This is a genomic window from Enterobacter sp. MGH120, assembly GCF_001037725.1.
GTDB classification, from domain to species: domain Bacteria; phylum Pseudomonadota; class Gammaproteobacteria; order Enterobacterales; family Enterobacteriaceae; genus Enterobacter; species Enterobacter hormaechei_C.
This window is the reverse complement of sequence record NZ_KQ089940.1, coordinates 1,339,415-1,397,085: the sequence shown is the minus strand read 5'-3', so window position 1 is coordinate 1,397,085 and position 57,671 is coordinate 1,339,415. Positions and strand designations below refer to the sequence as shown.

The window sequence follows — 57,671 nt, the reverse complement described above, 5'->3', positions numbered from 1 at the left end:
CACCAGCGGAATGGCGTCCTCCAGCGTTTTACGGATCTTCTCCCCGCCCGGGATTTCACCGACACCGGTATGCCCTGAGTTGTCCTTGATCACCACAATATTACGGGTGAAGAACGGCGAATGGGCGCCGCTCAGGTTCATCAGCATGCTGTCATGTCCCGCGACAGGAATGATCTGCATGGAGGTGACTACAGGGGTAGAAAATGTGCTCATCGTTCGATCCTTTTATCAGTGACGTCCAAATACAGGGCGCTTACGGTCAAATGTCCAGCCGGGGATAAGGTACTGCATCGGGCCTGCGTCGTTGCGCGCGCCGCCCGGCAGTTTTTTATACGCTTCATGCGCCTTGTGGATCTGATCCCAGTCAAGCTCCACGCCCAGCCCCGGCGCATCCGGTACGGCAATTGTGCCGTTTTTGATTTCAAGTGGATTTTTGGTCAGGCGCGCTTCGCCTTCCTGCCAGATCCAGTGCGTATCGATGGCGGTCGGGTTGCCCGGCGCCGCCGCGCCAACGTGGGTAAACATCGCCAGCGAAATGTCGAAATGGTTATTGGAGTGGCAGCCCCAGGTGAGCCCCCAGTCATCGCACAGCTGCGCCACGCGCACCGCGCCGGAAAGAGTCCAGAAGTGCGGGTCCGCCAGCGGTATGTCCACCGCATTCAGCATCACCGCATGGCCCATTTCGCGCCAGTTGGTGGCGATCATGTTGGTTGCAACCGGCAGCCCGGTAGCGCGGCGGAATTCGGCCATCACCTCGCGGCCAGAAAAGCCCTGCTCGGCGCCGCACGGATCTTCCGCGTAGGTCAGCACGTCGCCCAGCCCTTTGCACAGCGCGATAGCTTCATCCAGCAGCCAGGCGCCGTTCGGATCGACGGTGATGCGTGCCTCCGGGAAGCGTTTTTTCAACGCGCGCACGCTGTCAATCTCCTGCTCGCCCGGCAGAACGCCGCCTTTCAGCTTGAAGTCTTTAAAGCCGTAGCGATCCTGCGCCGCCTCTGCCAGGCGTACCACCGCTTCGCCAGAGAGCGCCTCCTGATGACGCAGGTGATACCACGCGTGGCTGCCCGGCGAGCGTTCCAGATACGGCAGATCGGTTTTCGTCCGGTCGCCAACGTAGAACAGATAGCCCAGCACCGTTACCGCATCACGCTGTTTGCCTGGCCCCAGCAGTTCGCAGACCGGCACGTTCAGCGCCTTGCCCAGTAAATCGAGGAGAGCCGCCTCCAGCGCCGCCACCGCGTTAACGCGCAGTTCAAACGTCCAGGCGCCTTTGCCGAAGGTATCAAAATCCGCCGACTGGTTGCCCTTATGCACCCGCTGAACCACCTTGTTCAGGCGGGCGACCTCCTGCCCAACCACCTGCGGGATGGCGTCGACCAGCGTCTGGTAAATCACCTCTCCGCCAGGCGCTTCCCCGACGCCGGTATTCCCTGCGCTGTCGGTCAGCACCACAATGTTGCGGGTGAACCAGGCGTTATGCGCGCCACCAATGTTGAGCAGCATGCTGTCCTGCCCCGCCACCGGAATGACCTTCATCTCCGTCACGATCGGGCTTGATTGCGTTGTCATCATCCGCGCTCCCCAACAGGTTTCAGTTCGATTCGTTTGATGTCACCCACCAGCACCAGGTAACTGAGTACCGCCACCAGCGCATGGACGCCTACATAAATCAGCGCGCCGTTGAAGGAGCCGGTGCTGCCGACGATGTAACCGATAGCGATTGGGGTGACAATGCCGGAAATGTTGCCAAACATGTTGAACAGACCGCCGCTCAGGCCGCTGATCTCTTTCGGCGCGGTATCTGCCATCACCGCCCAGCCCAGTGCGCCAATGCCTTTACCGAAGAAGGCCATCGCCATAAAGCCGATAATCATCCACTCCGCGCTGACGTAGTTACAGAACACCATGGTCATGGAGAGCAGCATGCCGAGTACGATTGGCGTTTTACGCGCAATATTCAGCGAACCGGTACGACGCATCAGCCAGTCGGAGATGACCCCGCCAAGCACCCCACCCACGAAGCCGCAGATGGCCGGCACGGAGGCGACAAACCCCGCCTTCAGAATCGACATCCCACGCGCCTGCACCAGGTAAACCGGGAACCAGGTGATAAAGAAGTAGGTTAAGGCGTTAATGCAGTACTGGCCGAGATAGATACCGATCATCATTCGTGAGCCGACGAGCTGTTTGATCTGCCCCCATTTCTGGCTGAACGGAACTTTAGCTTTCTGGGTTTTCTGATCCATGTTGATCAGCGCCCCACCTTCAGCAATGTAGTCCAGCTCTTTCTTGTTCACGCCCGGATGCTGGTTTGGTTCGTGGATCACTTTCAGCCAGATGAAGCTGATGACGATCCCCAGCCCGCCCATGAAGAAGAAGACGTGCGACCAGCCCACTTCGTGCGTCAGCCAGCCCATGATTGGCGCGAAAATAACCGTCGCAAAGTATTGCGCCGAGTTAAAGATGGCTACCGCCGTTCCCCTCTCCTGCGCCGGGAACCAGGCGGCCACAATACGGCTGTTGCCAGGGAACGATGGCGCTTCCGCTAAGCCCACCAGGAAGCGGAGGGTAAAGAGCGCAATGATAATGCCGAAGCCGCTGAAGATATCCACGAAGCCCTGTAACAGGGTAAACATCGACCAGATGAAAATGGACCAGAAATAGACCCGTTTTGAACCAAAGCGGTCCAGCAGCCAGCCGCCAGGGATTTGGCCGATTACGTAGGCCCATGAAAATGCGGAGAAAACATAACCCATACCTACCGGATCAAGTCCGATGTCCTTTGCCATCTCAGAGCCGGCAATGGATAACGTGGCACGGTCGCCGTAGTTGAAAGAGGTGACGATAAACAGCATCACCACTATCCAGTAGCGGGCGTTGGTGCGCTTCTCAGCGCTGCTCGCCGCGTGGCTTAATGTACTCATTGTTGCACTCCTGAAACATAGCTTTCGCCTGGTTCATTCTGTACAGCACCTGTAGGGTAATCAGAATGAGAGATTTGTGTTTGGTTTTGGTACGGCCAGAAGCCGTTTTATAGTGACGGGAAAAGTATATGAAGGAGTGCCTCTTCACCTCACCGTGCAAAAACACAGTATTGAAGGGCGTGAGGGAGGTTGTTTAGGGCATAAGCCCAGAGGAGTGGAAGGTGGTTCACGGAAATGGCGTTTGGGGCGGGGTGTAATGCCGGGTGGCGGCTACGCCTGACCCGGCCTACCATTAGTATAGCGCAGGGTTATTTAAGCAGCGTTGCCCAGTGCTCGACCCACGGGTTTGACTCGCTTTCTGGCTCAGGGTGTTCACCCGCATCAATCAGCAACATCTCTCCGACGCGCTGAGCGCTCTGTTCCTGCAACAGCGCGTCGAACTGTTTACCGCCACCGCAGAAATTAGCGTAAGAGCTATCGCCGAGGGCGATGATGCCATAGTGAACATCTGGCTGATAGCCGAGCTGGTCTTTAATGCCCTGGAAAAGCGGGACGATGCTGTCCGGCAGATCGCCCTGCCCGGTGGTGGAGGTCACCACTAGGATGTATTTATCTTTATACTTTTCCCAGTCCGCCAGCTCCGGATCTTCATAGACCGTTGCTTTATGGCCCTGGTTTACAAGGATTGCTTCCGCTTCCTCCGCCACCAGCAGCGAGTTGCCGTACATCGTGCCGACAAAAATGCCTACTTCAGCCATGCTTTGCTCCCGTAATTATTGCGCTTGCTGTTCATCCTGAACGTTGCCTGCGGCAAACTCAACCCTTTCATTTTCGGGGAGTTGTCCCAGCCAGCCAAACTGTGACAGCGCCTGCATCCAGACCTCGTCCAGCCCCGCGCGAATAGTCAGCGGTTCGCCGGTAAACGGGTGCGTCAGGCGTAGCTCGCTGGCGTGCAGCATCAGCCGGTTACAGCCAAAGTGCTCGGCCGCGCTGCGGTTCTGGCGCAGATCGCCGTGCTTGCTGTCGCCGATAATTGGGTGGCGCAGATGTGCAAGATGGCGGCGAAGCTGGTGCTTGCGCCCGGTTTTGGGCAAAAGCTCAACCAGACTGTATCGCGTGGTCGGAAATTTGCTGGTCGCCACCGGCAGTTCTGTGGTCGCCATACCGCGATAGTCGGTCACCGCAGGCTGCGGGCCTTTATCTTCGCGGGCAAATTTATCGGCGATTTTATCCAGTTCCTCCACCAGCGGATAATCAAGCGTGGCGGAATCCGTCAGCCAGCCACGCACGATGGCGTGGTAGCGCTTTTGCATCTGGTGCTGCTCAAACTGCTGCGAAAGCAGTCGACCCGCCTCACTGGAAAGCCCCATCAGCAGAACGCCAGAGGTTGGCCGATCCAGACGATGGGCAGTAAAGACGTGCTGACCGATCTGATCGCGCACGGTTTGCATGACCACCACTTTCTCATCGCGATCGAGCCAGCTACGGTGCACCAGCCAGCCGGACGGTTTATTCACCGCCACTAACCACTCATCCTGATAAAGGATCTCAAGCGTCATGCATCGTCACCGGCGAAAAGCGCATCGAGCTTTTCCAGCTCCACCAGCATCATGGCACGCGCCGGGTGGGTCGCTTCCAGCGCCATTTCGTAATAGGGAGAGACGGCAAAAGACGCGGGCAACGCGTGGCCACCTTCCAGCAGCGCGTGCATACGCGGAATTAAGACCCACTGGAGCCACTCGAACGGGGCCAGCGTATCCAGACAAAACGGTTGGGTGCTGGCGAACGCGTCTGGCTGCGGCGCGTTATCCTGCCACAGCTGATGCTGGCGCATAAGGGCTTCGATGGCGTGCAACTGCGCACGAACGTTGTCATGATGCGACATATATACCTCAACTGAAAAACGGAATGGCGCGAAGCATAGCATTGCGGAAGACAGAAATAAAAAAAGGGAGCACTGTAAAAACAGTGCTCCCGGTTCGTTTCGCAGCATTCCAGCTACAATACGTGCTCCCTGCTCATCCGTGACAACTTTTCCTGATGCCCGAAGGCCTGGTCATCCCTTTACCTTTTGCTTCCTGCTCACATCGTCCTGATGTGTAGGTTTCATCCTGAAACGTCCTGGCCATCCTGACCCACCGACCATCCTGACCGGCTCTCGTTCTCCTTCCTGGAGGTGTCCCTTACGCATCCTGCGTGATCCACTTTGCTTCATCCTGAAGCCTTCCTGCGGCGTCATCCTGACGTGTCCCTGGTAAGAAACGCCATCATCCTGATGTTCGTTTCTCGTGTCGGCATCCTGTCGACACAGATAGAATCCGCTATTCTGCTTCGTCTTACAACCCACCTTGTAAGCAATGTAAGCCAGGCGAAACGGGGGATTTCCTTTCAGAAAAACACTAACCTGTTGAAAGAAAAGTTAATATTAATCTGAAATTCCTAAGGCAACGCTAACTGTTTCGGCGATGTCTCACAGAGCGTGTAAGAGATCTCTCACACGTCCAGTAGCATCATGGATTACAGAAGCGGCTCAATTTGGGTAAGAAAATCCGCAAGTGAAGGCGCGAGAACGTCGCGATTGCGGGTGCCGAGCGTCTCTTTGATGACCTCGCCAGACAGGTTGCAGACAGAAATGACGTCCAGTTCACTGTCGAGCGTCGCAATAAAAAGAGTCGGAGAGAGCTTAAGGCGTTTTTGCGTGACCAGGTGACCAATGAGGTTTTCCTGAACGCGTTGCAGATCGTCTTCGCTCCAGGTTTGCAGCAGCGTCAGCGGCTGTCCTGCAATACATGCAGTCATATCCCCGGCAAACTGCGTGGTATAAAATGCATGAAGCGCAGGTTGTATCACAATGTCCATCGCGCGTTCAACCGCATTTACATTCTGCTCGCCCGTGAACGGTTTCGGTTGCCAGATAACGTAATCATCCTGCGAAGCGATAATGCACGGTGACGGCACGCCATATAAGTCAGTACTTTGCGGCCACGTCCCCCGCTTTTCATGCCAGGCATCGCAATAGCGGGTCGTGAAGGACGTCAGGGCATTTGCAGTTTCGATATCCACCGATTTCTCTCTTCTTGTAAGACAGGATAAACTCAGCCCATAAGTGTACCTGTAAAGTGGCTATGAAACATGTCTTACGAAAATCATCAGGCGTTAACGGGCTTAACGCTGGGTAAATCGACCGATTACCGCGACACCTACGATGCAAGCCTGTTGCAGGGCGTGCCGCGCAGTCTGAACCGCGATCCGCTCGGGCTGCACGCTGACGCGCTGCCGTTTGTCGGCGGCGACATCTGGACGCTGTACGAACTCTCCTGGCTGAATGCGCGCGGTCTGCCGCAGGTGGCCGTGGGCCACGTCGAGCTGGATTACGCCAGCGTAAACCTGGTCGAATCCAAGAGCTTTAAGCTCTATCTCAACAGCTTTAACCAGACCAAATTCAACAGCTGGGACGAGGTACAACAGACGCTTGAACGTGATTTAAGCGCGTGCGCGCAGGGGAACGTAACCGTCTCGTTATACCGTCTGCATGAGCTGGAAGGACAGCCTGTCGCCCATTTCCACGGCACCTGCATCGACGATCAGGACATTGAGGTGGAAAGCTATGAATTTAGCACCGACTACCTGGAAAACGCGGCGGGCGGAAAAGTGGTCAACGAGACGCTGGTCAGCCATCTGCTGAAATCCAACTGCCTTATCACCCATCAGCCGGACTGGGGCTCGGTACAGATCCAGTACCGCGGCCCGCAGATTGATCGTGAAAAGCTGCTGCGTTACCTGGTGTCATTCCGTCATCACAACGAATTCCACGAGCAGTGCGTGGAGCGCATCTTCAACGACATCCAGCGTTTCTGCCAGCCCGAAAAGCTGAGCGTTTACGCCCGCTACACCCGTCGCGGCGGCCTGGATATCAATCCGTGGCGCACCAATACCGATTTTGTGCCTGCCACCGGACGGCTGGTGCGCCAGTAAGATAAATATTTTCACAATATGCGGGCGGTATTCCGCCCGAAGTGTTGTGAAACGTCATAAGCCAGGGCTATTGTAATCAACAGGGAAAGACGATAATCGTCCCATAAGGAGCTCACTTGATTACACATATTAGCCCGCTTGGCTCTATGGATATGTTGTCGCAGCTGGAAGTGGACATGCTTAAACGCACCGCCAGTAGCGACCTTTATCAACTGTTTCGTAACTGTTCACTTGCCGTACTGAACTCCGGAAGCCTGACCGACAACAGTAAAGAGCTGCTGTCCCGCTTCGAAAGTTTTGATATCAACGTGCTGCGCCGCGAGCGCGGGGTGAAGCTGGAAGTGATCAACCCGCCGGAAGACGCTTTTGTCGACGGGCGTATTATTCGCTCACTTCAGGCCAACCTGTTTGCCGTGCTGCGCGACATTCTGTTTGTTAACGGACAGATCAGCAACGCCGGACGATTCCAGCATCTTGACCTGGAAAGTTCCGTTCATATCACCAACCTGGTCTTCTCCATTCTGCGTAACGCCCGCGCCCTGCACGTGGGCGAAGCGCCGAACATGGTCGTCTGCTGGGGTGGTCACTCCATTAACGAAACCGAATACCTGTATGCCCGCCGCGTGGGGACGCAGCTCGGCCTGCGCGAACTGAATATCTGTACCGGTTGCGGTCCTGGCGCGATGGAAGCGCCAATGAAAGGCGCGGCAGTAGGTCACGCGCAGCAACGCTATAAAGAAGGCCGTTTTATCGGCATGACCGAGCCGTCGATCATCGCCGCTGAGCCGCCTAACCCGCTGGTTAACGAACTGATTATTATGCCGGATATCGAAAAGCGTCTTGAGGCGTTTGTCCGTATCGCGCACGGCATCATCATCTTCCCGGGCGGCGTAGGTACGGCGGAAGAGCTGCTTTATCTGCTCGGGATCCTGATGAATCCGGCCAACAAAGATCAGGTTCTGCCGCTGATCCTGACCGGCCCGAAAGAGAGCGCCGACTACTTCCGCGTGCTGGACGAGTTTATCGTGCATACGCTGGGCGAAGACGCGCGCCGTCACTACCGCATTATTATTGACGATGCCGCAGAAGTGGCCCGTCAGATGAAAAAAGCGATGCCGCTGGTGAAAGAGAATCGTCGTGATACCGGGGATGCCTACAGCTTTAACTGGTCCATCCGTATCGCACCGGATCTTCAGATCCCCTTCGAGCCGTCGCATGAGAACATGGCGAACCTCAAACTCTATCCGGATCAGCCGGTGGAAGTGCTGGCTGCCGACCTGCGTCGCGCCTTCTCTGGCATCGTGGCGGGGAACGTGAAAGAGGTGGGGATACGCGCAATTGAAGAGTTTGGCCCGTATAAGATCCACGGTGATCCGGAGATGATGCGCCGCATGGATGATATGTTGCAGGGCTTTGTCGCTCAGCACCGCATGAAGCTTCCAGGCTCTGCCTATATTCCGTGTTACGAAATCATCAAGTAAAGCGACATTCCTCTCCTCTCAAGCCGGATCGTCATCCGGCTTTTTTATTCGTGTTGCAATTCATAGCGATCTTCAATGTTATTAACAAATCTGACGCCTGCGCAAACGATTACCTCGTTTTTGAAACCGTAAATAATCAGTCTTAATCGAAATTACCCGCCAGAAAATCCTAAAATCCCATTTCTTTACAGCGAAAGACACCTATCTCGCGGGTCGACCTTTTCGAAAACATGTCGTTAATGGTAGCCTTCGCGCCCGTAAATCCTCTTTGATGTTTTTTTAACAGATAAATGGTCTAAAGATACCCACATCACAAGTGGATTATTGCATTTGGGATCGCGATCACTGATAGATTCATAACTAGAATGTATCTTTCCGCCCGCCAATAGTTACGGGCAAAAATTATTAAAAAACCGTCACTGAACGAATTTCATATTACCGTCAGGCGCTTTTTCATCGGATTTGACTAAAAACCTGACAATTTGCTTCCTCCAGGAGATACAGATGGAAACCACTCAAACCAGCACCGTTGCTTCGATTGAATCCCGAAGCGGTTGGCGCAAAACGGATACCATGTGGATGCTTGGCCTGTACGGCACAGCAATCGGCGCTGGTGTACTGTTCCTTCCTATCAACGCAGGTGTCGGCGGTATGATCCCGCTGATCATCATGGCCCTCATCGCCTTCCCGATGACCTTCTTTGCGCACCGAGGCCTGACCCGCTTCGTGCTGTCCGGTAAAAACCCGGGCGAAGACATCACTGAAGTCGTCGAAGAACACTTCGGCGTCGGCGCAGGTAAGCTGATTACCCTGCTCTACTTCTTCGCGATTTACCCGATTCTGCTGGTGTACAGCGTTGCTATCACCAACACCGTAGAAAGCTTTATGATGCACCAGCTTCAGATGACCCCGCCGCCGCGTGCGATTCTGTCCCTGATCCTGATCGTCGGTATGATGACCATCGTGCGCTTCGGCGAGCAGATGATTGTGAAAGCGATGAGCGTGCTGGTGTTCCCGTTTGTTGCGGCTCTGATGGTGCTGGCTCTGTACCTGATCCCACAGTGGAACGGCGCTGCGCTGGAAACCCTGTCTCTGAGCAGCGCATCCACGACCGGCAACGGTCTGCTGCTGACCCTGTGGCTGGCGATCCCGGTTATGGTGTTCTCCTTCAACCACTCGCCAATCATCTCTTCCTTCGCAGTAGCGAAGCGTGAAGAGTACGGCAATGGCGCAGAGAAGAAGTGCTCCAGCATCCTGGCTCGCGCGCACATCATGATGGTACTGACCGTAATGTTCTTCGTGTTCAGCTGCGTGCTGAGCCTCTCCCCGGCGGATCTGGCGGCGGCGAAAGAGCAGAACATCTCTATTCTGTCTTACCTGGCAAACCACTTTAACGCACCGCTGATTGCGTGGATGGCGCCGATCATCGCAATTATAGCCATCACCAAATCCTTCCTGGGCCACTACCTGGGCGCACGTGAAGGCTTCAACGGCATGGTGATTAAATCTCTGCGTGGTAAAGGCAAGACCATTGAAATCAACCGTCTGAACAAAATCACTGCGCTGTTCATGCTGGTGACCACCTGGGCGGTAGCCACCCTGAACCCAAGCATTCTGGGCATGATTGAAACCCTGGGCGGCCCAATTATCGCGATGATCCTGTTCCTGATGCCGATGTACGCGATTCAGAAAGTGCCTGCGATGCGTAAATACAGCGGCCATATCAGCAACGTGTTCGTTGTTGTGATGGGCCTGATTGCCATCTCCGCTATTTTCTACTCGCTGTTCAGCTAATACCTCCTGCGCCGTCTGCGGACGGCGCACTTCTCCCCTCTGACTGAAGCAATGGACGCATCATGATTAGCGTATTCGATATCTTCAAAATCGGTATTGGTCCTTCTAGCTCTCACACCGTCGGACCAATGAAAGCCGGTAAACAATTCACGGATGACTTGATTGCACGCGGCATTTTGCACGACATCACCCGCGTGGTTGTCGATGTATATGGTTCCCTTTCCCTGACCGGTAAAGGCCACCATACCGATATTGCCATTATCATGGGGCTGGCGGGTAATCTGCCGGATACCGTTGATATTGATGCAATACCTGGCTTTATCCAGGACGTGAACACCCACGGTCGTTTGCTGCTGGCGAACGGCGAGCATGAGGTTGAATTCCCGGTTGATCACTGCATGAATTTCCATGCGGATAACCTGTCGCTGCACGAGAATGGCATGCGCATTACCGCGCTGGCCGGCGACAAAGCGGTTTACAGCCAGACGTATTACTCCATCGGCGGCGGGTTTATCGTCGACGAGGAGCATTTTGGTCAAAGCACCAATTCTGCCGTTGATGTGCCGTACCCTTACAAAAACGCGGCCGACTTACAGCGTCACTGCCAGGAGACAGGGCTTTCTCTCTCCGGCCTGATGATGAAAAACGAGCTGGCCCTGCACAGCAAAGAGGAGCTGGAACAGCACTTCGCTAACGTCTGGGAAGTGATGCGCAGCGGCATTGAGCGCGGGATCACCACCGAAGGCGTGCTGCCGGGTAAACTGCGTGTTCCGCGTCGTGCGGCTGCGCTGCGCCGCATGCTGGTCAGCACCGACAAAACCACCACCGACCCGATGGCCGTCGTCGACTGGATCAACATGTTCGCGCTGGCGGTGAACGAAGAGAACGCCGCGGGTGGCCGCGTCGTCACCGCGCCAACCAACGGGGCGTGCGGAATTGTTCCGGCGGTTCTGGCGTATTACGACAAGTTTATCCGTGAAGTGAATGCAAACTCACTCGCGCGGTATATGCTGGTCGCCAGTGCGATTGGCTCACTGTACAAGATGAACGCCTCGATTTCCGGCGCGGAAGTGGGCTGTCAGGGTGAAGTGGGCGTCGCCTGCTCTATGGCGGCGGCGGGTCTGGCCGAATTACTGGGCGCAAGTCCTGCGCAGGTTTGTATTGCGGCGGAAATCGGCATGGAACATAACCTGGGGCTGACCTGCGATCCGGTCGGCGGACAGGTCCAGGTGCCATGCATCGAGCGTAACGCCATCGCCTCTGTGAAAGCGGTGAACGCGGCCCGTATGGCGCTGCGTCGTACCAGCGAACCGCGCGTCTGCCTCGACAAGGTTATCGAAACCATGTACGAAACCGGTAAAGATATGAACGCCAAATACCGCGAAACTTCCCGCGGTGGCCTGGCGATGAAGATCGTCACCTGCGATTAAGCCTCTCAGGAAGCCTCGTTTTGCGAGGCTTCTTCCTGTTTTCGCCACCATTCATAGTTTCATGCTGCGCTCAGTGTTACCCTTCACCTATCAGACAGAAGGGAGATTATCTGTGGCCGTTCATTTGCTTATCGTCGATGCACTTAACCTGATTCGCCGTATTCATGCGGTACAGGGCACCCCCTGCAAGGACACCTGTTTACACGCGCTGGAGCAGCTCATTCGCCATAGCGAACCCACCCACGCTGTTGCCGTATTCGACGATGAAGCACGCAATACCGGCTGGCGGCACCAGCGCCTGCCGGACTACAAAGCCGGACGTGCGCCGATGCCGGACGATCTGCACGCAGAAATGCCCGCTATCCGCGCGGCCTTTGAGCAGCGCGGCGTTCCGTGCTGGGGCGCCCACGGTAATGAGGCTGACGATTTAGCCGCAACGCTGGCGGTTAAAGTCGCGAGCGCCGGGCATCAGGCGACTATCGTTTCAACCGACAAAGGCTACTGCCAGCTGCTCTCTCCAACGATCCGCATCCGGGACTACTTTCAAAAACGCTGGCTGGACGCGCCATTCATTGCCAGCGAGTTTGGCGTATCGCCTGAGCAACTGCCGGATTACTGGGGGCTGGCGGGGATCAGCAGCTCTAAAGTGCCGGGTGTCGCCGGTATTGGACCCAAAAGCGCCGCACAGCTGCTGACGGAGTTTCAGAGTCTGGAAGGAATTTACGCCAGGCTTGATGAAGTGCCGGAAAAATGGCGCAAAAAGCTGGAGGCGCATAAAGAGATGGCGTTTATCTGCCGGGAGGTGGCGACGCTACAGACGGATTTACAGCTGGACGGGAATTTACAGCAGTTAAGGTTAGAACGTTAAAACAACTACACGATTTTGTAGGCCCGGTAAGCGCAGCGCCACCGGGCGTTACAAACGTTATCGCTCGTCGCGACGCCCACCCACTGCCGCCCACCAGCGACGGATATGGACCGTCACTTCTTCGCGGTCGTGATAAAGCTGACGCGCCTGGATTTCCGCGTTAATCCCGTGTTCGTCCAGCTGCTGCTGAATATAGGCCAGGTTCTGCGACACCTCTTCGTAGCGCTTTTTCATCGGCAGCTTGAGGTTGAAAATCGTCTCACGACACCAGCCGTTCACCAGCCAGGAGGCCATCAGCGCCGCGACTTTCGCCGGTTTTTCTACCATGTCGCACACCATCCAGGAGATGTTGTTGCGGTTCGGGCGATAGCGGAAGCCGTCCTCACGCAGCCAGGTGACCTGCCCGGTATCCATCAGGCTTTGCGCCATCGGGCCGTTATCCACAGACGAAACCCACATATTGCGTTTCACCAGCTGATAGGTCCAGCCGCCCGGGCACGCGCCAAGGTCGACGGCATACATGCCGTTTGCCAGACGTTCGTCCCACTCGTCCGCCGGGATAAAGACGTGAAACGCCTCTTCCAGCTTCAGGGTTGAACGGCTCGGCGCATCTGCCGGGAAGCGCAGACGCGGGATCCCCATAAAGAACGGCGAATTATTGGTGGTATACGAGTAGCCGGCGTAGCAACATCCTGGCGCAATAAAGAAGATATGAACGACCGGGCGCTTTGGCGTTTCGTAGTTTGTCAGCACACCCGCATCACGCAGCGCCGCGCGCAGCGGCACGGTGAACTTACGGCAGAACTTCATCAGCTCTTTGCTTTCGTTGGTGTCGGCCACTTCCACGCGCAAATCGCCGCCCTTCTCCACCACACCCTGCAACAGGCCAACAATCGGCGTGATGCGATCTTCCGGCGGAAGATCTTTCAGCAGTTCGCCCGCGACAAACATCTGACGGGCGAAAATCAATGAGCTGAACGGCAGTTCGCGCGCCAGCTTGTCGGCATCATCAGGCTGATAGCATTCAAATACCACATAGCCCGCGTTCTCTTTGACGCGAGCGAATCCAAAGACTTCACGCTTCGCCGCTTTATCGGTGATTTCCGCGGCGCACTCTTTCTCAAACCCCGGGCGACAATATAAAACAACCTTATTCATGAACAACGCCCTTGCGTTTCAGACGGATAGCTCCGATAAACATTAACACCCAACCCGCCAGGAAGCTGACGCCGCCGACAGGTGTAACAAACGCCCACAGGCGTAAATGCGACAGCGCCAGACAGTAAAGACTGCCGCTGAACAGTACGGTACCCAGCGCCAGAAAGACGCTGCTCCAGTAAAACCAGATGCTGATGCGGCGCTGCATCGCCACCGCCAGCCCAAAAATTGCCAGCGTGTGGAACGCCTGATATTCAAGGCCGGTCTGGATCCAACCCATCTCCACAACGCCCAGAGATTTGCTTAAGACATGCGCGCCAAACGCGCCCAGAGCTACAAAAATAAAGCCACTCACCGCGGCGAAAATCAGCATGAATCGGCTGGTCATGTTTAAGTCCTGAATTGATGCGTGCCCGGCACACAAACGTTATTGTTCATACCTGAAGCGGAATTTTTCTTGCTCGCTTGCCGCTTTCGCCAGTATCCACTGCCGGAAAGCGGCTATTTTACCCAGTTCTGCCTGACTGTCATGACAAACCAGATAAAATGCATTCTTGCTGACCAGTACATCGTTAAATGGGCAAACCAGACGGCCTGCCTCAATTTCGGACTGCGCCATAACGTTGTTTGCCAACGCCACGCCCTGCCCGTGAATGGCAGCCTGTAGCACCATCGCGCTGTGGCTAAAAATGGGCCCCTGCTGCACGTTTATATGATTAAGACCTAACTGGCGGGTATAAGTTTGCCAGTCGCGACGCGAAGCATCGTGCAAAAGCGTATGTTGCGCCAGATCGGCGGGCGTTTTGAGCGCTTTATCCCCCGTCAGCAGCAGCGGTGAACAGACCGGCAACAGATATTCTGCGTATAATTTTTCCACACGCAAGCCCGGCCAGTTACCGCGACCGTAAAAAATCGCCACGTCCACATCATCTGCCAGCTTGTCTTCCTGACGGTCCACCGCCTGGATTCGGACATCGATTCCCGGATAAGTTGAGTTAAAGCTTGAGAGTCGCGGCACCAGCCACTGAATGGCAAAACTGGGCAATAAACTCACAGTCAGAGCGCCTTTTGCGCTCCGGGCCTGAAGCTTGCGAGTGGCTTCCGTCAGCTGGGAAAAAATCTCTTTAATATCCTGAAAATAGCTCTGCCCCTCTTCGGTCAACAGCAACGAACGGTTGCGTCGACGGAACAGCTTAAGCCCCAGAAAATCCTCCAGAGACTTGATTTGATGACTTACTGCGGCCTGTGTCACAAAAAGCTCATCGGCTGCGCGGGTGAAGCTGAGGTGGCGTGCTGCTGCATCAAAAACACGTAATGCATTTAGGGGTGGCAATCGCTTGGACATGGTTATCTGGCTTAGATGTTAACGAGATTTAACATATAGGAAACAACGTTTAACCTATTAGTTTTTTTTATCTGAGCCATTATAATTTGTCCGTTGAGGAACTACCAGCAAATACCTATAGTGGCGGCACTTCCTGAGCCGGAACGAAAAGCTTTTTTTGGAATGCGTGTTCTGAAGGGCTTTTGGCTTACGGTTGTGATGTTGTGTTGTTGTGTTTGCAATTGGTCTGCGATTCAGACCACGGTAGCAACGCTACCAATTTTTCACTTCCTGTACATTTACCCTGTCTGTCCATAGTGATTAATGTAGCACCGCCAACTTGCGGTGCTTTTTTTTCGCTTATCTAACTGTTAATGCTCGATTTCCTTCATCTCTTTCACATCACTGCGGTTGATCTGCTGTTTGTTCCCGTTAGCATCTTTGTAAGAAATCATCCCGGTATCATTATCGGTTGTCGGTTTCCCTTCAGAGACGATAGATCGACCATCGTTGGTATGCATTACGTAGTTATTACCAGAACAGGCGCTCAGGGCAAAGGTCAACGCACAGGCAGAAATGATTGCAGCTGTCTTTTTCATGATTATCTCCTTTAGCAATTAATGCTATTCAAACCTCGATTTATAACAGGCTAAAACATCCGCCTAACACTATTTAGCATAACCTGCTTTTTCAGACTCGCCAGGATAAGCAGACAAATCTGATAGATATCAACTTCCTTGCCCTGCCGATGAATTTGCGCGACGATCGTAGAATCGATATGAGGAATTCCATGAACGCTTTCAGTCCTGCGCAGTTTCGCGCACAGTTTCCTGCGCTGGCCGATGCCGGCATTTATCTTGATAGCGCCGCCACGGCCCTTAAACCGCAGGCGGTGATTGAGGCAACCCGCCAGTTTTACAGCCTGAGCGCCGGGAACGTGCACCGCAGCCAGTATGCCGACGCGCAGCGCTTAACGGCGCAATACGAAGCCGCACGGGATCAGGTCGCGCGCCTGATCAATGCTGACAGCGGTAAGAACATCGTCTGGACGCGGGGCACCACAGAGGCCATTAACATGGTGGCGCAATGTTACGCGCGTCCGCTGTTGCAGCCCGGGGATGAGATCATCGTTAGCGAGGCGGAACACCACGCCAACCTGGTACCCTGGCTGATGGTGGCCGAACAAACCGGGGCACAGGTTGTAAAGCTCCCGTTGGGTGCGGGCTTCCTGCCTGACGTGGCGCGTCTGCCTGAGCTGATTACGCCGCGCAGCCGTATTCTGGCGCTGGGGCAGATGTCCAACGTCACCGGCGGCTGCCCGGATCTGGCGCGTGCCATTGAGATTGCCCATGCCAGCGGCGTGGTGGTGATGGTCGACGGTGCGCAGGGTGTGGTGCATTTTCCGGCTGACGTTCAGGCGCTGGATATCGACTTCTATGCCTTCTCAGGACACAAATTGTACGGGCCAACCGGTATCGGCGCGCTGTACGGAAAACCTGAACTGCTGGCCCGGATGACGCCGTGGCTCGGCGGCGGCAAGATGATTACCGAAGTCACCTTCGACGGTTTTAAAACGCAGGATGTACCCTACCGCCTGGAAGCCGGTACCCCAAACGTGGCCGGGGTTATCGGTCTGAGCGCAGCGCTCGAATGGCTGGCAGAAACGGACGTGGTTCAGGCTGAAAGCTGGAGCCGGGGTCTGGCGACGCTGGCGGAAGAAGAACTGAAAAAACGTCCGGGTTTTCGCTCGTTCCGCGTCCAGGACTCCAGCCTGCTCGCCTTTGATTTCGCGGGCGTGCACCATAGCGACATGGTGACGTTGCTTGCCGGATATGGCATTGCCCTGCGTGCCGGACAGCACTGCGCCCAGCCGCTGCTGGCGGCTATTGGCGTGAGCGGTACCCTGCGCGCCTCGTTTGCACCGTACAATACAAAAAGCGACGTCGATGCGCTGGTTTCCGCCGTCGACCGCGCCCTGGAATTACTGGTGGATTAATGACAAGTTCAGCTTTAGCCGGACACCCGTTCGGCACCGTTATTACTGAAGAGACGTTAAAACAGACCTTCGTCCCGCTCACGCAGTGGGAAGATAAATATCGTCAGCTGATCCTGCTGGGTAAACAGTTGCCCACGCTGTCAGACGAGCTGAAATCACAGGCGAAGGAGATCGCAGGCTGCGAGAACCGCGTCTGGCTTGGGTTTAGCGTATCCGGTGAGAAACTGCATTTCTTCGGCGACAGCGAGGGACGCATTGTTCGCGGTCTGCTGGCGGTGCTGTTGACCGCAATCGAAGGGAAAAGCGCCGCAGAACTGCTGGCGCATTCTCCGCTGGCGCTGTTTGATGAGCTGGGACTTCGCGCGCAGCTTAGCGCCTCGCGCGGTCAGGGACTGATTGCGCTAAACGACGCGGTACTGGATGCCGCCCGTCAGGCTCAGGCCTGACGTTCCGCCTTCGCCATCATCTTCTTCAGGGCGTGAGAGACCGCCACAAAGCCGAAGGAGGCGGTCACCATGGTGGCCGCTCCAAACCCTGAGGCACAATCCATCCGCTTTGGCCCTTCCGCCGTGCTTTTCATTGCACAGACCGAACCATCCGCCTGCGGATAAACCAGCGCTTCTGTCGAGAACACACAGTCCACGCCCAGCTTGCCTTTGCTATTTTTCACCACGTTGAAGTCGCTTTTTAAGCGCTCGCGCAGCTTAGCGGCCAGCGGATCCTGAATGGTCTTCGCCAAATCCGCCACCTGGATCTGCGTCGGATCAATTTGTCCACCCGCGCCGCCCGTTGTCACCAGCGGCACCTTGTAACGACGACAGTAAGCGATCAGCGCCGCTTTTGGCCGCACGCTGTCGATGGCATCAATCACATAGCTGTAGCCTTTGCTCATGTACTCCGCGACGTTATCTGCCGTCACAAAGTCGTCGATCACCGTCACCCTACACTCCGGGTTGATGAGACGAATACGCTCCGCCATCACCTCGGACTTCGCCAGACCGACGTTATCACGCAGGGCGTGGATCTGACGGTTAGTGTTAGTGACGCAGACGTCATCCATATCAATCAACGTAATTGCGCCAATGCCGGTTCTCGCCAGCGCTTCTGCCGCCCATGAACCCACACCACCAATGCCCACCACGCAGACATGCGCATCCGCGAACAGTTGCAGGGCTTTTTCACCATATAACCGTGCCGTGCCGCCGAAACGCTGGCGCCAGGCATCGCTGATTACCACAGACATAAAACCTCAGATGTAAAAAGGGTGAGGTATTCCTCACCCTGAACCGTAATCCGTCTTGCCCTCAGAATACCACAATCAGCCGCTGAATACGTTTCCGGTACCCGGCGCTGCCTTCAGCACCCACACGCGTCCGTAGTGGTTATACCAGCCTGCACGATGGCCGGCATCCGGGCCGATGCCCTGATAAATGTCGAAGTGCTGGCCTTTGATCGCCCCACCCACGTCCAGCGCCACCATCAGGCGTAATTCATACTTGCCGTTGAATTTGCCGTTGTTGTCGAGGAGTGGAACTTCCGCCAGCAGTGTAGTACCTGCCGGGATAATCGAACGATCCGATGCTACAGAAGCGCGGCCAATCAGCGGGACGGCGCTCGCCCCTTTCACCGGCGCAAAGTTCTGCGGTTTGAAGAAGACAAACGATGGGTTCTGCTCAAGCAGCTCACGCACTTCCGCTTCGCTGTGTTTTTCGCCCCACTCGCGGATCGCCTGCATCGACATATCTTCTCGTTTCACTTCGCCACGGTCGATGAGCACCTTACCGATGCTGCGATAGGCATGGCCATTTTTCCCGGCGTAGCTAAAGAAGTTCAGCGGCGAGCCGTCGCCAAAATCAATATAGCCGCTGCCCTGCACGTCCATAATGAAGTTGTCCATCAGGGAGTTGCTGTAGGCCAGCACGTAATTTTCGCTCAGCGCGCCAGCGTAGATCTCGGCGCGGGACGGCAGACGACCGCGTTTCGGCGGCATACGGTAAATGGGATACTGGAACTCGCCCTGGCGTGTGTGTCGCGCCTGGACAACCGGGGTGTAGTAACCGGTGAACTGGACGTTACCGTAGTTATCCGCCCCCTCCATCTGCCAGGCATCGATACCAAACTGGCGCATATTGCGGGTATCACCGCCTGCACGCAGCCAGTCCTGGACGGCGCTATAGACATTGTTCTGCGAACCGTATAAACGCGGAGAAGCAGTGCGGATCTGGTAGACCTGCTCGGAGAAGTCTCCGGCATTGATCGGAGCGCCCACGGCGTCTGGCTGGTTAACTAAAGAGAAAGGCTGGGATAACTTCCCGTCTTTATACTGTTGACCGCGATCGGTCGGTTTGGAAGAGCAGGCCGCAAGAATCGCCACCATTGCGCCTGTCATCAGATACTTCGCCCAACGTCCTTTCATTATATCTCGTCTTTTAGTTGCCCAATTCCGCGAGATGAAGATAACAAACCCACCGTGTTAATGAAATGCAATCACCTTCCCTTTGGCAAATTCTGCACAAAAAATAGTCCAAAGTGGCTTTTGCCGTTCATTTTGCATACAAAATAATGAATTATGTGAAAAAGGGGTTGCATCACAAACCTATCCGAGTATAGTGCGCTTCCACGGACGCGGGGTGGAGCAGCCTGGTAGCTCGTCGGGCTCATAACCCGAAGGTCGTCGGTTCAAATCCGGCCCCCGCAACCAACACTTCTTAAAACAATAAACACCCTGAAGGGTGTTTTTTTGTATCTGGCGTTTGTGAAAATGCCGGGCATGATACCCGGCTTAATGCCCTACCCCCGCCGCGCCAGCGTTTCCCCGTCTGAGAAGTAGGCCCGGATCCCCGCCAGAATCGACTCCGCCACTTCCTGCTGGAATTTAGCCGTCTTGAGCTTACGTTCCTCTTCCACGTTACTGATAAACGCGGTTTCGACCAGAATGGATGGAATATCTGGCGCTTTCAGGACCGCAAATCCGGCCTGCTCGACGCTGTTTTTGTGCAGCTTGTTGACCCGGCCCAGCTTGCCCAGCACCGCTTTACCAAACTTCAGGCTGTCGGTAATGGTCAGCGACTGCACCATATCAAACATCGTATGGTCGACGTAACGGTCGCCACTTTTGCTCACGCCACCGATTAAATCCGAGGCGTTCTGCGTGTCCGCCAGGTATCTCGCGGCGGTACTGGTCGCCCCTTTCGTTGACAGGGCAAACACTGAAGATCCGCTCGGCTGGCGGCTGGTGAAGGCATCCGCGTGAATAGAGACAAACAGATCCGCGCGCTGCTTTTGCGCTTTTGCCACGCGGACCTTCAGCGGGATAAAGACATCTTCGTTGCGCGTCATGTAGGCGCGCATATTGCCCTCTTTGTCGATCAACGCCTTCAGACGACGGGCAATTTGCAGCACCACATCTTTTTCGCGGGTGCGATATTTCCCGACGGCGCCGGAATCTTCTCCGCCGTGGCCAGGATCGAGCATGATCACAATCGGGCGATCGCGCCCCGCCTTGCCCGGCTGTGGGCCACTTTGCGCTGGCGGAACCTGGCTGTCGAGATCGCCTTTGTTGTAATCCTCAAGTAATGCCAGAAGCGGATCCTGAATATCCGTCGCATTCGCCGGATAGAGATCCATCACCAGACGCTCCTTAAAGGCGGCTACAGGCGCAAGGGCAAAGAGCTGAGGTTTCACGTTCTGCTTCAGCTCAAACACCATGCGCACGGTTTGCGGATCGAACTGCCCGACGCGCGCCGATTTGATAAAGGGATCGTCGCCACGGATCTGAGCTGCCATGCCTTTAAGCACGGAGTTGAGGTTTACACCTTCGAGATCAACCACCACACGTTCAGGATTGCTGAGGGCAAATTGCTTGTATTTCAGCACGCGATTGGACTCGACCGTCACGCGCGTATAGGTCGACGACGGCCAGACGCGCACCGCGACTACCTGGCTTGTGGCGGCAAGACCCACCTGGCTGACGCTAAGCAACCACATCGCCCCGGCCCCTTTTAACAGGCGGCGGCGGCTTATTGCTGAATTGGATCCCGACATGCTTCTCCCGAGCAAGAAATCTGATTGATGAACAAAACGCCCAAATTGACCGAAAACTTTAACGAATGACGCATAAACTGTCATCTATAAAAGGGTAAACAATCATACGTTAACGCACGGATTACTTATTATTTTCTGTGGGTCGCAGAAAATTTAGGCTTGCACACGCGGCCACAATCGAATAAAAATACAGAAATTACGAATAAACATTCACTAAGGGTTGTGTCATGGTTAAGGAACGCAGAACCGAACTGGTCCAGGGATTCCGCCATTCTGTTCCCTATATCAACACCCATCGGGGAAAAACGTTTGTCATCATGCTTGGCGGCGAAGCCATTGAGCATGAAAACTTTTCCAGCATCGTCAATGATATCGGCCTGCTGCACAGCCTCGGCATCCGTCTGGTGGTGGTGTATGGCGCACGTCCGCAAATCGAAGCCAACCTGGCCGCCCATCACCATGAGCCGATCTACCACAAACACACGCGCGTGACGGATGCGAAAACCCTCGAGCTGGTCAAACAGGCGGCGGGTCTGTTGCAGCTCGATATCACCGCCCGCCTGTCGATGAGCCTGAATAATACGCCGTTGCAGGGCGCGCACATCAACGTGGTGAGCGGCAACTTTATCATCGCTCAGCCGCTCGGCGTGGACGATGGCGTGGATTACTGCCACAGCGGCCGCATCCGCCGTATTGATGAAGAAGCCATTCACCGCCAGTTAGATAATGGCGCGATCGTCCTGATGGGACCCGTTGCCGTCTCCGTAACGGGTGAAAGTTTTAATCTGACCTCAGAAGAGATTGCCACCCAGTTGGCCATCAAGCTGAAAGCGGAAAAAATGATCGGCTTTTGCTCCTCACAGGGTGTCGTGAACGATGAGGGCGTGATTGTGCCAGAACTTTTTCCGAATGAAGCCCAGGCGCGCGTCGAAGCGCTGGAAGCAGAAGGCGATTACTATTCCGGTACCGTGCGTTTTCTGCGCGGCGCCGTTAAAGCGTGCCGTAGCGGGGTGCGCCGGAGCCACCTGATCAGCTATCAGGAAGACGGCGCGCTGTTGCAGGAGCTGTTCTCCCGGGACGGGATCGGTACGCAGATCGTCATGGAGAGCGCCGAGCAGATCCGCCGTGCCACCATCAACGATATCGGCGGCATTCTGGAGCTGATCCGTCCGCTGGAACAACAGGGCATTCTGGTTCGCCGCTCCCGCGAACAGCTGGAGATGGAGATCGACAAGTTCACCATCATTCAGCGCGATAACCTGACCATAGCCTGTGCGGCGCTTTATCCGTTCCCGGAAGAGCAGATTGGCGAAATGGCATGCGTCGCCGTGCATCCTGATTACCGTAGCTCCTCACGGGGGGAACTGCTGCTTGAACGCGTGGCGGCACAGGCGCGCCAGATGGGTCTGAGCAAGCTGTTCGTGCTTACCACGCGCAGCATTCACTGGTTCCAGGAGCGCGGCTTCACGCCGGTGGATATTGATTCCCTGCCGGAAAGTAAGAAAGAGATGTACAACTACCAGCGCCGCTCGAAGGTGTTAATGGCGGACCTGGGATAACAGTCACCCTCTCCTGCTGGAGAGGGCGTTCACTCAGACAGATTCAAATATCACGCTTAATCCGCTTCTGCGCTCGGTACGGGTGGCAATCGCCTGACTCAACACGCGCTCATCCGCATACAGTGAAAGACGCTGGCGCGCACGGGTAATGGCAGTGTAGACCAGCTCGCGGGTCACAACCGGCGACAGCTGGGTCGGCAGGATCAGCGCCGCATGGTTGAACTCGGAGCCCTGAGATTTGTGTACCGTCATCGCCCATGCCGTTTCATGCTCTGGCAGGCGGCTGGGCTGGACGGACTTCACGCTACCGTCCGGTAGCTGGAACCAGACGCGCAGACCGTTACCGCGATCGAGCGCAATGCCGATATCCCCGTTGAACAGCCCCAGCGCACTGTCGTTGCGGGAGATCATCACTGGCCGGCCTTCATACCATCGCGAATGCAGCTGACGGTTAATTTTGCGTTTCTGCACCAGCAGCTGCTCCAGCCTGTCGTTCAGGCCCGCGACGCCAAACGGCCCTTCCCGCAATGCGCACAGAAGCTGGTATTCGCCAAATGCGGCGATGACCTGCCCGGGCTGACTGCGCTGCTGCACGCAGCTCAGAAAATGCTGGTATCCCTGGAGAGCCTCCTCAAGCATAGCCTGATACTCTTCCCCGCTTTGCAGCGATTTCTTTTCAATGTCAGTGAAGGTACCGTCAAACACCGTGCGCGTGGCGTGCCTGTCGCCACGGTTGACCGCCGCAGCCAGCTGGCCAATGCCGGAGTCGCTACCGAAACGGTAGCTTTTTTGCAGCAGGCACAGGCTGTCACGCAGTGCGCCCGCGATCGGCGTGTGATCGGGTTCAAGCGAGCAACCGGTCAGACGGGCGAGCTCCTGCGCCCGCGCGGGGGTATAACCGTAACTGGCGTAGGTACAGATATCCCCCAGTACCGCCCCGGCTTCTACAGAGGCGAGCTGGTCGCGATCGCCCAGGAAAACCACGCGCGCATGGGGTGGCAGCGCATCGATCAGGCGCGACATCATGGTCAGGTCGATCATGGAGGCTTCATCTACCACCAGCACGTCCAGATGCAGCGGATTGCCCGCATGGTAGCGCAGCCGCTGGCTACCCGGCTGCGCGCCGAGCAGACGGTGCAGAGTACTTGCTTCACCCGGGAAAAGCGCAAGCTGCTCCTGGGTGAGCGGCAGCCGTTGCATCGCACCGCCCAGTGATTCGGTCAGACGCGCCGCGGCCTTCCCGGTGGGCGCCGCCAGACGAATACGGCATCGCTGCTCGCCTGAAAGCTGTATCAGGGCTGCCAGCAGCTTTGCGACGGTCGTTGTTTTCCCCGTTCCCGGGCCGCCGGATATCACCGAGATCCGCCGCGTCAGGGCGACGGCTGCCGCCACTTTCTGCCAGTCTGTGGCCTCACCGGAGTCAAACAGCCTGTCCAGCGTCTGGCGAAGCTGTGCTTCGTCGCAGGGAAGCGGCGCATTGGTCTCACTAAAGAAACGCGCTACCGTCAGTTCGTTTCGCCACAGGCGGTTCAGGTATAAGCGCTCCCCCGTCAGGATCAGCGGTGCCTGGTTGTCTCCCGGCCCGACGGCTGACGATTCACGCAAGATTTTCTGCCAGTCCACCCTTTCCCCCAGCAGCGCAAAGCAGGACTGGAGGACAGGCGGCATTTTCTCGTCAACCACCAGACGCGAGAGCGGCAGACACACATGCCCCTCTCCGGCGTCTTTACTCAACAGGGCAGCGGCAAGCATCACGGCGGGCTGGTCAGCGGCAATCATCATGGCAAACTGCACGTCCAGCTGACGCAGCACGCGTTGCTCTACCGCATCCAGCAATAAGTCCTGCATCGTCATGCCATCTCCTCCGTGTTTGCTGCAAACAGGTTATCCATTTTATTAATCAATTCCGCATCCGGACGAGTACTGAAGATCCCGGAGCGCGGATCGGCAGCGTCGACCCCGCGCAGGAACAGGTAGATGACGCCGCCAAAATGATCGTCGTAGCGGTAATCCGCAATACGGTGGCGCAAATAGCGGTGCAGCGCCAGGGTATAGAGCTGATATTGCAGATCGTAGCGATGCATTTGCATGGCTGCCGCCATCGCCTGCTGGGTATAGGCTTCGCTGTTCTCGCCCAGCCAGTTCGATTTGTAATCCAGCAGGTAGTACCGTCCTTCGTGACGGAAGACCAGGTCGATAAACCCTTTCAGCATGCCCTGTACCTGACGGAAGTTCAGCGGCGGGCAACCAGCTGACAGCGGATCGTACTGACGGATAAGCGCATCGAGCGCGTCGGCCTTAAGCGGGCCTGCGACAGGCAGATAAAACTCCATCTCAACCTGCTTATTTCTTGCCGTTAACTGGCGAAGAGAGAAGCCCTGCGACGTCAGCGGCGCCTGCAAAATGGCGCTGATCCAGTCAGTGAGAACGGGCTGCCAGTGCGCGTCATAGCCTCCACTCTGCAACATCTTCAGCACCCACTCCTCACTGACAGGCTGGGTGAAATCAAGCTCTTCAAAGAGGCTGTGCAAAAAGGTGCCCGGCGACGCGCCGCGTGGGAACTGATGTGGAGTTAACGTCGGTTCAACCGGAACATCGCCCACCCCTGCGGCATCCACGTCCAGCTTCGGCATGAGATCCTGCGCAATACTTTGCCCGTGCTGTTGCAGGCCAGAATAGCTGGTGACGCGCCAGTCGTCGGCAAGCACCCGTGTGATCTGGCGCGCGTTAAGATCGGTCGCGGGCTCTTGCGCCATTTCCCAGCGGCTGTTGTCTGGCAGAGAAGGGATATGGAGGGCGATATCGTCTCCGCAAAGCGACTCAATACAGAGGCGCAACCCCGCCGCATCTTTCGGCTCACCACGCTGAATAAGCCGCCCTAAGGCGCTTAAATGGAAATCGCTCTCCCCTGTTTTCTCCCCGCGACGGCGGAAAACCGGCGCGACGCCCAGGCTGCAATGCCAGACAGAACGGGTCAGCGCCACGTAAAGCAGGCGCAAATCCTCCGCCAGACGCTCCGCTTCCGCCAGCTCAACGCTGGTTTCCGCCTTGCTGAGATCGAGCACCGCATCGAAAGTCTCGCGATCATGATAATAGGCCTGATCCTGAACGCGGTAGTTAGCGATAAAGGGCAGCCAGACCAGCGGATACTCGAGACCTTTCGATTTGTGAATGGTGACGATTTGCACCAGATGCTTATCGCTCTCAAGACGCATCTGCTGGCTTGAGGCGTTACTGTTTGGATCCGCGATTTGCTGCGCCAGCCAGCGCACGAGGGCATGTTCACTTTCAAGCTGGGTGCCGGCTTCCTGCAACAGTTCGCTGATGTGTAAAATATCGGTAAGACGCCTTTCACCGCCGGATGACGCCAGCATATTTTCGGCAATCTGACGCCGCGTCATCAATTCGCGCAGCATCGCCATGACGCCGCGTTTTTGCCAGCGTTCACGGTAATGGACAAACTCTTCCACCACCGCATCCCATGCGTTTTCGTCATGGTTGAGCTCATCTATATCGCGCGCGTTCAACCCCAGCATAGAGCTGGCCAGCGCGCTTCGAAGCGTATTTTCGCGCTCCGGGGCCAGCACCGCCTGAAGCAGCCAGAGCATTTCCTGGGCTTCCAGCGTGTCGAACACGCTGTCGCGGTTAGAAAGATACACTGACGGAATATCCAGCAGCGTTAGCGCATCGCGGATTAGCGCCGCTTCCTGACGACTGCGCACCAGCACGGTAATATCAGAGGCTTTAACAGGATTCGCCTGTTCCCACTTCCACAACAGCGCCTCGCCGCGCGCGCCTGCGCTCAGCCAGTCACGGATTTGCGCGGCGCAGTGCTGGGCCATCGCCGCCTGATAGTCGGCAACCCCATAGCCTTCCCCTTCCAGCAGCCAGAAGGTCATGGCGGGTTGCACCGCGCTACTGACTTCGAAGCGCAGGGATGCGTTTTTTGGGGCGGATTTCACCGGCAGGAAAGGGATTTCATTGAACATGAACGCCGTCTCCATACGGCTGAACAGCGCATTGACGCTCTTAACCATCCCCGGCGCGGAACGCCAGTTAGTGTCTAACGTGTAATGCGCGACAACCTCACTACGGGCTTTCATATAAGTGAAGATATCTGCCCCACGGAAGGCGTAAATCGCCTGTTTAGGGTCGCCTATCAACAACAGGGCAGTGTCGGGCTGCTGTCGCCAGATGCGGCGAAAAATGCGGTACTGCTGAGGGTCGGTGTCCTGAAATTCGTCAATCATCGCCACCGGAAAACGGGTACGGATCGCGCTGGCGAGCGCTTCACCATTCTCGCTGGACAGCGCCTCGTCCAGGCGGCTCAGCATGTCATCAAACCCCAGCTCGCCCCGGCGACGTTTTTCGCGCGCGACGGCCTGGCGGATCTCCGTCATGGCGCGTGTGATCATCAGGTCATTGAGCGTTAATGGCTCCGCAAGCAGCGCATCAATCGCCACAAACAGGGAATGCTCAGGCACAATGCCGTCGGCTTTGGTTCGCTCAGTCAAAAAGCGCTGCGAAAATTTTTCCAGCGCGTCCGGAAGCTGGTAGCCCCGCGTCTCCTCCTGGGCCCAGGCGCTGATCTTTTCGATCCACTTCCCCTGGTTCCCACGGTTGAACTTGCGTCTGTCGATGCCTGAGTTTTCGATGATTGTATCGATTTCACCAACCGACTCATTCCACTTCTGCTTAAGCGCGGCAATTTTAGCGACGATCTTTTCATGGCGCGAGGCCAGCGTTTCATCGGCAGGCGGCGGAGATTTAATGACCGGCGCTTCGCCTTGCAGGTAACGGTCGATAGCGCGAAGAAGCTCTTCCGGACCTTTCCACAGGGCGTGAACAGCTTCGGCAATGTCGCGCTGCAACGGATAACAGTGACGACGCCAGAAATCCGCACAGGCCTGATAGCGAAGCTCGGATTCATCTTCAATAAGCTGCTGCTCAAAGAGCATGCCGGATTCAAACGCATTCAGGCTCAGCATGCGCTGACAAAAACCGTGAATGGTGAAAACGGACGCTTCATCCATTTGCCGCTCGGCCAGCAGCAGCCATTGCGCAGCCTGTTGCTTATCCGCAATCTCGTCCAGCAGGCTGGCATAGAGGGGGTTATCCGTCGTCTGACGCAGACAGGCGATGCGCAGCTCATGAATGTTGCTGCGAATACGGCCACGCAGCTCGGCAGTGGCCGCTTCGGTGAAGGTTACCACCAGCAGCTCTTCCACGCTTAACGGGCGCGAAAAAGCGGCGTTGCCGCCGAGCCCCAACAGCAGACGCAGATAGAGCGCGGCGATGGTATAGGTTTTTCCCGTTCCCGCTGAGGCTTCAATCAGTCGCTCACCCTGTAGAGGTAAACTTAGGGGATCAAGCGGCTCAGCGGTATGGGTCATTCTTTCTTACTCCAGGGCATAGTTTGTTGCAGCGCGCTGACGCTCTTCCAGACGGTCCACTCTTTTGATTTTACGTAGTCCGTTTTCCCGTTCTGGCTGCCAGAAACCTGAGACAGGATGGCCATACCCTGCGGTTTTACTACCGCCTGATGGAAGAAATCGGCAACCTTTTGTGGCGTCAGCTGTTTTATTTCGGCCACTATTTTATCACGCGAATCAAATTTCATATTACCGCGATCAAAATCTTTGCTCAGCTGCGAGGCCTCTTCACCCAGCGTCTGCGGCGGCTGCATCACCTGGGCGATAACCGCCTGCTGGATCTGGGCAAACTCTTCCGGCTTCATGGCGCGCAGTTTTGCTTCCGCCTGCGGGAAGAACGCCTGATAACGTTGCCACAGGTAAGCGGGTTGCTTGTCGCTGCTTTGCAGAAGGAAGCCCAGCCCCCACTGACGGCCCACATTCATGGAGAAAGCGAACACCGCATAGCCCAGCTGCTCTTCGGTGCGCAGCTGGTTGTAAAACCACGGCTGAATAATTTGACCAAGCACCGCACTCTGGGCTGAGCTTGTAAATTCGTCATAACCGACAGGGACAAACACCGCGGCCAGCGCGGAATCCGTGCTGCTTCCCGCTTTTTCGAAGATCACGTTCTGTTTTTTCTCTACCAGCACATCCTGGTTACGGCACCACTCATCGCCTTTTGAACCCAGTTGCGCACGGACGTTTTGCGCCAGCGTTTTAGCCTGATCTTCGCTCATATTCCCTACAATCAGGAACTCAGGACGGGTATTGGTTTTCAGCGCATCACGGTAAGCCAGCACCTCTTTTAAGGTGACTGAGGGCAATAACGCGCGGCGATCTTCGCGCTGGAAGTACGGAATTTGCGACAGCATCTGTGCTGGCATAATCGCCTGATCGTAGGCTTTACCCTTCTCGGCAGAATCCATCATCTGGGCATACCAGGACTTAGCCTGCTCGAGCTGTTCTTCCGTAGGCGTATAGCTGAAATAACCGTCCAGCAGCGCCTGGAACAGCTGCGGCAAACGCTGGGTATAGCCGTTGGCATTCACCATCAGGCCGTTATTGGCGTTAGTGGAGAAACTGATACCGCCAACGGCAGCCTGATTGCTGAGCTGATCGAGGGCAATACCGGCCAGATAATCATTAAGCGCAAACAGCACCTGGTTTCTGGCGCTGTCCATTGCTTTGGGGTTACGCAGCACCACGCTAACATCCGCTTTTGGCTCGTCGGCGAAATAGCGGCTTGGGGTGTAGACCACGCGCAGCGTCGGCTCATCAACAATCAGCTCCGGGTGCGGATACGCCTTTGCGGGTTTGATCAGCGAGAAATCGTCCGGGATGTAGGGGTTAAGTTCCGGTAACGTCAGCGCAATTTCCCCCACCTTTTTCTGCCAGCCCGCGAAGGTCTGTTCGCTGATTTTTTCAACCTGATACGGGGCATCAACGAAGTAGGCCATTTTGTTATGCGGTTCGTTCGGGCTGATATACCAGACGCGGGCATTCTGCGGAGTCATCATCGCCAGACGCGCTTTGAGCGCTCCGGCGTCATACTGGTCGGCAATATTTACCGCATCCAGCGTATGTTCCACCGGCACGCGGATCATGGTATCTGCCAGCCACTCAACGTAGTCCATATCACGCGTGATAGAGGGATAGCGGAAATCGAGATCCAGCACGTGCGCCAGCTCGTCAAAGTAGCGTTTATCGACGCCTTTATCGCGCAGCAGAGAGAGGTAACTGAAAATGGCCGCAACGACGTCGTCCCGGTGAGCCAGCCCTTTATCGGTCAGCGTCGCGGAGATGGCCAGCACGCCGCTATTCCCATTTACAACGGGATCGGAGTCAGCGCGAATACCTTCCACCAGCCCCTGCTTTTGCAGCCAGTCGGAGAGCGTACCCGGGCTGCGGTTGCCGATAAGATACGTCACCAGCTCGTCGGTTTTGCTGCGGAACTGCGCCGTGTTGTTATCAATACGGAATTCAACGCGTAACACCTTGCGCGGCAAGGCCGGCACATAGTGAATAACAATGCCTTTTTGCGCGTCCGTGACAACCGGCACGTTAATCTGCGGCAGATCGATATTTTTATTTGGCACCCTGCCGTAGGTCTGCGCGGCCATGTTTGCCAGCGTCGGCAACGGTTTATTGCTGTAGATAACCGCTTTCATCAGATTGGCGGAATAGTATTTTTCACGAAACGCATGCAGCGCATCGAGCACCGGGCTACCTGGCTTGTCGCTCAGCGTTTCAAGGTTGCCGCCTGAGAAGCGCGAACCCGGGTGCGCCGGATTGATGGTTTCAGCGCTAACCTGCGCCATGCGCATACCGTCTCGCGTGCGCGCCATCGTCAGTTCGGCGTTCACGGCATTACGTTCACGGTCAGCGTATTTTTTATCCAGCAGCGGTGCGGCGATGGCATCCGCCAGACGGTCCACCGCCCCATCAAGCGCATCATTTTCCACTTCCAGGTAAAACGCGGTGCGATACGGCGCGGTACTGGCGTTGTGGCTGCCGCCATGCATTTTCAGAAATTCGGACAGGCTGTCAGGCTGTGGGTATTTTTTAGAGCCCATCAGCGTCATGTGCTCAAGGTAGTGAGCCAGTCCAGGATGGGCGTCAGGATCTTCCAGCGAACCCACCGGCACAACCAGCGCGGAGAGCGATTTCACCGCCTGAGGATCGGAAACCAGCAGCACGGTCATCCCGTTATCAAGACGAATCGCCTGATACTCACGGGTGTCCTTATCGCTCTTACGGATTGTTTCCTTGACAGGTTGCCAACCGGAATCGGCCTGAGTGACGGGAGCCCAAAGGGCGACAAACAAAACAAACGCTTTGAACAAAGTGCTGCCTGGCATTACGACCTCTTTATCACGGCTACATCATTAACAACGTGCGTGCTGGACACGCCAGCATCTCTTTCTTTGGGTACATCAGTCCGTGATAAGAGGTGCATCATAAATGAACACCTCATACTGCGCAATTTTTATACAGCACTCAGGACTGATTAAATTTGAACAACGGTAACAGGTAGCGTTGCGCCTCCTGGGTGATAATGTCGAAATATTCTGGCTCCAGCGTTCGCCATAAACGTTGATACCAGACATCGTCACCTTCGCCACGTACCATCATGTTCCCTTCGTAGGCCTGCAAAAACTTGCTGCGCGCTTTCTGGAGCGAAGCCTCATCCGTTAACATGGCATCATTCTGCGCGTCGTAACAGGCTTTTATCCACGCCCCCCCACTTTCAGGCAGCAAAAGCAGAGGTTTGTTCATGCCCTGACGGTAACCTTCAATATAAAGCGACAGATACGTCAACGCCTGCTCAGGCTCCATCGGCGGGAAACGCCATTCGCCGTCCTTACGTACAAACAACCGGCTTTCACCTTCGTGACCACTCGCACTGTAGACAAGATGTTCGAGCCAGAGTTGCAGGCCATGTGAAACGCTGAGCATGGATGGCCGCCAGCGCAGCAGCCCGTCAGACTGCACGTGCGTGAGCCAGCCGCTGAGGTGCATACCGTTACAATCGAGATCGATTTCAATGCTGCTCGCCGGCTGCCGACACGCGATAACGCGGTCAGCAAGCGCTCGCATCTCCTCGCACTGGGCATCCCAGACGATTTCGCCGAATGCACCATACGGAAGTAATCCCGACGCCCTGTAACGTCGGAACAGTTTACTGGCGTCTTCTTCGTCAACCAGCGCATTCAGAAGCTGGGAATTAAGCTTAAAACGCTCCAGCCCATCAAGAATAAACGGTTCCGCATCGGGGATTTCGCTCTCTTCAGAGCGGAAATTCACCTGCAAGCGTTGCTGGAAAAAAGCCCGGACCGGGTGCGCCCAAAAACGCTGTAGCTGATCAAACGAGAGGGTATCTATGACGCGCGGTTCGAGCGTCTGAATAAAATCGGTTTGCGGCGTCCCCGCTTTCTTCGCTGCGGGAAGCCACTCGCGGGCGTAGCTTTGCAGTTCATCAGGAACGTAATTGACAGGATCAAACGGCATACGGCTATGGTGACAGGTGATATGCGCTATCACCCGACGTTCGCTTTCGTCGCAGTTGCAGGCTTCATCGCCCGGCAGATAGTGACTCTGTCCGATGTAATCCACCAGCTCCTGCACCAGCACAGACGGGAAACGCTCGCTGTTGTCCTGAATTGAACGACCGATATAGCTGATATACAGCCTGCTTTGCGCAGACATCAGCGCCTCAAGAAAGAGATAACGGTCATCATCGCGGCGGCTGCGGTCGCCCCGCTTCGGTTGTGCGCTCATGAGATCAAAACCCAGAGGTGGAAGCGCACGCGGATAAATACCGTCGTTCATGCCAAGCAGACAGACCACTTTGAACGGGATTGAACGCATTGGCATCAGGGTACAAATATTCACCGGCCCCGCAAGGAAGCGCTGGCTGATGCGCTCCTGATCGAGACGTTGCGTCAGCTCATCACGCAGAAGCGAAAGAGGAACCGCCTCGTGATAGTGCGAATTAACCCCCTCATCAACGATGGCCTGCCACTGCTTCTCGATAAGCGCCATGGCCGCTTCAGTTTCGCTGTCCGGCAGGAAGAAATCACTCAGCATTTCGCGGCTAATCGGCAGCCACTCTTCGAGCGGGCGGGGCTGCATCAACGCACGGCGCCAGCGGTTGAGCTGCATAAGCAGCGAGGCTAAGTGACCAACCAGTTCCGCGATTAACCCACTGGACTCATCGTACGGCAGCACGTCATTCCATTCGCCGTGGATGCTCTCCATCGCATACCCCAGCAGCATGCGCGTCAGGCCAAACTGCCAGGTATGCTGGCCGGTCGCAGGCAGTTCAAACTCCTGGACGTTATCATCGTCGATACCCCAGCGGACACCGGATTCGTTGACCCACTGGCGCAGATAGCGCAACCCCTCTTCGTTAATGTTGAAACGTGCGGCCAGAACAGGCACATCCAGCAGTGCCAGCACATCCTCAGAGATAAACCGGCTATCAGGCAGCGAAAGCAGGCTGAGAAAGGCCTGTAGCGCCGGGTGTGACTGACGAGCGCGACGGTCAGAGATTGCGTAGGGCAGATAGCGGTCGCCCGTTGCGCTGCCAAATACCGCCTGAATAAACGGGCTGTAGCTGTCGATATCCGCCACCATCACCACGATATCGCGCGGTGTCAGGGTTGGATCGTCCTGTAACATGGCCAGCAGGCGGTCATGAAGAATTTCAACTTCACGCTGTGGGCTGTGGCAAACGTGGATCGCGATACTGCGATCGTCAGGATCCAGTTTTCGCTTATTGTCGCTTCGCGCAAACTCCTCGGCGGTGATCCCGGCAACGGCACGGTTTTCCAAATCCAGAATATCAAGCTGAATATTGTGCAGCAGGCTGTCCGGCGTAATATCCGCAAACGCATCCACATCCCCTTCTCCCGAGGAGGTGATTTCAGAAAGCAGATAAATATAGTCGCGTCCGAGCTTGCCCCACGAGGCAAGCAGCGGGTTCGGCAGGTTCTGAAACCCCTCTTCATCAAAAAGCTGCGCCGCATTTTCACTGTCTTTAAACAGCGGCACGGCGCGTTCCTCAAAGAGGCGCTTTCTCTGGCGGGTGACCAGCCGTGAAAGCCAGCGCGGATCCTGAATATCCCCCCAATAGTGTCGACACGGGTTGGTAAAGAGGATATGGATATCAGTATGCTTACCGAGCGCTTTTAGCGCGTTCAGGTAGACAGGCGGCAGCGCGGAGATACCGCAAATGAACACGCGTGACGGCAAACGGGCTGGCCGTTCTGCGCTGTTCTCAAGTATTGAGATAAAGCGATCGTACAGGTTAGCACGGTGCCACTTAGGCTGACCGAGTTTCCCGGTATGCTCGACCAGCGCTTTCCAGAGCGGCGCCTGCCAGATTTGCGCTTCCGGTAACCCATCGACTAATTCTCCCGCTTCCCAGCGAATCAGCCATTCTGCACGGTAAACCAGATACTGGTCATAAAGGTCGGCAGTACGTGAGGCAAGCTGGAAAAGTTTACGCTTGTCGGTGTCGTCATTCAGATAGTGCCGCAGCATGGCAAACTCATCATGCGCCAGCATGTCCGGCAGCAGCGTCATCAGTTTCCAGGCCATGCTTTGTTTGTTGAAGGCGCTCTGCTCAGGAATATCCGGCAGGACGCGAACAAACATCTCCCAGATAAAGCTCGCGGGCAGCGGAAAATCGATGTTCGCCGCAATGCCAAATTTCTGCGAAAGGGACATTTGCAGCCACTGCGCCATACCGGTGCTCTGCACCAGCACCATTTCTGGCTCAAACGGATCGTCAAGACGCTCTTGCTCAACGATATACTCCATCAGTGCTTCCAGCACATCCAGACGATTTGAGTGGTAAACCCTTAGCATAAACGCTCCCGACTAGCGGCTAACCGGGCAATGCAGACGCGTCAACGCGCCCTGCCGCCCCATAGGAGAAATAAGTGTGACCGTGATGCTGACACATCCGGACTGTGTTGTCTGCCCCCGACTGACCTGCCAGCCCGGCGGGAGCGTTAATGTTGAGATCTGCGACTGATTCCACGCATGATGCCATAGCTGACGATACTGGCTAAGCGCCGCATACCGGGCTGCCAGCGCGCGATGATAGCCGGATAACGCCATCACAACCACAACCAGCAACATCATTGCCAGCAAAACCTCAACCATGCTAAATCCTTTTTGTCTGCTCAGGGTAACTGACATAGCGTACTTTCCTTAAGGGGGCAGAAATCACTCCAGCCGTGGGCGGAAAAGCGTATCTGCCCCTCCGAGATGTCCCCGCCTCGCCATAGCAATAGATTGTCATTGCCGGCAATAAGCAACACACGCGCCCCAAACAGCCTTATACAGACCCGCAAACGTTGTGTCTGTTTGCACTGAACCTCTGGCTGTAAAACCCATTCCTGAACGCGCCCCCACTCCAGTGCAGATTGCACGGCAGCCTGCTGGCGAACAGACAAACTCTCGCCACTTACCAGCGTGCTAAAGGTTTGCAGCTGCTGATTTAATCCGGTGAGGATCAGCGTGCCGAGCACCAGCAACAGCAGGACCAGCGCCAGCGATGACATGCCCCGCTGACGATTCACAGATTAAACCCCGTTACGGTATGGCGAGCCGAAAAGGGTGCGGTCAGTTCACCTTTACGGCGGGCACGCAGCTCGATACTGATGACCGGCGCAAAGCCATCATGATCGGTTTTAGTGACCATAAATTGCTCTATCAGGACCCGATCCGGGTCGGTGAGCTTATCCCATCCCTTACCGTCACAGGATGTGGCGCCCCGCAGAGTTTCAAGCGATCCGGACTCAAGCCGGAATCCCGTACTGTCGTTTTCTGACGCGGTGCTATCCCACTGGCCGTTGCTGTTCGCATCCCATAGCACAATCGCACATCGTCCTTGCCTGCCGATGATCATCCCCTGCCCCTGGCAATGCCCTGCACAATATCCTGCCCTCTGAAACTGTTTACCGATCGCGAACAGACGTTGCCAGACCTCATCCTCCAGCTCCTGCTGTCCGGATTGCAGTAAAACACCCCGCTGTAGCCCCGGTAAAAAACGTGACGTGCTGAGTAACAGAATGCTGCTTATCGTCATCGCAATAAGCACTTCCAGCAGGGAAAACCCTTTTCGATTTACTGGCATGCACCTTCTCCTGCGGCATTACACAGCCTGATACGTCCGCCATTTGAGACAATAACCCACCACCCACCAGCGCGGCTCTGCACGCGGATATGTCCGGCCCATGCGGTATCCCTTAAACCGTAAAATCCCAGCGCAGGGGTTATGTCGCTTATCGTGACCTCGGGCCACATCGGCTTCATCACGAACGGTCCGCCGCTGTCACAACCGGTCACCGCTGAACTGGCCAGACACTCCTTTTCACCGTCGTTATGCAGCGCGATCCTGTGCTCGCTGTTGTGACGGTTGGCGTCATTGCGCAAAAACACCAGGTAATCCCGCACCTGGCAGGCGGTTTGCCAAAGCCGCTGCCGCTGCTGCCAGCTGTCCCAGCCATAGAGCCCTGTGGCGCTGAGGATCACTGTCAGCGAAACGGCGATAAGGGTTTCGATAAGCGTAAAGCCTTGTTCGTTTTTCATGGCGGGAGTGTGGCGGAATAGCAAAAACGGTGCGAGCGTCAAACCAGAACTTTACGAGCCGCTTTCAGGAGATTTTCACCCGTTGCAACGCGTTGCATCGTCTCTGGAAACAGGCTCGAAAAACAAAACGGGCGTGAAAAAAAACCGGCGCTAAAGAGCACCGGTTGTGTCAGGATTTGCCGTATCAGATGGCGACAGGAGCTTTAATGCCGGGATGCGGGTCGTAACCCTCAATCTCGAAATCATCAAAACGGTAATCGAAGATCGATTCCGGTTTACGTTTGATCACCAGCTTCGGCAATGCACGCGGTTCGCGCGTCAGCTGGAGATGCGTCTGTTCCATATGATTGCTGTAGAGGTGGGTATCACCGCCCGTCCAGACAAAATCGCCCACTTCAAGATCGCACTGCTGCGCCATCATGTGCACCAACAGCGCGTAGCTGGCGATGTTAAACGGCAAGCCGAGGAACACGTCGCAGGAGCGTTGATAGAGCTGGCAGGAGAGCTTGCCGTCCGCCACGTAGAACTGAAAAAACGCGTGGCAAGGCGCCAGCGCCATTTTATCCAGTTCCCCCACGTTCCAGGCAGAAACAATAATACGGCGCGAGTCCGGGTAATTTTTCAGCTGGTTCATGACGGTCGTGATCTGGTCAATATGGCGGCCGTCCGGGGTAGGCCACGCGCGCCATTGCTTGCCGTAGACCGGCCCCAGGTCGCCGTTCTCATCTGCCCACTCGTCCCAGATGGAGACATTGTTTTCATGCAGATAAGCAACGTTGGTATCGCCTTGCAGGAACCAGAGCAGTTCATGAATGATCGAGCGCAGATGGCAGCGCTTCGTTGTCACCAGAGGAAAGCCTTCTTGCAGATTGAAGCGCATCTGGTGGCCAAAAATGGAGAGCGTACCGGTGCCGGTACGGTCGTTTTTCGGCGTGCCCTCGTCGAGCACTTTTTTCATCAATTCAAGATACTGTTTCATGATTCCTCAGGAAAGTTGTTGCTGTGGACGACGACGATACGCCCAAATCATCATAATGGCACCCGCGACAATCATCGGGATGGAGAGGATCTGCCCCATGCTGATGTACTGTACCCATTCCCCGGTAAACTGCGCATCCGGCTGGCGGAAGAACTCGACGATGATACGAAACGCGCCGTAGCCAATCAGGAACAGACCAGAGACAGCCCCCATTGGGCGCGGTTTGCGGATATACAGATTCAGGATGATGAACAGCACCACGCCTTCCAGCGCCAGCTCATAGAGCTGTGACATATGGCGCGGCAGAACGCCGTAGGTATCGAAAATAGACTGCCACTCAGGATGCGAAGGCAGCAGCGCGATGTCCTCCGCGCGGGAACCCGGGAACAGCATGGTAAACGGCACGCTCGGATCGACACGCCCCCACAGTTCACCGTTGATGAAGTTGCCCAAACGCCCTGCGCCCAGCCCAAACGGGATTAACGGCGCAATAAAATCAGCCACCTGGAAGAAGTTGCGTTTGGTGCGTCTGGCGAAGATCACCATGACCAGGATCACACCAATCAGCCCGCCGTGGAAAGACATGCCACCGTCCCAGACGCGGAACAGATAGAGCGGGTCGTTCAGGAATACCGGGAAATTATAGAACAGGACATAACCGATGCGACCGCCCAGGAACACGCCGAGGAAGCCGGCATAAAGCAGGTTTTCCACTTCGTTCTTCGTCCAGCCGCTGCCTGGACGACTGGCGCGACGGCCAGCAAGCCACATGGCAAAGACGAAGCCCACCAGGTACATCAGACCGTACCAGTGCAGCGCTACAGGTCCTATTGAGAAAATAACCGGATCGAATTCCGGAAAATGCAGATAACCACTGTTCATCTGTCACCACAAGATGTTGTTATTCCGCTGAAAGTGGACAGCGGGTGAATTGCATTCCCGCCGTTGGCAGGTGCTCCAAAGTTGCGAATCATAGCATAAGGCAGGCGCGGAGGATGCGCCTGAGATGTAAAAGATGTGTATAGGGTTTCATGCGCGCTGTTCCCCCTCACCCCATCCCTCTCCCTCAAGGGAGAGGGGGTCGTCGGAGCCGTCATTATTTTGTGGGGATCAGCGGCCGCCCCGGATCAAACCGCCCATGCCGCGTCGCTCCATAAACGCAGCCACCTGATGGCGCACTTCGGCTGCCAGCTGTGCTTCCAGGCTACGCGCGGCCAGTTCGCGCGCCTCATCTTGTTCGATGTGACGTAACAGGTATTTCACACGCGCAACGGAACGTCCGTTCATTGACAGGTGACGGAAACCGAGACCAATCAGGATCGCCACGCACATCGGATCGCCGGCCATTTCACCGCACAGGCGCAGGTCGATATTATGCTGCTCGGCTTCGCGGGCGATCATCGCCAGGGCACGAAGCATCGCCGGATGCAGGCTGTCGTAGATGCTGGCAACGCGCGTATTGTTGCGATCGACTGCCAGAATGTATTGCGTTAAGTCGTTGGTGCCAACGGAGATAAAATCAACGCGGGTCGCCAGCTGCGGCAACATAAAGACCATCGAAGGCACTTCAAGCATCACGCCAATACGGGGTTTAGGGATCGCATAGCCGATCATCTCTTCCACTTCGCGCCCTGCACGTTCTATCAACCGCCGCGCTTCGTCGATCTCGTCAATACTGGTGACCATCGGCAGCAAAATGCTGAGATTCCCCGTGGCCGCGTTGGCACGCAGCATCGCACGAACCTGGATAAGGAAGATTTCCGGCTGATCGAGGGTTATGCGGATCCCACGCCAGCCGAGGCAGGGATTCTCTTCACTGATGGGCATATAGGGCAGTTGCTTATCCGCGCCGACGTCCAGGGTGCGCAACGTGACGGGTTTATCGTTAAACATCTGCAACATGCCCTGATACTGCGCCACCTGCTCCTCTTCTGACGGGAAGCCGCTTTGCAGCATAAACGGTATTTCGGTGCGGTAGAGGCCGATGCCATCGATGCGGCTGCCGAGCTTCTCTTCATGCTCAGGGCTTAAGCCAGCATTGAGCATCACCTTCACACGCTCACCGCTCTTGAGCTGCGCGGGCAGGTTGACGTCATCTTCCGCCAGCTTGCTTAATTCATTCTCTTCGCTGATAAGACGCTGGTACTCCTGAAGGAGAACCGGCTCAGGATCCACCAGCAACTCACCGCGGTATCCGTCCACCACCAGCGTACGGCGGTGCAGTACGGAGGGCTGAATATCCGCCCCCATCACGGTCGGAATACCGAGCGCGCGCACCATAATGGCGGCATGGGAGTTAGCTGCGCCATCGCGCACCACTACGCCCGCCAGCCTGTCCTGCGGTAATTCCGCCAGCGTCGTCGCCGAGAGTTCATCGGCCACCAGTACAAACCGGCTCGGCCAGGCATTCGCCCCCTGAATAGTATCATCAAGGTGGAACAGCAGACGTTGCCCAAGCGCGCGTAAATCGCCGGCGCGCTCTTTCAGATAACCGTCAGTCAGCACCGCAAACTGCTCGGCAAATTTTTCAATGACCTTTTTAACCGCCCACTCTGCCACCGAACCTTTATCGACCTCGGCAAATAACTCACGACGCAAACGCGCATCGGAAAGCAGGTGTGAGTAGAGGTCGAAAATGGCCGCCGTCTCTTTTTGAGCGCCAGCGGCAAAGCGTTTGCTGTAGCGACGAAACTCATTCGCCGCCTCTTCCAGCGCAGCGGTAAGCCGTTCGCGCTCAAGCGCTTCATCCAGCGTCGAGGCTTCATAGACCTGCTCCATCAGGGGGAGCGTGGCATCCATCCAGCCTTCGGCAATCGCGACGCCCGGCGAGGCCGGAAGCGCGCGGATGCGGGTATGACGATACTGCCCAAAAAGGGCTGCCAGCTGAGACTGGGAGAGGATCGCAGCCATCTGCGTTGCCAGCGTGACGAGGAAAGACTCCTCGCTTTCGTCGTACTGCCGCAACTCTCGTTGCTGGACAACAAGCACGCCAAGCAGTTGACGGCGCTGAATAATCGGCACGCCAAGGAAAGCGCGGAACCGCTCCTCTTTGACGGAAGGGATATATTTGAAGCTGGGATGTTTTTGCGCATCGGCAAGGTTGATTGGCTCCGCCAGTCGCCCGACCAGGCCAACAATACCTTCATCAAACGCGAGCGTGACGGTGCGTCCCCGTGGTTTTTTTAAACCGCGGGTTGCCATCAGGTAGTAGCAACGTCGGTCATGGTCGGCCAGGTAGACCGAACAGACCTCGGTTTCCATCGCAAGACAGATGTCCGTCACCAGAATATTCAGCGCCTCGTTGAGGCGAGGCGCACTGGCAACCTTTTCAACTATTTCTCGCAAGCGGGTGAGCATGATTTGCGTAGCTTAACCTCTTTTACGTCGCCAGGCAGGTGCGCTCTGTGGCTTCGGAGGCGTCTCCTGAAGCTGCATCACGACACTTGCGAACTCTTTCATCACCCTACGATATACATCGCGCTTAAATGACACGACCTGACGAACCGGATACCAGTAGCTTACCCAGCGCCAGCCATCAAACTCTGGCGTGCTGCTGGTTTGCATATTGATATCTGAATCGTTGCCCACCAACAGCAAAAGAAACCACTTCTGTTTCTGGCCGATACAAACCGGCTTTGTGTCCCAACGCACCAAACGTTTCGGTAACTTGTAACGCAACCAGTTGCGGGTCGAAGCCAGGATGCGAACATCTTTTCGGCTTAAACCAACCTCTTCAAACAGCTCCCGGTACATCGCTTGTTCTGGGGACTCTCCGGGATTGATCCCGCCTTGCGGGAACTGCCAGGAGTGCTGACCATATCGCCGGGCCCACATCACCTGGCCCTGACGATTACAAATTACTATTCCTACGTTTGGGCGGTAGCCATCGTCATCAATCACCGGACTACCCCAAACTAAATCTGATATATGAATGATTGTTTCACACTACAGGGAGGCGGTAAACCACTCTCTTACAGGCCTGCAACCTAATAACATTTGAATAACTCACAATTTAGTGCGGAGTTATAAACAGATGCGGCCGACAGAGACCATTTTTATTCACCTTTTCTGTGGATATAGTTGTGAAGAAGTGCGGAATTACCGATGAACAACCTTGTAGCCCGACGAGCCGCCAATCTACCCCGCTTATAATAAATCATTTAAATTCATATGATTATATTGAAATTAAGGGTATCCAGGGCGATAAACGTGACGATCATCACATCAAAGATCCTCCTGCTGATGAAAGATCGAACAGCGTCGGTTTTATCCACAGTTTGTGCCAATAAGTTAGGCACAATTTGTGTGAAAATTCGATTTTCATCGCACGTCAAGGCTGTAAATTGAAACAGTAGTGGCAGTTATTCCCAGTTATCCCATTTTTCTGTGGATAACATGGTGTAAGATCCTGTTTATTGTCAGTGACCAGAATTGCACAACCTGTTTTTTAGCCGCCGCGGGACGGATTGTATTCTAAAAAAGATGATATAAATCACCCACATGGAATAGGTGCACAGAAAAAGGTAAACTCTGTCCACAAGGGATAAAATATCAGCTCATTTTTTAATCAAAAGGTCGTTAGCATGCATTCTCTCGCCCCACTGCTCTCTCCTCCCGTCAGTGAAGCCCAGTTGCTCCAGCAGGCACAACGCCTGGCAGGCTATTCACTGGGCGAGCTGGCCGTGATGGCGGGGTTGACGATACCTAACGATCTAAAGCGTGATAAGGGCTGGATCGGCGTGTTGCTGGAACGCTGGCTGGGCGCAAGCGCGGGCAGTAAACCCGAGCAAGATTTTGCGGCGCTGGGGGTGGAACTGAAGACGATCCCCATCGATAGCCAGGGGCGGCCGCTGGAAACCACCTTTGTCTGCGTTGCGCCGCTCACGGGTAACAGCGGAGTGACATGGGAAACCAGCCACGTCAGGCATAAGCTGAAGCGGGTGTTGTGGGTACCCGTTGAGGGCGACAGGCAGATCCCGCTGGCTGAGCGTCGCGTTGGCGCCCCGCTGCTCTGGAGCCCGAATGAAGAAGAGGAGAGACAGCTTTCCCAGGACTGGGAAGAGCTGATGGACATGATTGTGCTGGGACAGGTTGAGCGTATCACCGCCCGGCATGGCGAAGTGCTGCAACTTCGTCCCAAAGCCGCCAACAGCAAAGCGCTCACTGAAGCGGTAGGCGCACAGGGCGAACCGATCCTGACGCTGCCGCGCGGTTTCTATCTTAAAAAGAATTTCACCGGGGCGCTGCTGGCACGCCACTTCCTGTTGAAAACATAGTTTTTTACCAATTTTGCGCTCCGGCTAACATAATCTCCTCCTTTTTAAGATTTCCCCCCTTTCACCTGTCGTAATATCAGGTTATTACTACACTATGATTTGATACGAGCCAGGTGAGGATGAGAACGATGAAAAAATGGGCAGTAATTATCTCAGCAGTCGGTTTAGCGTTTGCGGTATCGGGTTGCAGCAGCGACTATGTCATGTCAACGAAAGATGGTCGTATGATCCTGACCGATGGCAAACCCGAAGTCGACGACGATACCGGTCTGGTGAGTTACCGCGATCGCGAAGGCAATCAAATGCAGATTAATCGCGACGAAGTCTCCCAGATCATCGAGCGTTAAACAGATAAAGGTCAGTAGCTTGCTGGCCTTTTTGATTTTTTCCTTCCCCTTTTGCCTTCCCTCTGCCATGTTTATATTCCTTTGTCGGGAGGTTCCTGACGCAGTCTGTATGTCTAAAAAAGGAAACCGGCTATGCATTATCACCGTATCCCCCACAGCGCTCTGGAGATCAGCCAACTGGGGTTGGGCACCATGACATTTGGTGAACAAAACAGCGAAGCCGATGCCCATGCACAACTCGATTACGCCGTCAGCCAGGGCATTAACCTGATTGACGTGGCGGAGATGTACCCCGTTCCTCCCCGCCCGGAAACACAAGGTCTTACTGAAACGTATGTCGGCAACTGGCTGGCGAAACGCGGCAATCGCGAAAAGCTGGTCATCGCCTCCAAAGTCAGCGGCCCTTCCCGTAATAACGATGCCGGGATCCGCCCTAACCAGATCCTCGATCGCAAGAATATCCGTGCCGCGCTGGATGCCAGCCTCAAGCGCCTGCAAACCGACTATCTCGATCTTTATCAGGTGCACTGGCCGCAGCGTCCGACGAACTGCTTCGGTAAGCTTGGCTACACCTGGAACGAAAGTGCTCCGGCCGTTACCCTGCTGGAAACGCTGGAAGCGCTCACGGAGTGCCAGCGGGCGGGTAAGATCCGCTACATTGGCGTTTCCAACGAGACGGCGTTTGGCGTGATGCGCTATCTGCATCTGGCCGATAAACACGATCTGCCGCGCATCGTGACCATTCAGAACCCGTACAGCCTGCTGAACCGCAGTTATGAAGTGGGTCTGGCGGAGGTGACGCAGTACGAAGAGGTGGAACTGCTCGCCTACTCCTGTCTGGGCTTCGGTACCCTGACGGGCAAATACCTGAACGGCGCGAAACCGGCTGGTGCGCGTAACACGCTTTTCAGCCGCTTCACCCGCTATAGCGGCGAGCAGACGCAAAAAGCCGTTGCGGCCTACGTGGATATCGCGAAACGCTACGGACTCGATCCGGCGCAGATGGCGCTGGCCTTCGTGCGTCGTCAGCCGTTTGTGGCGAGTACCCTGCTCGGCGCAACGACGATGGATCAGTTGAAAACAAATATTGAGAGTTTCCATCTGAACCTGAGTGAAGAGGTATTAGCGGAGATTGAAGCGGTGCATCAGGTTTATACCTACCCGGCACCGTAATAAAAGCAAAACGGCAACGTGCGTTGCCGTTTTTAGGGTTTTCACCCTCTCCCCGTGGGAGAGGGCCGGGGTGAGGGCATCAGGCCGCACAATTCAACGACGACGCTGCCAGACCCACAGACCGCTAATCGCCAGCGCGAACAGCGCGCCGAATCCTACCCCGATTGCCACGACCGGCGCACCTGCTTTTACCGCCAGCGAGTAAATTCCCAGCATCAGTAACATCGCCATGTTTTCACCAAGGTTTTGCACCGCAATGGCGTTACCCGCCCCAACGGTCTGCTTGCCGCGCTCCTGCAACAGCGCGTTTAGCGGCACCACAAAGAAACCGCCTAACATGCCGATCAGCAACAGCAGGGCATAGGCAGGCAATAGGGCATGTTGCAGGGAGAAGAACAGAACGCCGACGCCAATCAGGATCCCCGCAGGCATGCAGCGCGCGACGGTTTCCAGCGTCACCAGTTTTGCCGCAGCCCCGGCCCCGACAACAATCCCGACGGCGACCATGGCATTCAGATAAGTCGGCGTGGCGTTGTCAGTAATGCCCAGCGCCACCGGCACCCACAGCACCAGCAGGAAACGCAGCGTAACGCCGGCCCCCCAGAACATGCTGGTGCCCATCAGCGAGAAGCGTGTTTCACCGTTACGCCACAGTACGCGGCAGGCGTTGAAGAAGCTGCCGGTCATTGGCCCGAAGCGCCAGGATTGCCCCGGACGCGCCACGGCCAGTTTGGGGATAAACAGGTTGGCGATCACCGCGCCACCGTACATCAGGGCGCAGATGCCAAGCGCGGCGAGCACATGCCAGTCTGCCAGTACGCCACCCGCCACCGAACCCAGCAGAATAGCCGCAATGGTGGAGGACTCCATCAGGCCGTTGGCCTTCACCAGCTTATCACCGGTGGTGAGCTCACCCAGAATACCGTACTTCGCCGGGGAGTAGGCTGCCGCACCAATGCCCACCAGCGTGTAGCCGACAAACGGGTTGATACCAAAGCAGATACTTGCCGCGCCCAGAAGCTTAAGGCTGTTGGCAAACATCATGACCCGACCTTTCGGGAAGCTGTCCGCCACCTGGCCGACAAACGGCGCAAATACGATGTAAGCACCCACAAACACCATCTGTAGGATCGGCTGGCTCCAGTCGGGATAAAACTCAGCTTTCAGCAATGCCAGCGTGGCAAACAGCAACGCGTTATCGCCGAACGCGGAAAGAAACTGGGCGGCGATAACCGCCATCATGCCTTTCGACCAGATTGAAGTGTTAGTGTGCACTGACTCACGCATTTTGCTGTTCTGCCTCTTCAACCATGCCCTTCAGGGTCACGAAATCGGGTTTACCGCTGCCCAGCACCGGTAACTGTTTGAGGTAACGAATATCGCGGGGGACCGCCAGCTCTGGGATACCGTGTTCGCGTGCATACCTGAGCAGCGCATCACGCTTCAGTTCACCGTCTGTCGTGAAGAGCACCAGCGCCTCGCCTTTACTGGCATCACTTTTCACCACGGTCGCATGCATTTTCTCCGCCGAGACTGCGGTCGCCAGCGTTTCGACCATTTCAAGAGAGACCATCTCCCCGGCGATTTTGGCGAAGCGTTTTGCACGTCCCTGGATCTGCACGAAGCCCTGATCGTCGAAGCGCACGATATCGCCCGTGTCGTACCAGCCCGTTTCAACCTCGCCATTGACGTTCTCGGCCGTCGGCGCCTCAAGCACGCCCGGGTTTTCCACACGCAGATAGCCGTTCATGACGTTCGGCCCTTTCAGTTGAAGACGTCCTCCGTCTTCAATACCCGGCACCGCCAGCAGACGCGCGTCCAGCCCCGGCAGAATGCGGCCAACCGTTCCCGGTTTTGCCGCCATCGGAACGTTGATGGAGACCACCGGCGCGCACTCCGTCACGCCATAGCCTTCCAGAATGCGCAGGCCAAACTTGTCCTGCCAGATCTGGCGCGTGCTGTCCTGGAGTTTTTCCGCGCCCGCCACCACGTAGCGTACGCGGAAGAAATCATACGGGTTGGCGAAGCGCGCGTAGTTACCGAGGAAGGTGGACGTCCCGAACAGCACCGTGCAGTTACGGTCATAAACCAGTTCCGGCACAATGCGGTAGTGCAGCGGGCTTGGGTAGAGGAACACCTCGGCACCGGTCAGCAGCGGCGTAAAGAGACCCACGGTCAGACCAAAGGAGTGGAACAGCGGCAGCGCCGACATAAAGCGATCGTTGGCGGTAAAGTCAGCAATGGTTTTAATCTGTTCGACGTTCGCCAGAATGCTTTTGTGACTGTGAACCACACCTTTCGGGTTGCCTTCAGAGCCAGAGGTAAAGAGGATAATGGCATCATCCTCCGGCTGCTGCTTAACCTGCGCCAGACGCGGCATCAGCAGGTGCGCGAAAATCCACAGCTTGTCGGCGGTCGTGACGTCTGCTTTCAGATCTTCCAGGAACACCCAGCGCACCTGCGTCAGCTGTTCCGGCAGGTGCCACAGCTTGCCTTTATCCAGGAACTGGCGGGAGGTAAAGATGGTGTTGATTTGTGCTGCGGTAATCGCGCTGGAGAGCCCTTTCACGCCCGCCGTGTAGTTCATCATCGCCGGAATGCGGCCCCGGGAGACGGCACCAAAGATTACCGCCGCGCTGATACCCGCGTTTGGCAGCATCAGGCCGATCTTTTCGCCCTGTTTACTGTACTTTTCCAGGATACGCCCGACAAACAGCGTTTTGGTCAACAGCTTACGGTAGGTATCCGGCGTAAAACTGATGTCTTCGATGCAGTTTTTCTTCGCACCGTAGCGATACTGCGCCGACAGAAACGATTCATACAGCGTTTCGCGCGGGCGAACGGCCATGCGCGCTTCCATCATAATCTGGTGCAGCATTTCCCCGGCGATTTTACGGCGGTCGCGCGCGCGCGGCGCCTCGGGCATCGGCAGTGACGTCGGCGGTAATATATGCAGGGTAATTTTCGGGAACAGACGCTGCTTCACCAGCCCTTTCAGACGGCTGAAAAAGGTCAGCTCAGCCCCGTCGATGCGTAGCGGCACGACGGTGGCCTGAGACTTCGCCGCGACAAAACCGGCCCCGTCGTAAATTTTCATCAGGGAGCCCGTCACTGAAATACGCCCTTCCGGGAAGATAACCACCGGGCGCCCCTGCCCAACCAGACGCACCAGATGTTTAATCATCATCGGTTTGGTTGGATCGAGCGGGACAAAATCAATCAGCGGTTTGAGCCAGCGCATGTACCATTTTTCACTGATGGAGCTGTAAACCGCGAAGACGGGGCGCACGGGCAAAAACAGCGCCAGCAATACGCCATCAAGAAAAGAGACGTGATTCGGTGTGATAAGCACACGCTCGCCATAGAGTGCCTGCGTATTGCCAGTCACGCGGATGCGAAACAGGACACGAAACAGTGTGCGGAAGACCCCAAAAAGCATTTCAACTCCCTTTGCCAGCCAGTGTGAAAGGTATAAATGGTGGCAGATTACACGAGAAGTAGTGAGGGAGCGATAGCAAAAACAGAGGCGAAAAAAAACCTGCGCATCCGCGCAGGTTGGTGCAAGAGAAGAGTACGAAAACGTACCAGGAATTCTCACCAATCAATACCTCTGGGATCTTGATTGTGGCCTCCGGCGACAGGCTTCGCCAGCGGGAAAACGCAAGGGAATGAGCCGAAGTGCAACCAGGTGTGAATATTCTCTTTTGCTGTTACAGGTTGAACTTACAGGCAAAAAAAAACCTGCGTAAAACGCAGGTTGGTGTAAATCGTGTTAATCAACCGAAGTTGATTCCACCTATCAATACCTCTGGGATCTCGACTCTAGCAATTCACTACGCATCGTTGCTAACGGACAATCGCAACAGCCTGAGGCAAAGTGTAACTAAAGGTTCAGATTGACATTATTCAGACATGACTGGCCGTGTAACGATTACACCGTGAGGGATGTTCTGCTTCACGTTTGCAGAGGACGCCCACCCGCTCCCCTTGAATGCGCGCTGCTTTTCCGCAACACTAGTTAGTGTGTAAACGCTTACCCCTATAAGAAGGTATTGAATGGCGACAATTAAGGATGTGGCTCGTCTGGCCGGTGTTTCCGTCGCGACCGTCTCCCGCGTGATCAACAACTCCCCTAAAGCGAGTGATGCATCGCGCCAGGCCGTGCAGGACGCCATGGAAAACCTGAATTATCACCCTAACGCCAACGCGCGCGCCCTTGCCCAGCAGTCGACAGAAACCATCGGGCTGGTGGTCGGGGATGTATCCGATCCGTTTTTCGGTGCAATGGTCAAAGCCGTAGAACAAGTCTCTTATCACACCGGAAATTTCCTGCTGATTGGTAATGGCTACCACAATGAACAGAAAGAGCGCCAGGCCATTGAGCAGTTGATCCGTCATCGCTGTGCGGCGCTGGTGGTCCATGCAAAAATGATCCCCGACGCCGAGCTGATCCATCTGATGAAACAGATGCCGGGGATGGTGATTATCAACCGTATTATTCCCGGTTTTGAAACCCGCTGCGTGGCGCTCGACGACCGTTACGGCGCATGGCTCGCAACCCGTCATCTGATCCAGCAGGGCCATACCCGAATTGGTTATCTGTGCTCCAACCACCCAATTTCCGATGCGGAAGATCGCCTTCAGGGCTATTACGACGCGCTGCGCGAAGCCGGTCTGCCGTGCAACGATCGTCTTGTGGCGTACGGAGAACCGGATGAGAGTGGCGGCGAGCAGGCGATGACGGAGCTGCTGGGCCGCGGGCGGAATTTCACCGCCGTGGCCAGCTATAACGACTCCATGGCCGCCGGCGCAATGGGCGTGCTGAATGATAACGGGATTGACGTCCCGGCAGAAATTTCGCTGATTGGCTTTGATGATGTGCTGGTGTCGCGCTACGTGCGCCCTCGCCTGACCACCGTGCGCTACCCGATTGTGACCATGGCAACGCAGGCGGCAGAACTGGCGTTAGCGCTGGCCGAGCATCGCCCGCCACCGGAAATTACCCACCTGTTCAGCCCAACCTTAGTGCGCCGTCACTCGGTGGTATCGCCCGCGGAAGCCGTGAGCGAACAGCGATAGAGATGGACGGTTTTATCCGGGTATTCCAGCGCATCGCCAATGTAGTGCCAGCCGTAACGTTCGTAGAAGTCGCGGCAGGCAGACCAGAGATGAAGCTCGTGATATCCGGCGCGTCGCGCGTAGCCGATAACATGCCGCTGAAGTTTTCCCGCCAGCCCGTTTCCCCGGGCGGCTTCATCGACATACAGCGCAGCCAGCCAGGGGTGGAGATCCTGTCGGGAAATTAAATCGCAACGCCACAACCCAACGGTGCCCAGCAGGTGGTCATCCTCAACGGCAATAAAGGTGAACGGTAACTCGCCCGGCGTCAGGCTGTGCTCAACAATGCTCTGGAAAAAGGCACGCGGCATACCTTCACCAAACGCGTTCCAGATCCAGTCGATCACCCGCTGTGTAAACTGCGGCGCAGCGTGAAGCGGCAGTATATTCACACCAGTTTCCCCTGGAAAAGGGGGACCGATTCAAAGAGATAGCCGTCAAAATCGGGCGCGTCTTCGTCTGACAGCTCAAGCAGGCTCTTTTTGACGTTTTCAAGATGCTGGAACATCGCCTGCCACGCCCCCATCACGTCGCGGCGGCGGAGCGCACCGAGAATGGTTTGCCTGTCGCCGAGCCATTTCAGCCGCCATGCGCGGCTGGCGATGTGGCCATTAAACTGCTGCCACAGCGGGCTGCTGTCCATGTGATGCCAGACGCTTTCAACGGTCGCCAGCAGCATCTGGTTTTGTGTGGCTCCCGCCAGCACCAGGTGGAACATTTTGTTGTTGTCCTGGCTGCGATCGTCGGCGGCAATAGCCCGTTGCTCCTGCTCGATGATGCGGCGCAGGTTGTCGATATCCGCCCGCGTCGCCATTTTTGCGGCAAAGGCGGCAATGTTGCTTTCAAGCAGCTGACGCGCCTGGAGAATTTCAAACGGACCCACGTCACTGTTCAGAAAACGCTCTTCCTCATTTTCATGCTCCTCCGGAATGCGCATCACGTACACGCCAGACCCCTGGCGAATATCCACCGTCCCCTGTAGCTCAAGCATCAGCAGCGCCTCGCGCACGATAGTGCGGCTCACGCCATACGTCTCGGCAATGTTGCGCTCCGGCGGCAGACGCGATCCCACGGGATAATGCCCCTGGATAATCTGCGCCCGTAAATCCTCGCCAATCTCCTGGTACTGTTTTTTTTCCGGCAGGATGACAGCCTTATCCACGTTTTCACCTGTGTTTATCAGTTAATGCGCGGGCCGGACGTCCTCCCGGCCAGTTTTTGCGCTATTTTACCAGAAGGCTTACTTCCATTCATCGTCAACCCTGAGCGTCAGCACACGCTCATCTCGCAGCTGGCGGAACCAGGACGCTGATTTCTTTGCCCGCCGTGCGCGATGGTTTTCAAGGTCGATCTCAATAAGCCCGTAGCGGTTTTTAAACGCGTTCATCGGGGAGACGTTGTCGGTGAACGCCCACAGCATATAGCCGTGGCAGTTAGCCCCCGCCTCCCGCGCCAGCAGCGTGTAATAAAGATGTTCGCTGATAAACGCGATGCGGTACGCGTCATCGATAATCCCGTCGCGATTGCGAAACTGCGCTTCGTTCTCCACCCCCATCCCGCTTTCCGCTACAAACCAGTCAATGTTGTGATAGTCGTTTTTAATCCGCATCGCTATGTCATAAATAATGCGCGGGAAGATCTCCCAGCCGCGGGAGGTGTTCATCCTCCGCCCCGGCAGCTCGAACGGCTCGTAGTAGTACGCCGGATGGAACGGCGTCTCCGGGTGCCAGGCGCGGGATGGCGCTTTGACGCGGTGCGGGTAATAGAGGTTGATCCCTAGCTCGTCAACGGTGTTGTCGGCAATCAGCGCCAGCTCGTCAGCCGTGTAGTCCCACTGCACCTGATGCTGCGCCAGCAGGGTAAAAAGCGCCTGCGGATAGCGCCCGTGCACCAGCGGGTCGAGAAAGACGCGGTTATAGAACAGATCGTACATCTCTGCCGCCCGCACGTCATGCGGCGCGCGCGAGCGCGGATAGGTCACTTCCGGGTTAAGAATACAGCCCACCGAGCCGTCATACCCTTTCTCGCGAAACAGCTTCACCACTTTCGCCGTCGCCAGCAGCTTATGGTGGTTCCACTGCATCCAGGTGCTGGTGTTCTGCTCATAGGGCCAGCGCAGCGCGTCGAGGTAGACGCGCGTCTGGACCACAATCGGCTCGTTGAAGGTAAACCAGCGGGTGACTTTGCCGTGAAAGCGCTCAAACACCTTTTCCGCATAGCGAACGAACAGCTCGACGACGTGCTTCGACGCCCAGCCGCCGTAGGTCTCCAGCAGCACGCCCGGCAATTCGTAGTGTTCCAGGCAGATCATCGGCTCAATGCCCTGACGGTGCATTTCATCGAACAGCGCGTCGTAATAGGCGGCGTACTCTTCATCTACGGTGGCGTTTTCATAGTCGGTCAAAAAGCGCGACCAGTTGATCGAGGTGCGATAGTGCGTCAGTCCCGCCTGCTTCATCAGCGCCACGTCTTCGCGAAAGCGATTGATAAAGTCGGTTGCCACCGCCGGGCCGTAGCCGTTGTGCCAGACGTGACGATCGTTCTTGTACCAGAGATCGATCCACGAATCCTGCCCCGGCTTTTTGCCGCTCCAGCCCTCGGTCTGCCAGGCCGATGCCGCCGCGCCCAGCATAAAATCTGGCGGTATGGTTATCTGTTTTATGCTCATCCTGTCCTCATGCGTTATCGGTGGCTTGTTGCAGTGCGGCCTGATCTGCGCGGCGTGAGGCAATTTTCACAAACGGCAGATAGATAATCACCGCGGTCACGATGCAGATAAACTGGGTGATCACCGCCCCCATGGAGCCCGCGGTTGACAGCCAGGCGTTGATCAGCGGCGGCGTGGTCCAGGGCACCATCACCACGGCTTTCCCGGCAAATCCGGTCACGGTGGCAAAGTAGCCAATCGAGCCCGTCACCAGCGGCGTGATGATGAACGGGATAGCCAGGATCGGGTTGAGCATGACTGGCATCCCGAAGATCACCGGCTCGTTGATGTTAAAAATACCCGGGCCGATGGAGAGCTTGGCGATCTCCTTCATCTCTTTACGTTTGGTGGCAATCATGACGGCTATCAGCAGGCCGATGGTCAGGCCGGAGCCGCCGATGCTCATATAGACGTCCCAGAACGGCATGGTGATGATGTTTGGCACCTCTTTGCCCTGCTCGAACGCGCTCATGTTAACGGTGATTGCCCCCAGCAGCAGCGGCTCGCGGATCGGCTTGATCATCTGGTTGCCGTGAATACCAATCACCCAGAACAGCTGGGCGACAAACATCAGCAGCAGGATCCCCGGCAGGCTTTGCACCACGCGCTCCAGCGGCTGTTGCACCACCTGATAAACCGCGTCGTAGAGATACATACCGGTAATCTGATGAAACACGAAGCCAAAGGTGGCGATGGCGGTGGTGGTGATAATGGCCGGGAGCAACGCAGAGAACGACGCGGCGACGTTCGGCGGCACCGTGTCCGGCATCCTGATTTTCAGCCCCTTGCGGTTTTCCAGCCAGCAGTAAATCTCCACTGACAGGATGGCGATAAACATGCCGAGGAACAGGCTGCGGGTATCCGAGAACTGGCGCAGCAGCACGTCTTTCACCACGTGCATCTCGCCGTCCACCAGCATTTCCACCGTGGTCGGCGTTACGCAGATAAAGCAGATCACCGCCAGCAGGCCGGGGAACAGAGACTTAATGCCGTTAATACGCCCCAGTTCAATGCCGATTAAAAACACCGCGCCGATGTTAAGAAAGTTGAGCGTGGCATAGTTCAGCGCGCTGGTGATCGGCTTTAACGCCGCCAGAAACGACAGCGACTGAAAGCTCGCCAGGCCGTTTTTCGGATCCAGCACCATATTGGAGATCAGTACCGAGAACGCCCCCACAATGATGACCGGCATTAAGGTAATAAACGCAGACTTGATCGCCTGGATATAGCGATAGCTGTTGAAGGTGGTGGCAAAACTGCCCAGAGCGTCGATCAGTTTTTCCTGAAATGCCATAGGGTAATACCTCAGTAAAAGGGCTTTTATTGAATAAGATGGACAGCCGGATACTATTGGTATGCCAAAAATAGCGTCCACAGGCGCTTTGTTCTGTGATTAAGCTCTCAATGAGGTAAGAGGTATTCCAGATTGCGATTTATCACCATTTTGGCATGCCAATGACAGGCATTTATCCCGCGGGCGAGGATCGTTACCGAAAAGCGTGATCGTTATGGGGTTTTGCCCTTCCCACGTCGCTTATGCGCCGGATGGTCTGTGTTAAACTGCAAACCATTACGTGGAAACAGGAATTTCGAATGGCAACAATGCTGGATGTCTCACTGCGTGCGGGCGTGTCGAAGGCCACCGTTTCGCGCGTGCTGAACGGCACAGGTCAGGTTAAAGAGAGCACGCGTCAGCAGGTATTTCGCGCGATGGAGGAGCTGGGCTATCGTCCGAACTTTCTCGCGCGTTCGCTGGCTAACCAGACCAGCAACAGCATTGGTCTGGTCGTCTCGACGTTCGACGGTTTTTACTTTGGTCGTTTGCTACAGCAGGCGTCACGGCAGACCGAAAAGCACGGAAAACAGCTGATTGTTACCGACGGTCACGACGCCCCTGAGCAGGAAGAACAGGCGGTCCAGATGCTCGCCGATCGCAAGTGCGACGCCATCGTGCTGTATACGCGTTACATGAGCGAAAAGACGATCCTGAAGCTGATCAACAGCGTGCAGACGCCGCTGGTGATCATTAACCGTGAAGTGAGCCAGGCGGCGGATCGCTGCGTCTTCTTTGAACAGCAGGACGCAGCCTTCAAAGCGGTGGATTACCTGATAAGCCAGGGCCACCGGGAGATCGCCTGTATCACCGTCCCGATCCACACGCCAACGGGTAAAGCGCGACTGATGGGCTACCGTAAGGCGCTGGAGAAGCACGGTATTCGTCTCGACGAGCGGCGGATTAAATACGGCGATGCAGGCATGACGCGGGGTTACGAGCTGTGCAAGGAGCTGATTGCGGAAAAGACATCGTTCAGCGCCCTGTTTGCCTGTAACGATGATATGGCCCTGGGCGCCTCCAAAGCATTACACCAGGCAGGGCTGAAGATCCCGCAGGATATTTCGCTGTTTGGTTTTGACGATGCCCCCAGCGCAAAGTGGCTGGAGCCTGCCCTGTCGTCGGTGTATCTGCCGATCGACAACATGATCGTCACGGCGATCGACCAGGCGATCCGGCTGGCAAAAAACCAGCCGGTTGAAGCGATCCCGCCGTTCACCGGCACGCTGGTGTTACGCGATTCGGTGACGACGGGGCCCTGGTTTAATCAGACCAGCTCTAACGCCAGCAGCTCCTGAATGGTCTGGCGACGGCGAATCAGCCGCGCCACGCCGTTATCAAACAATACTTCCGGCAGCAGCGGGCGGCTATTGTAGTTGGAAGACATAGACGCCCCGTACGCACCGGTATCATGCAGCACCAGATAATCTCCCGGTTTTACCTCTGGCAGCGAACGGGTTTCGACTTTCCCGCCTTCCTGCTGAGTAAAGACGTCACCGGATTCACACAGCGGGCCGGCAACAACGGTCTCGATGCGCGGGGCGTTAACCAGATCGCGGCCATCGGCGGCAAGTGCGGTGATGTGATGATAGCTGCCGTACATGGACGGGCGCATCAGATCGTTGAAGCCAGCATCAATCAGCACAAAGTGACGGCTTCCCATCTCCTTCACGCTCCGCACCTGCGCCACCAGCACGCCGGCCTCGGCAACCAGGAAACGACCCGGCTCAATCTCCAGCTTCACCGCATGGCCCAGATGGGCGGCGATGCTGTCACGCGCGGCGCTCCACAGGCCGTAATAGTGATCCGTGTCGATCGCCTCTTCCCCTTCGCGGTAAGGAATCGAAAGCCCTCCCCCGGCGGAGATCGCCTCCAGATCCTGACCAAAATCGATAACCTGACGCACCATGGCGCCACAGACCTGCTCAAGATGGCCGTAATCCACGCCGGACCCGATATGCATGTGAATGCCCACCAGCTTGAGGTTGTAGCGTTGTAAAACCTCCAGCGCCGCAGGCATATCGGCATACCAGATCCCGTGCTTGCTGTTTTCGCCCCCGGTGTTGGTTTTCTGACTGTGACCGTGACCAAAGCCCGGGTTGATGCGCAGCCAGACGCGATGGCCAGGAGAGACCTGCCCAAGCTGTTCCAGCATATCCACCGAACCGGCATTGACCGGGATTTGCAGCTCGTGCACGCGCGCCAGCGTGGCGTCGTCAATCAGGTCAGCGGTGAAGACGATCGCGTCGCTGTCGGCTTTCGGATCAAAACCGGCCGCCAGCGCACGTTCGATCTCACCCAGCGATACGGAGTCAACCTTCACGCCCTGCTCGCGCATCAGGCGCAGAATATGAATATTGGAGCAGGCCTTCTGCGCAAAACGCACCACATCAAACTGATGCAGCGCGGCGATCTTCTCGCGGACAATCTGCGCATCGTAGACCCACACCGGGCAGCCGAATTCAGCAGGCAGGCGCAGCAGGTTATCGGCGTTTAAATCGGTCTCAGTCTGGTTGAGTGGGCGTGGCATGGTCGTCTCCGGAAATCTGTTTTTTATCATTACGCCATAGCCTGAAGAGAATAAAAAATATCGTTTTATCTTGAGTCTATGCAAAAATGATATGGACTACGCTCAGCCATCAGGTGCCCTATGCCCGCCGTTAACCTACGCCATATCGAGATTTTTCATGCGGTAATGACCACCGGCAATCTCACTGAAGCCGCGCACATGCTGCACACCTCGCAGCCGACGGTCAGCCGCGAGCTGGCGCGTTTTGAGAAAGTGCTGGGGCTGAAGCTGTTTGAACGCGCCCGCGGCAGGCTGCATCCAACGGTGCAGGGTTTACGCCTGTTTGAGGAGGTTCAGCGCTCCTGGTACGGGCTGGACAGGATCGTGAGCGCGGCAGAGAGCCTGAGGGAGTTCCGCCAGGGCGAGCTGTCCATCGTCTGCCTGCCGGTCTTTTCCCAGTCATTCCTGCCGGTACTGTTACAGCCGTTTCTGGCCCGCTATCCGGAGGTCAGTCTGACCATCGTGCCGCAGGAGTCGCCGCTGCTGGAGGAGTGGCTTTCGGCCCAGCGCCACGATCTGGGTCTGACCGAAACCCTCGTCACGCCAGCGGGAACGGAACGCACGGAGCTGCTGTCGCTGGATGAGGTCTGCGTGCTACCTGCCAGCCACCCGCTTGCCCACAAAGCGGAGCTGACGCCGGCGGATTTTCACGGTGAGAACTATATCAGCCTGTCGCAGACCGACAGCTACCGGCAGCTTCTGGATGGCCTGTTTGCCGAACATCAGGTGAAGCGGCGGATGGTGATGGAAACGCACAGTGCGGCGTCTATTTGCGCGATGGTGCGCGCGGGCGTGGGTATTTCGGTGGTGAACCCGCTCACGGCCATGGACTACGCCAGCAGCGGCGTGGTTCTGCGCCGTTTTAGCGTTTCCGTTCCCTTTACCGTGAGCCTGATCCGCCCGCTGCACCGGCCCGCCTCAGCGCTGGTTGATGCCTTTAGTGAACACCTGATTGCGCACGCGCGTCAGGTGGCGCTTCGCTTACCTGACCTGCAAAAACCACTATGACAGCATGAACTCCACCGCATCCGCGGCATGGATGGCGGCGGTATCGAAGACCGTTATCGGGCTTTGGTCTGCCGGCACCAGCAGGCCAATTTCGGTACAGCCGAAGATAACCCCTTCCGCCCCCTGCTGCGCCAGTTTCTCAATCACGCTGACGTACCATGCGCGCGACGTTTCGCTGAAGGTGCCCAGACACAGCTCATCAAAAATAATCTGGTTAATGCGCGCCCGGTCAGCCTCTTCAGGGATCAGGCTTTCAATCCCGAACTGGCTGTTCAGCCGCCCGCGGTAAAAATCCTGCTCCATGGTGTAGCGCGTCCCCAGCAGCGCCACGCGCGTCATGCCAGCGGCACGTATGGCACGCCCGGTGGCATCCGCGATATGTAAGAACGGCAGCGAACAGCGGTCTTCAATGTGCGACGCCACCTTATGCATGGTATTGGTACACAGCAGAATACCCTGCGCGCCCGCACGCTCCAGCCCAAGCGCGGCGTCCGCCAGCATCTGCCCCGCTTTGTCCCACTCCCCGCTCGACTGGCAGGCTTCTATTTCATGGAAATCCACGCTGTGCAGCAGCAGGCTGGCCGAATGCAGACCGCCCAGACGCTGTTTGACGCCTTCATTAATCAGGCGGTAGTACGGGATTGTTGATTCCCAGCTCATGCCCCCTAACAGACCGATCGTTTTCATCTTTCCTCCTGTGCGTTTCACCCAGTGAAGCAAACTTGTGATCGCCTTTCCAGTTATTTGGCTAAACGTTTCCTTTTCGCCGCGGGTGAGATAAATTAATTGAAACAATGTTTCATTACATAACAGGGCGAAAATATGTTTATTTTCCATAAAGAGACCACGCTTGAGGATCTGGGCAACGGCGTGACGCGTCGTATTCTGGCGCACGACGGCAGGATGATGGCGGTGGAAGTGAATTTCGAGCAAGGCGCGATTGGCCCGATGCATAACCATCCGCATGAGCAGCTCACCTACGTTCTCTCGGGGGAATTTGAGTTCACCATTGGCGAGGAGAAGCATGTGGTGATGGCGGGCGACACCCTCTATAAAGCGCCGCACGTGATGCACGGCTGCGTTTGCCTGAA

At 56.1% G+C, this 57,671-nt stretch carries 49 protein-coding genes and 1 tRNA gene (2 of these 50 running past the window's edge); 16 read left to right on the top strand and 34 right to left on the bottom strand.

All coding sequences use genetic code 11. The features are described from left to right. From gudD to syd, 7 genes are all read right to left on the bottom strand, one after another. Positions 1-213, bottom strand: the 5' end (the start) of a protein-coding gene (gudD, locus tag SK54_RS06655; protein ID WP_048246934.1) for a glucarate dehydratase. It extends 1,125 nt beyond the left edge of the window; 213 of the gene's 1,338 nt are visible here — the first part of the coding sequence; it begins with the start codon at positions 211-213; its stop codon lies off the left edge, out of view. Between the two features lie 15 nt (positions 214-228). Continuing rightward, the gene (locus SK54_RS06650) at positions 229-1,569 is read right to left on the bottom strand and encodes an enolase C-terminal domain-like protein (RefSeq protein ID WP_026094263.1); all 1,341 of its coding nucleotides are present in this window, start codon (positions 1,567-1,569) and stop codon (positions 229-231) included. Further along, on the bottom strand, positions 1,569-2,924 hold the full coding sequence (gene gudP / locus SK54_RS06645; RefSeq protein ID WP_017692746.1) for a galactarate/glucarate/glycerate transporter GudP: 1,356 nt from the start codon (positions 2,922-2,924) through the stop codon (positions 1,569-1,571). The genes SK54_RS06650 and gudP overlap by 1 nt, the downstream gene beginning before the upstream one ends. A 308-nt stretch (positions 2,925-3,232) precedes the next feature. After that, positions 3,233-3,682: a flavodoxin gene (locus SK54_RS06640; protein ID WP_015571732.1), complete on the bottom strand. Its 450-nt coding sequence runs from the start codon at positions 3,680-3,682 to the stop codon at positions 3,233-3,235. Positions 3,683-3,697: 15 nt separating this feature from the next. Beyond that, positions 3,698-4,483, bottom strand: a complete 786-nt coding sequence (gene truC, locus SK54_RS06635) for a tRNA pseudouridine(65) synthase TruC (RefSeq protein WP_015571733.1) — start codon at positions 4,481-4,483, stop codon at positions 3,698-3,700. Further along, positions 4,480-4,809 carry a YqcC family protein gene (locus tag SK54_RS06630; RefSeq protein WP_017382834.1) on the bottom strand — a complete coding sequence of 110 codons (330 nt, stop codon included), beginning with the start codon at positions 4,807-4,809 and terminating at the stop codon, positions 4,480-4,482. Before SK54_RS06630 ends, truC begins: the two co-directional genes overlap by 4 nt. 632 nt (positions 4,810-5,441) lie before the next feature. Next, positions 5,442-5,987 carry a SecY-interacting protein gene (gene syd, locus SK54_RS06625; protein ID WP_048246932.1) on the bottom strand — a complete coding sequence of 182 codons (546 nt, stop codon included), beginning with the start codon at positions 5,985-5,987 and terminating at the stop codon, positions 5,442-5,444. Between the two features lie 69 nt (positions 5,988-6,056). Here syd and queF point away from each other — a divergent pair, with 69 nt between their 5' ends. The 5 genes from queF (at position 6,057) to xni (ending at position 12,472) form a co-directional block, all read left to right on the top strand. Further along, entirely contained in the window at positions 6,057-6,899 is an 843-nt protein-coding gene (gene queF, locus SK54_RS06620) for an NADPH-dependent 7-cyano-7-deazaguanine reductase QueF (protein ID WP_015571734.1), read from the top strand. Positions 6,900-7,015: 116 nt separating this feature from the next. Further along, positions 7,016-8,380, top strand: coding sequence for a nucleotide 5'-monophosphate nucleosidase PpnN (ppnN, locus tag SK54_RS06615; RefSeq protein ID WP_003862748.1), 1,365 nt, complete (start codon positions 7,016-7,018; stop codon positions 8,378-8,380). 504 nt (positions 8,381-8,884) lie between these two features. Then, positions 8,885-10,174, top strand: a complete 1,290-nt coding sequence (locus SK54_RS06610) for an HAAAP family serine/threonine permease (RefSeq protein ID WP_003862749.1) — start codon at positions 8,885-8,887, stop codon at positions 10,172-10,174. 62 nt (positions 10,175-10,236) lie between these two features. Then, positions 10,237-11,604, top strand: a complete 1,368-nt coding sequence (locus tag SK54_RS06605; RefSeq protein WP_045911285.1) for an L-serine ammonia-lyase — start codon at positions 10,237-10,239, stop codon at positions 11,602-11,604. Between the two features lie 112 nt (positions 11,605-11,716). Beyond that, a complete protein-coding gene (xni, locus tag SK54_RS06600) occupies positions 11,717-12,472 on the top strand; it encodes a flap endonuclease Xni (protein ID WP_023295348.1) in 756 nt (251 codons plus the stop codon). 57 nt (positions 12,473-12,529) lie between these two features. On the opposite strand, the gene rlmM is transcribed toward xni, so the two are convergent. From rlmM to SK54_RS06580, 4 genes are all read right to left on the bottom strand, one after another. Further along, positions 12,530-13,630 carry a 23S rRNA (cytidine(2498)-2'-O)-methyltransferase RlmM gene (rlmM, locus tag SK54_RS06595; protein WP_003862754.1) on the bottom strand — a complete coding sequence of 367 codons (1,101 nt, stop codon included), beginning with the start codon at positions 13,628-13,630 and terminating at the stop codon, positions 12,530-12,532. After that, positions 13,623-14,018, bottom strand: coding sequence for a DUF423 domain-containing protein (locus SK54_RS06590; RefSeq protein ID WP_003862756.1), 396 nt, complete (start codon positions 14,016-14,018; stop codon positions 13,623-13,625). The genes rlmM and SK54_RS06590 overlap by 8 nt, the downstream gene beginning before the upstream one ends. A gap of 39 nt (positions 14,019-14,057) precedes the next feature. Beyond that, positions 14,058-14,975: a glycine cleavage system transcriptional regulator GcvA gene (gene gcvA, locus SK54_RS06585; protein WP_003862758.1), complete on the bottom strand. Its 918-nt coding sequence runs from the start codon at positions 14,973-14,975 to the stop codon at positions 14,058-14,060. Between the two features lie 350 nt (positions 14,976-15,325). Further along, positions 15,326-15,553, bottom strand: coding sequence for a YgdI/YgdR family lipoprotein (locus tag SK54_RS06580; RefSeq protein ID WP_015571738.1), 228 nt, complete (start codon positions 15,551-15,553; stop codon positions 15,326-15,328). 191 nt (positions 15,554-15,744) lie between these two features. Here SK54_RS06580 and csdA point away from each other — a divergent pair, with 191 nt between their 5' ends. Then, entirely contained in the window at positions 15,745-16,950 is a 1,206-nt protein-coding gene (csdA, locus tag SK54_RS06575; protein ID WP_048246931.1) for a cysteine desulfurase CsdA, read from the top strand. After that, a complete protein-coding gene (csdE, locus tag SK54_RS06570; protein ID WP_017382839.1) occupies positions 16,950-17,396 on the top strand; it encodes a cysteine desulfurase sulfur acceptor subunit CsdE in 447 nt (148 codons plus the stop codon). Before csdA ends, csdE begins: the two co-directional genes overlap by 1 nt. On the opposite strand, the gene tcdA is transcribed toward csdE, so the two are convergent. Together tcdA and mltA are read right to left on the bottom strand one after the other, a co-directional pair. Beyond that, positions 17,387-18,193, bottom strand: coding sequence for a tRNA cyclic N6-threonylcarbamoyladenosine(37) synthase TcdA (gene tcdA / locus SK54_RS06565; RefSeq protein ID WP_006811804.1), 807 nt, complete (start codon positions 18,191-18,193; stop codon positions 17,387-17,389). The genes csdE and tcdA overlap by 10 nt on opposite strands. Positions 18,194-18,268: 75 nt before the next feature. After that, entirely contained in the window at positions 18,269-19,366 is a 1,098-nt protein-coding gene (gene mltA / locus SK54_RS06560; RefSeq protein ID WP_015571742.1) for a murein transglycosylase A, read from the bottom strand. Positions 19,367-19,574: 208 nt separating this feature from the next. Here mltA and SK54_RS06555 point away from each other — a divergent pair. After that, a tRNA-Met gene (locus SK54_RS06555) sits at positions 19,575-19,651 on the top strand. Between the two features lie 89 nt (positions 19,652-19,740). Here SK54_RS06555 and amiC read toward each other — a convergent pair. Beyond that, entirely contained in the window at positions 19,741-20,994 is a 1,254-nt protein-coding gene (amiC, locus tag SK54_RS06550) for an N-acetylmuramoyl-L-alanine amidase AmiC (protein WP_017382840.1), read from the bottom strand. 227 nt (positions 20,995-21,221) lie between these two features. Between amiC and argA the strand changes: the two genes are divergently transcribed. Then, entirely contained in the window at positions 21,222-22,553 is a 1,332-nt protein-coding gene (argA, locus tag SK54_RS06545) for an amino-acid N-acetyltransferase (RefSeq protein ID WP_015571744.1), read from the top strand. Between the two features lie 33 nt (positions 22,554-22,586). On the opposite strand, the gene recD is transcribed toward argA, so the two are convergent. The 12 genes from recD to rppH form a co-directional block, all read right to left on the bottom strand. Then, the gene (recD, locus tag SK54_RS06540) at positions 22,587-24,407 is read right to left on the bottom strand and encodes an exodeoxyribonuclease V subunit alpha (protein ID WP_045340072.1); all 1,821 of its coding nucleotides are present in this window, start codon (positions 24,405-24,407) and stop codon (positions 22,587-22,589) included. Then, positions 24,404-27,946 carry an exodeoxyribonuclease V subunit beta gene (gene recB / locus SK54_RS06535; RefSeq protein WP_048246929.1) on the bottom strand — a complete coding sequence of 1,181 codons (3,543 nt, stop codon included), beginning with the start codon at positions 27,944-27,946 and terminating at the stop codon, positions 24,404-24,406. Before recB ends, recD begins: the two co-directional genes overlap by 4 nt. Further along, the gene (gene ptrA, locus SK54_RS06530; RefSeq protein WP_045333550.1) at positions 27,943-30,825 is read right to left on the bottom strand and encodes a pitrilysin; all 2,883 of its coding nucleotides are present in this window, start codon (positions 30,823-30,825) and stop codon (positions 27,943-27,945) included. Before ptrA ends, recB begins: the two co-directional genes overlap by 4 nt. Positions 30,826-30,964: 139 nt before the next feature. After that, complete coding sequence (gene recC / locus SK54_RS06525; RefSeq protein ID WP_048246927.1) at positions 30,965-34,339, bottom strand: exodeoxyribonuclease V subunit gamma; 3,375 nt, start codon at positions 34,337-34,339, stop codon at positions 30,965-30,967. Positions 34,340-34,351: 12 nt separating this feature from the next. After that, complete coding sequence (locus SK54_RS06520) at positions 34,352-34,675, bottom strand: prepilin-type N-terminal cleavage/methylation domain-containing protein (protein WP_023295356.1); 324 nt, start codon at positions 34,673-34,675, stop codon at positions 34,352-34,354. Beyond that, positions 34,660-35,058, bottom strand: coding sequence for a DUF2509 family protein (locus tag SK54_RS06515; protein WP_033487600.1), 399 nt, complete (start codon positions 35,056-35,058; stop codon positions 34,660-34,662). Before SK54_RS06515 ends, SK54_RS06520 begins: the two co-directional genes overlap by 16 nt. Further along, the gene (locus tag SK54_RS06510) at positions 35,055-35,615 is read right to left on the bottom strand and encodes a prepilin peptidase-dependent protein (RefSeq protein WP_032619109.1); all 561 of its coding nucleotides are present in this window, start codon (positions 35,613-35,615) and stop codon (positions 35,055-35,057) included. The genes SK54_RS06515 and SK54_RS06510 overlap by 4 nt, the downstream gene beginning before the upstream one ends. Then, complete coding sequence (locus SK54_RS06505) at positions 35,606-36,070, bottom strand: prepilin peptidase-dependent protein (RefSeq protein ID WP_047726665.1); 465 nt, start codon at positions 36,068-36,070, stop codon at positions 35,606-35,608. Before SK54_RS06505 ends, SK54_RS06510 begins: the two co-directional genes overlap by 10 nt. 184 nt (positions 36,071-36,254) lie before the next feature. Further along, entirely contained in the window at positions 36,255-37,049 is a 795-nt protein-coding gene (thyA, locus tag SK54_RS06500) for a thymidylate synthase (protein WP_048246925.1), read from the bottom strand. 6 nt (positions 37,050-37,055) lie between these two features. Continuing rightward, complete coding sequence (gene lgt / locus SK54_RS06495) at positions 37,056-37,931, bottom strand: prolipoprotein diacylglyceryl transferase (RefSeq protein WP_003862787.1); 876 nt, start codon at positions 37,929-37,931, stop codon at positions 37,056-37,058. Between the two features lie 228 nt (positions 37,932-38,159). Then, a complete protein-coding gene (gene ptsP / locus SK54_RS06490; protein WP_015571752.1) occupies positions 38,160-40,406 on the bottom strand; it encodes a phosphoenolpyruvate--protein phosphotransferase in 2,247 nt (748 codons plus the stop codon). A gap of 12 nt (positions 40,407-40,418) precedes the next feature. Beyond that, a complete protein-coding gene (gene rppH / locus SK54_RS06485) occupies positions 40,419-40,949 on the bottom strand; it encodes an RNA pyrophosphohydrolase (protein ID WP_048246923.1) in 531 nt (176 codons plus the stop codon). A gap of 683 nt (positions 40,950-41,632) precedes the next feature. Between rppH and mutH the strand changes: the two genes are divergently transcribed. From mutH to SK54_RS06470, 3 genes are all read left to right on the top strand, one after another. Continuing rightward, positions 41,633-42,325, top strand: a complete 693-nt coding sequence (gene mutH / locus SK54_RS06480) for a DNA mismatch repair endonuclease MutH (protein ID WP_017692735.1) — start codon at positions 41,633-41,635, stop codon at positions 42,323-42,325. A gap of 128 nt (positions 42,326-42,453) precedes the next feature. Then, entirely contained in the window at positions 42,454-42,672 is a 219-nt protein-coding gene (locus tag SK54_RS06475; RefSeq protein WP_003862794.1) for a YgdI/YgdR family lipoprotein, read from the top strand. Between the two features lie 132 nt (positions 42,673-42,804). After that, positions 42,805-43,845 (top strand): NADP(H)-dependent aldo-keto reductase, encoded by a 1,041-nt coding sequence (locus tag SK54_RS06470; RefSeq protein ID WP_023295360.1) that lies wholly within the window; start codon positions 42,805-42,807, stop codon positions 43,843-43,845. A 93-nt stretch (positions 43,846-43,938) separates the two neighbouring features. On the opposite strand, the gene lplT is transcribed toward SK54_RS06470, so the two are convergent. Together lplT and aas are read right to left on the bottom strand one after the other, a co-directional pair. Then, the gene (gene lplT / locus SK54_RS06465; protein WP_003862801.1) at positions 43,939-45,132 is read right to left on the bottom strand and encodes a lysophospholipid transporter LplT; all 1,194 of its coding nucleotides are present in this window, start codon (positions 45,130-45,132) and stop codon (positions 43,939-43,941) included. Beyond that, entirely contained in the window at positions 45,125-47,284 is a 2,160-nt protein-coding gene (aas, locus tag SK54_RS06460; RefSeq protein WP_048246921.1) for a bifunctional acyl-ACP--phospholipid O-acyltransferase/long-chain-fatty-acid--ACP ligase, read from the bottom strand. Before aas ends, lplT begins: the two co-directional genes overlap by 8 nt. 617 nt (positions 47,285-47,901) lie before the next feature. Here aas and galR point away from each other — a divergent pair. After that, entirely contained in the window at positions 47,902-48,924 is a 1,023-nt protein-coding gene (gene galR / locus SK54_RS06455) for an HTH-type transcriptional regulator GalR (protein ID WP_003862806.1), read from the top strand. Here galR and SK54_RS06450 read toward each other — a convergent pair. The 4 genes from SK54_RS06450 to SK54_RS06435 form a co-directional block, all read right to left on the bottom strand. After that, positions 48,879-49,355 carry a GNAT family N-acetyltransferase gene (locus tag SK54_RS06450; protein ID WP_048246919.1) on the bottom strand — a complete coding sequence of 159 codons (477 nt, stop codon included), beginning with the start codon at positions 49,353-49,355 and terminating at the stop codon, positions 48,879-48,881. The two genes, galR and SK54_RS06450, sit on opposite strands and share 46 nt — an antisense overlap. Next, positions 49,352-50,125 carry a GntR family transcriptional regulator gene (locus SK54_RS06445; protein ID WP_048246917.1) on the bottom strand — a complete coding sequence of 258 codons (774 nt, stop codon included), beginning with the start codon at positions 50,123-50,125 and terminating at the stop codon, positions 49,352-49,354. The genes SK54_RS06450 and SK54_RS06445 overlap by 4 nt, the downstream gene beginning before the upstream one ends. A gap of 78 nt (positions 50,126-50,203) precedes the next feature. Beyond that, complete coding sequence (locus SK54_RS06440; RefSeq protein ID WP_048246915.1) at positions 50,204-51,631, bottom strand: glycoside hydrolase family 1 protein; 1,428 nt, start codon at positions 51,629-51,631, stop codon at positions 50,204-50,206. Positions 51,632-51,638: 7 nt separating this feature from the next. Continuing rightward, positions 51,639-52,964 carry a PTS sugar transporter subunit IIC gene (locus SK54_RS06435; protein ID WP_048246913.1) on the bottom strand — a complete coding sequence of 442 codons (1,326 nt, stop codon included), beginning with the start codon at positions 52,962-52,964 and terminating at the stop codon, positions 51,639-51,641. Positions 52,965-53,263: 299 nt separating this feature from the next. On the opposite strand from SK54_RS06435, the gene SK54_RS06430 reads away from it, so the two are divergent. Next, positions 53,264-54,301, top strand: a complete 1,038-nt coding sequence (locus tag SK54_RS06430; RefSeq protein WP_003862814.1) for a LacI family DNA-binding transcriptional regulator — start codon at positions 53,264-53,266, stop codon at positions 54,299-54,301. Here the strand turns inward: SK54_RS06430 and lysA are convergent. Next, positions 54,271-55,533 (bottom strand): diaminopimelate decarboxylase, encoded by a 1,263-nt coding sequence (gene lysA / locus SK54_RS06425; protein ID WP_017692727.1) that lies wholly within the window; start codon positions 55,531-55,533, stop codon positions 54,271-54,273. The two genes, SK54_RS06430 and lysA, sit on opposite strands and share 31 nt — an antisense overlap. A gap of 120 nt (positions 55,534-55,653) precedes the next feature. On the opposite strand from lysA, the gene SK54_RS06420 reads away from it, so the two are divergent. Beyond that, positions 55,654-56,580 carry a LysR family transcriptional regulator gene (locus SK54_RS06420; protein WP_017382857.1) on the top strand — a complete coding sequence of 309 codons (927 nt, stop codon included), beginning with the start codon at positions 55,654-55,656 and terminating at the stop codon, positions 56,578-56,580. Here SK54_RS06420 and SK54_RS06415 read toward each other — a convergent pair. Then, a complete protein-coding gene (locus tag SK54_RS06415) occupies positions 56,575-57,267 on the bottom strand; it encodes an aspartate/glutamate racemase (protein ID WP_015571762.1) in 693 nt (230 codons plus the stop codon). The two genes, SK54_RS06420 and SK54_RS06415, sit on opposite strands and share 6 nt — an antisense overlap. 135 nt (positions 57,268-57,402) lie before the next feature. On the opposite strand from SK54_RS06415, the gene SK54_RS06410 reads away from it, so the two are divergent. Further along, on the top strand, positions 57,403-57,671 hold the 5' portion of the coding sequence (locus tag SK54_RS06410; RefSeq protein WP_015571763.1) for a cupin domain-containing protein. The gene runs 55 nt beyond the window's last position; 269 of the gene's 324 nt are visible here — the first part of the coding sequence; it begins with the start codon at positions 57,403-57,405; the stop codon falls past the right edge of the window.

Excerpts from the sequence above, each read along its gene's own strand:
- SK54_RS06510 (WP_032619109.1), bottom strand. The coding sequence starts at position 35,615 with ATGCCAGTAAATCGAAAAGGGTTTTCCCTGCTGGAAGTGCTTATTGCG.
- thyA (WP_048246925.1), bottom strand. The coding sequence starts at position 37,049 with ATGAAACAGTATCTTGAATTGATGAAAAAAGTGCTCGACGAGGGCACG.
- SK54_RS06415 (WP_015571762.1), bottom strand. The coding sequence starts at position 57,267 with ATGAAAACGATCGGTCTGTTAGGGGGCATGAGCTGGGAATCAACAATC.
- gcvA (WP_003862758.1), bottom strand. The coding sequence starts at position 14,975 with ATGTCCAAGCGATTGCCACCCCTAAATGCATTACGTGTTTTTGATGCA.
- ptrA (WP_045333550.1), bottom strand. The coding sequence starts at position 30,825 with ATGCCAGGCAGCACTTTGTTCAAAGCGTTTGTTTTGTTTGTCGCCCTT.
- lgt (WP_003862787.1), bottom strand. The coding sequence starts at position 37,931 with ATGAACAGTGGTTATCTGCATTTTCCGGAATTCGATCCGGTTATTTTC.
- SK54_RS06650 (WP_026094263.1), bottom strand. The coding sequence starts at position 1,569 with ATGACAACGCAATCAAGCCCGATCGTGACGGAGATGAAGGTCATTCCG.
- SK54_RS06640 (WP_015571732.1), bottom strand. The coding sequence starts at position 3,682 with ATGGCTGAAGTAGGCATTTTTGTCGGCACGATGTACGGCAACTCGCTG.
- tcdA (WP_006811804.1), bottom strand. The coding sequence starts at position 18,193 with ATGTCTGTGGTAATCAGCGATGCCTGGCGCCAGCGTTTCGGCGGCACG.
- queF (WP_015571734.1), top strand. The coding sequence starts at position 6,057 with ATGTCTTACGAAAATCATCAGGCGTTAACGGGCTTAACGCTGGGTAAA.
- SK54_RS06435 (WP_048246913.1), bottom strand. The coding sequence starts at position 52,964 with ATGGCATTTCAGGAAAAACTGATCGACGCTCTGGGCAGTTTTGCCACC.
- gudP (WP_017692746.1), bottom strand. The coding sequence starts at position 2,924 with ATGAGTACATTAAGCCACGCGGCGAGCAGCGCTGAGAAGCGCACCAAC.
- csdA (WP_048246931.1), top strand. The coding sequence starts at position 15,745 with ATGAACGCTTTCAGTCCTGCGCAGTTTCGCGCACAGTTTCCTGCGCTG.
- mltA (WP_015571742.1), bottom strand. The coding sequence starts at position 19,366 with ATGAAAGGACGTTGGGCGAAGTATCTGATGACAGGCGCAATGGTGGCG.
- SK54_RS06505 (WP_047726665.1), bottom strand. The coding sequence starts at position 36,070 with ATGAAAAACGAACAAGGCTTTACGCTTATCGAAACCCTTATCGCCGTT.
- aas (WP_048246921.1), bottom strand. The coding sequence starts at position 47,284 with ATGCTTTTTGGGGTCTTCCGCACACTGTTTCGTGTCCTGTTTCGCATC.
- recB (WP_048246929.1), bottom strand. The coding sequence starts at position 27,946 with ATGACCCATACCGCTGAGCCGCTTGATCCCCTAAGTTTACCTCTACAG.
- SK54_RS06630 (WP_017382834.1), bottom strand. The coding sequence starts at position 4,809 with ATGTCGCATCATGACAACGTTCGTGCGCAGTTGCACGCCATCGAAGCC.
- SK54_RS06470 (WP_023295360.1), top strand. The coding sequence starts at position 42,805 with ATGCATTATCACCGTATCCCCCACAGCGCTCTGGAGATCAGCCAACTG.
- mutH (WP_017692735.1), top strand. The coding sequence starts at position 41,633 with ATGCATTCTCTCGCCCCACTGCTCTCTCCTCCCGTCAGTGAAGCCCAG.
- SK54_RS06610 (WP_003862749.1), top strand. The coding sequence starts at position 8,885 with ATGGAAACCACTCAAACCAGCACCGTTGCTTCGATTGAATCCCGAAGC.
- SK54_RS06590 (WP_003862756.1), bottom strand. The coding sequence starts at position 14,018 with ATGACCAGCCGATTCATGCTGATTTTCGCCGCGGTGAGTGGCTTTATT.
- truC (WP_015571733.1), bottom strand. The coding sequence starts at position 4,483 with ATGACGCTTGAGATCCTTTATCAGGATGAGTGGTTAGTGGCGGTGAAT.
- SK54_RS06475 (WP_003862794.1), top strand. The coding sequence starts at position 42,454 with ATGAAAAAATGGGCAGTAATTATCTCAGCAGTCGGTTTAGCGTTTGCG.
- galR (WP_003862806.1), top strand. The coding sequence starts at position 47,902 with ATGGCGACAATTAAGGATGTGGCTCGTCTGGCCGGTGTTTCCGTCGCG.
- ptsP (WP_015571752.1), bottom strand. The coding sequence starts at position 40,406 with ATGCTCACCCGCTTGCGAGAAATAGTTGAAAAGGTTGCCAGTGCGCCT.
- SK54_RS06520 (WP_023295356.1), bottom strand. The coding sequence starts at position 34,675 with ATGTCAGTTACCCTGAGCAGACAAAAAGGATTTAGCATGGTTGAGGTT.
- amiC (WP_017382840.1), bottom strand. The coding sequence starts at position 20,994 with ATGTCGGGATCCAATTCAGCAATAAGCCGCCGCCGCCTGTTAAAAGGG.
- SK54_RS06440 (WP_048246915.1), bottom strand. The coding sequence starts at position 51,631 with ATGAGCATAAAACAGATAACCATACCGCCAGATTTTATGCTGGGCGCG.
- recD (WP_045340072.1), bottom strand. The coding sequence starts at position 24,407 with ATGACGATGCAGGACTTATTGCTGGATGCGGTAGAGCAACGCGTGCTG.
- SK54_RS06580 (WP_015571738.1), bottom strand. The coding sequence starts at position 15,553 with ATGAAAAAGACAGCTGCAATCATTTCTGCCTGTGCGTTGACCTTTGCC.
- csdE (WP_017382839.1), top strand. The coding sequence starts at position 16,950 with ATGACAAGTTCAGCTTTAGCCGGACACCCGTTCGGCACCGTTATTACT.
- SK54_RS06605 (WP_045911285.1), top strand. The coding sequence starts at position 10,237 with ATGATTAGCGTATTCGATATCTTCAAAATCGGTATTGGTCCTTCTAGC.
- lplT (WP_003862801.1), bottom strand. The coding sequence starts at position 45,132 with ATGCGTGAGTCAGTGCACACTAACACTTCAATCTGGTCGAAAGGCATG.
- recC (WP_048246927.1), bottom strand. The coding sequence starts at position 34,339 with ATGCTAAGGGTTTACCACTCAAATCGTCTGGATGTGCTGGAAGCACTG.
- argA (WP_015571744.1), top strand. The coding sequence starts at position 21,222 with ATGGTTAAGGAACGCAGAACCGAACTGGTCCAGGGATTCCGCCATTCT.
- lysA (WP_017692727.1), bottom strand. The coding sequence starts at position 55,533 with ATGCCACGCCCACTCAACCAGACTGAGACCGATTTAAACGCCGATAAC.
- SK54_RS06420 (WP_017382857.1), top strand. The coding sequence starts at position 55,654 with ATGCCCGCCGTTAACCTACGCCATATCGAGATTTTTCATGCGGTAATG.
- rlmM (WP_003862754.1), bottom strand. The coding sequence starts at position 13,630 with ATGAATAAGGTTGTTTTATATTGTCGCCCGGGGTTTGAGAAAGAGTGC.
- SK54_RS06430 (WP_003862814.1), top strand. The coding sequence starts at position 53,264 with ATGGCAACAATGCTGGATGTCTCACTGCGTGCGGGCGTGTCGAAGGCC.